50 protein-coding genes and 1 pseudogene (2 of these 51 cut by a window edge) are annotated in these 57,362 nt (G+C 64.0%); 18 read left to right on the top strand and 33 right to left on the bottom strand.

Annotated features, from left to right (window positions below):
• A protein-coding gene (pdxR, locus tag AC0L3K_RS15115; RefSeq protein WP_473366285.1) for a MocR-like pyridoxine biosynthesis transcription factor PdxR crosses the window boundary here: on the bottom strand, window positions 1-319 show its 5' portion. Its footprint begins 1,112 nt before the window's first position; only the first 319 of its 1,431 coding nucleotides appear in the window; the start codon lies at window positions 317-319; the stop codon falls past the left edge of the window.
• A 101-nt stretch (window positions 320-420) separates the two neighbouring features.
• Between pdxR and AC0L3K_RS15110 the strand changes: the two genes are divergently transcribed.
• Window positions 421-1,335: a DMT family transporter gene (locus AC0L3K_RS15110; protein ID WP_007593794.1), complete on the top strand. Its 915-nt coding sequence runs from the start codon at window positions 421-423 to the stop codon at window positions 1,333-1,335.
• Here AC0L3K_RS15110 and AC0L3K_RS15105 read toward each other — a convergent pair.
• From AC0L3K_RS15105 to AC0L3K_RS15030, 16 genes are all read right to left on the bottom strand, one after another.
• Window positions 1,314-2,372 (bottom strand): YeeE/YedE family protein, encoded by a 1,059-nt coding sequence (locus tag AC0L3K_RS15105; protein ID WP_473366295.1) that lies wholly within the window; start codon window positions 2,370-2,372, stop codon window positions 1,314-1,316. The genes AC0L3K_RS15110 and AC0L3K_RS15105 overlap by 22 nt on opposite strands.
• Window positions 2,373-2,374: 2 nt before the next feature.
• Window positions 2,375-3,379, bottom strand: a complete 1,005-nt coding sequence (locus AC0L3K_RS15100; RefSeq protein ID WP_473366284.1) for a quinone oxidoreductase family protein — start codon at window positions 3,377-3,379, stop codon at window positions 2,375-2,377.
• A 181-nt stretch (window positions 3,380-3,560) separates the two neighbouring features.
• The gene (gene paaK, locus AC0L3K_RS15095; protein WP_007593800.1) at window positions 3,561-4,892 is read right to left on the bottom strand and encodes a phenylacetate--CoA ligase PaaK; all 1,332 of its coding nucleotides are present in this window, start codon (window positions 4,890-4,892) and stop codon (window positions 3,561-3,563) included.
• Between the two features lie 28 nt (window positions 4,893-4,920).
• Complete coding sequence (gene paaI / locus AC0L3K_RS15090) at window positions 4,921-5,370, bottom strand: hydroxyphenylacetyl-CoA thioesterase PaaI (RefSeq protein WP_007593801.1); 450 nt, start codon at window positions 5,368-5,370, stop codon at window positions 4,921-4,923.
• A 55-nt stretch (window positions 5,371-5,425) separates the two neighbouring features.
• Window positions 5,426-6,508 (bottom strand): 1,2-phenylacetyl-CoA epoxidase subunit PaaE, encoded by a 1,083-nt coding sequence (paaE, locus tag AC0L3K_RS15085; RefSeq protein WP_219682679.1) that lies wholly within the window; start codon window positions 6,506-6,508, stop codon window positions 5,426-5,428.
• A gap of 2 nt (window positions 6,509-6,510) precedes the next feature.
• Window positions 6,511-7,014, bottom strand: a complete 504-nt coding sequence (gene paaD / locus AC0L3K_RS15080) for a 1,2-phenylacetyl-CoA epoxidase subunit PaaD (RefSeq protein WP_473366283.1) — start codon at window positions 7,012-7,014, stop codon at window positions 6,511-6,513.
• Window positions 7,008-7,784: a 1,2-phenylacetyl-CoA epoxidase subunit PaaC gene (gene paaC, locus AC0L3K_RS15075; protein WP_473366282.1), complete on the bottom strand. Its 777-nt coding sequence runs from the start codon at window positions 7,782-7,784 to the stop codon at window positions 7,008-7,010. Before paaC ends, paaD begins: the two co-directional genes overlap by 7 nt.
• 131 nt (window positions 7,785-7,915) lie before the next feature.
• Window positions 7,916-8,203 carry a 1,2-phenylacetyl-CoA epoxidase subunit PaaB gene (gene paaB / locus AC0L3K_RS15070; protein WP_007593808.1) on the bottom strand — a complete coding sequence of 96 codons (288 nt, stop codon included), beginning with the start codon at window positions 8,201-8,203 and terminating at the stop codon, window positions 7,916-7,918.
• Between the two features lie 10 nt (window positions 8,204-8,213).
• The gene (gene paaA, locus AC0L3K_RS15065; RefSeq protein WP_007593811.1) at window positions 8,214-9,206 is read right to left on the bottom strand and encodes a 1,2-phenylacetyl-CoA epoxidase subunit PaaA; all 993 of its coding nucleotides are present in this window, start codon (window positions 9,204-9,206) and stop codon (window positions 8,214-8,216) included.
• A gap of 76 nt (window positions 9,207-9,282) precedes the next feature.
• Window positions 9,283-10,149 carry a phenylacetic acid degradation operon negative regulatory protein PaaX gene (paaX, locus tag AC0L3K_RS15060; protein WP_354162988.1) on the bottom strand — a complete coding sequence of 289 codons (867 nt, stop codon included), beginning with the start codon at window positions 10,147-10,149 and terminating at the stop codon, window positions 9,283-9,285.
• Between the two features lie 92 nt (window positions 10,150-10,241).
• Window positions 10,242-11,012 carry an esterase/lipase family protein gene (locus tag AC0L3K_RS15055; RefSeq protein WP_007593815.1) on the bottom strand — a complete coding sequence of 257 codons (771 nt, stop codon included), beginning with the start codon at window positions 11,010-11,012 and terminating at the stop codon, window positions 10,242-10,244.
• Window positions 11,013-11,212: 200 nt separating this feature from the next.
• Window positions 11,213-12,499, bottom strand: a complete 1,287-nt coding sequence (locus tag AC0L3K_RS15050) for a DUF445 domain-containing protein (protein ID WP_473366281.1) — start codon at window positions 12,497-12,499, stop codon at window positions 11,213-11,215.
• A 170-nt stretch (window positions 12,500-12,669) separates the two neighbouring features.
• Window positions 12,670-13,125, bottom strand: a complete 456-nt coding sequence (locus tag AC0L3K_RS15045; RefSeq protein WP_007593819.1) for a phasin — start codon at window positions 13,123-13,125, stop codon at window positions 12,670-12,672.
• 203 nt (window positions 13,126-13,328) lie between these two features.
• Entirely contained in the window at window positions 13,329-13,922 is a 594-nt protein-coding gene (locus AC0L3K_RS15040; protein ID WP_354163000.1) for a GNAT family N-acetyltransferase, read from the bottom strand.
• Window positions 13,919-15,001 (bottom strand): PHA/PHB synthase family protein, encoded by a 1,083-nt coding sequence (locus tag AC0L3K_RS15035; RefSeq protein ID WP_473366280.1) that lies wholly within the window; start codon window positions 14,999-15,001, stop codon window positions 13,919-13,921. The genes AC0L3K_RS15040 and AC0L3K_RS15035 overlap by 4 nt, the downstream gene beginning before the upstream one ends.
• Window positions 14,998-15,381, bottom strand: coding sequence for a hypothetical protein (locus tag AC0L3K_RS15030; protein WP_354163004.1), 384 nt, complete (start codon window positions 15,379-15,381; stop codon window positions 14,998-15,000). The genes AC0L3K_RS15035 and AC0L3K_RS15030 overlap by 4 nt, the downstream gene beginning before the upstream one ends.
• Before the next feature lie 170 nt (window positions 15,382-15,551).
• Here AC0L3K_RS15030 and AC0L3K_RS15025 point away from each other — a divergent pair, with 170 nt between their 5' ends.
• A complete protein-coding gene (locus AC0L3K_RS15025) occupies window positions 15,552-16,466 on the top strand; it encodes an alpha/beta fold hydrolase (RefSeq protein ID WP_007593824.1) in 915 nt (304 codons plus the stop codon).
• Window positions 16,467-16,615: 149 nt separating this feature from the next.
• Window positions 16,616-17,080 (top strand): nuclear transport factor 2 family protein, encoded by a 465-nt coding sequence (locus tag AC0L3K_RS15020; protein WP_473366279.1) that lies wholly within the window; start codon window positions 16,616-16,618, stop codon window positions 17,078-17,080.
• Between the two features lie 100 nt (window positions 17,081-17,180).
• Here AC0L3K_RS15020 and AC0L3K_RS15015 read toward each other — a convergent pair whose 3' ends face one another.
• The 6 genes from AC0L3K_RS15015 to AC0L3K_RS14990 all read right to left on the bottom strand — a co-directional run bounded on the left by AC0L3K_RS15015 (window position 17,181) and on the right by AC0L3K_RS14990 (window position 24,911).
• A complete protein-coding gene (locus tag AC0L3K_RS15015) occupies window positions 17,181-17,855 on the bottom strand; it encodes a spermine/spermidine synthase domain-containing protein (protein WP_473366278.1) in 675 nt (224 codons plus the stop codon).
• Window positions 17,856-17,886: 31 nt separating this feature from the next.
• Entirely contained in the window at window positions 17,887-21,120 is a 3,234-nt protein-coding gene (locus AC0L3K_RS15010; RefSeq protein ID WP_473366277.1) for a bifunctional cytochrome P450/NADPH--P450 reductase, read from the bottom strand.
• A gap of 129 nt (window positions 21,121-21,249) precedes the next feature.
• Entirely contained in the window at window positions 21,250-22,245 is a 996-nt protein-coding gene (locus AC0L3K_RS15005; protein ID WP_473366276.1) for an alpha/beta fold hydrolase, read from the bottom strand.
• 11 nt (window positions 22,246-22,256) lie between these two features.
• On the bottom strand, window positions 22,257-23,807 hold the full coding sequence (locus AC0L3K_RS15000; protein ID WP_473366275.1) for a WS/DGAT/MGAT family O-acyltransferase: 1,551 nt from the start codon (window positions 23,805-23,807) through the stop codon (window positions 22,257-22,259).
• Between the two features lie 46 nt (window positions 23,808-23,853).
• Window positions 23,854-24,654 (bottom strand): esterase/lipase family protein, encoded by an 801-nt coding sequence (locus AC0L3K_RS14995; protein WP_219682694.1) that lies wholly within the window; start codon window positions 24,652-24,654, stop codon window positions 23,854-23,856.
• A complete protein-coding gene (locus tag AC0L3K_RS14990) occupies window positions 24,654-24,911 on the bottom strand; it encodes a DUF6489 family protein (RefSeq protein WP_007593837.1) in 258 nt (85 codons plus the stop codon). Before AC0L3K_RS14990 ends, AC0L3K_RS14995 begins: the two co-directional genes overlap by 1 nt.
• Window positions 24,912-25,215: 304 nt before the next feature.
• Between AC0L3K_RS14990 and AC0L3K_RS14985 the strand changes: the two genes are divergently transcribed.
• From AC0L3K_RS14985 to AC0L3K_RS14930, 12 genes are all read left to right on the top strand, one after another.
• Window positions 25,216-26,817, top strand: a complete 1,602-nt coding sequence (locus AC0L3K_RS14985) for an ABC transporter substrate-binding protein (RefSeq protein WP_219682695.1) — start codon at window positions 25,216-25,218, stop codon at window positions 26,815-26,817.
• A gap of 115 nt (window positions 26,818-26,932) precedes the next feature.
• Window positions 26,933-27,913 carry an ABC transporter permease gene (locus AC0L3K_RS14980; protein WP_007593842.1) on the top strand — a complete coding sequence of 327 codons (981 nt, stop codon included), beginning with the start codon at window positions 26,933-26,935 and terminating at the stop codon, window positions 27,911-27,913.
• A complete protein-coding gene (locus AC0L3K_RS14975) occupies window positions 27,914-28,882 on the top strand; it encodes an ABC transporter permease (RefSeq protein ID WP_007593845.1) in 969 nt (322 codons plus the stop codon).
• A 13-nt stretch (window positions 28,883-28,895) separates the two neighbouring features.
• On the top strand, window positions 28,896-29,882 hold the full coding sequence (locus AC0L3K_RS14970) for an ABC transporter ATP-binding protein (protein ID WP_219682697.1): 987 nt from the start codon (window positions 28,896-28,898) through the stop codon (window positions 29,880-29,882).
• On the top strand, window positions 29,879-30,868 hold the full coding sequence (locus tag AC0L3K_RS14965; protein ID WP_473366274.1) for an ABC transporter ATP-binding protein: 990 nt from the start codon (window positions 29,879-29,881) through the stop codon (window positions 30,866-30,868). The genes AC0L3K_RS14970 and AC0L3K_RS14965 overlap by 4 nt, the downstream gene beginning before the upstream one ends.
• Before the next feature lie 81 nt (window positions 30,869-30,949).
• Window positions 30,950-32,755: a gamma-glutamyltransferase family protein gene (locus tag AC0L3K_RS14960; RefSeq protein WP_473366273.1), complete on the top strand. Its 1,806-nt coding sequence runs from the start codon at window positions 30,950-30,952 to the stop codon at window positions 32,753-32,755.
• Between the two features lie 9 nt (window positions 32,756-32,764).
• A complete protein-coding gene (locus tag AC0L3K_RS14955) occupies window positions 32,765-33,475 on the top strand; it encodes a DUF1028 domain-containing protein (RefSeq protein WP_007593858.1) in 711 nt (236 codons plus the stop codon).
• Window positions 33,472-34,461: an ABC transporter ATP-binding protein gene (locus AC0L3K_RS14950; protein ID WP_473366272.1), complete on the top strand. Its 990-nt coding sequence runs from the start codon at window positions 33,472-33,474 to the stop codon at window positions 34,459-34,461. Before AC0L3K_RS14955 ends, AC0L3K_RS14950 begins: the two co-directional genes overlap by 4 nt.
• Window positions 34,461-35,561, top strand: coding sequence for an ABC transporter ATP-binding protein (locus AC0L3K_RS14945; protein ID WP_473366271.1), 1,101 nt, complete (start codon window positions 34,461-34,463; stop codon window positions 35,559-35,561). Before AC0L3K_RS14950 ends, AC0L3K_RS14945 begins: the two co-directional genes overlap by 1 nt.
• 23 nt (window positions 35,562-35,584) lie before the next feature.
• The gene (locus AC0L3K_RS14940) at window positions 35,585-37,108 is read left to right on the top strand and encodes an ABC transporter substrate-binding protein (RefSeq protein WP_007593861.1); all 1,524 of its coding nucleotides are present in this window, start codon (window positions 35,585-35,587) and stop codon (window positions 37,106-37,108) included.
• A gap of 31 nt (window positions 37,109-37,139) precedes the next feature.
• A complete protein-coding gene (locus AC0L3K_RS14935; RefSeq protein WP_007593862.1) occupies window positions 37,140-38,081 on the top strand; it encodes an ABC transporter permease in 942 nt (313 codons plus the stop codon).
• A 4-nt stretch (window positions 38,082-38,085) separates the two neighbouring features.
• Window positions 38,086-38,976, top strand: coding sequence for an ABC transporter permease (locus AC0L3K_RS14930; RefSeq protein ID WP_007593864.1), 891 nt, complete (start codon window positions 38,086-38,088; stop codon window positions 38,974-38,976).
• A gap of 219 nt (window positions 38,977-39,195) precedes the next feature.
• Here the strand turns inward: AC0L3K_RS14930 and cnbZ are convergent, their stop codons facing one another.
• The 9 genes and pseudogenes from cnbZ to AC0L3K_RS14885 all read right to left on the bottom strand — a co-directional run bounded on the left by cnbZ (window position 39,196) and on the right by AC0L3K_RS14885 (window position 50,650).
• Window positions 39,196-39,942 (bottom strand): 2-amino-5-chloromuconate deaminase CnbZ, encoded by a 747-nt coding sequence (gene cnbZ, locus AC0L3K_RS14925; RefSeq protein WP_219682703.1) that lies wholly within the window; start codon window positions 39,940-39,942, stop codon window positions 39,196-39,198.
• Window positions 39,943-39,951: 9 nt separating this feature from the next.
• Entirely contained in the window at window positions 39,952-41,202 is a 1,251-nt protein-coding gene (locus tag AC0L3K_RS14920; protein ID WP_007593875.1) for an adenylate/guanylate cyclase domain-containing protein, read from the bottom strand.
• Window positions 41,199-41,588 carry a response regulator gene (locus tag AC0L3K_RS14915; protein ID WP_007593876.1) on the bottom strand — a complete coding sequence of 130 codons (390 nt, stop codon included), beginning with the start codon at window positions 41,586-41,588 and terminating at the stop codon, window positions 41,199-41,201. Before AC0L3K_RS14915 ends, AC0L3K_RS14920 begins: the two co-directional genes overlap by 4 nt.
• Window positions 41,585-44,182, bottom strand: a complete 2,598-nt coding sequence (locus AC0L3K_RS14910) for an ATP-binding protein (protein ID WP_473366270.1) — start codon at window positions 44,180-44,182, stop codon at window positions 41,585-41,587. Before AC0L3K_RS14910 ends, AC0L3K_RS14915 begins: the two co-directional genes overlap by 4 nt.
• A gap of 134 nt (window positions 44,183-44,316) precedes the next feature.
• Window positions 44,317-47,412 carry a MexW/MexI family multidrug efflux RND transporter permease subunit gene (locus AC0L3K_RS14905; protein WP_007593878.1) on the bottom strand — a complete coding sequence of 1,032 codons (3,096 nt, stop codon included), beginning with the start codon at window positions 47,410-47,412 and terminating at the stop codon, window positions 44,317-44,319.
• A 76-nt stretch (window positions 47,413-47,488) separates the two neighbouring features.
• Window positions 47,489-48,682 carry an efflux RND transporter periplasmic adaptor subunit gene (locus AC0L3K_RS14900; RefSeq protein WP_007593881.1) on the bottom strand — a complete coding sequence of 398 codons (1,194 nt, stop codon included), beginning with the start codon at window positions 48,680-48,682 and terminating at the stop codon, window positions 47,489-47,491.
• Window position 48,683: 1 nt separating this feature from the next.
• Window positions 48,684-49,385: a TetR/AcrR family transcriptional regulator gene (locus AC0L3K_RS14895; protein WP_007593882.1), complete on the bottom strand. Its 702-nt coding sequence runs from the start codon at window positions 49,383-49,385 to the stop codon at window positions 48,684-48,686.
• Between the two features lie 122 nt (window positions 49,386-49,507).
• Entirely contained in the window at window positions 49,508-50,098 is a 591-nt protein-coding gene (locus AC0L3K_RS14890; protein WP_473366269.1) for a thiamine pyrophosphate-dependent enzyme, read from the bottom strand.
• Window positions 50,095-50,650: pseudogene (locus AC0L3K_RS14885) on the bottom strand (phosphonopyruvate decarboxylase). The gene AC0L3K_RS14890 and the pseudogene AC0L3K_RS14885 overlap by 4 nt, the downstream one beginning before the upstream one ends.
• A gap of 107 nt (window positions 50,651-50,757) precedes the next feature.
• Between AC0L3K_RS14885 and AC0L3K_RS14880 the strand changes: the two are divergent.
• From AC0L3K_RS14880 to AC0L3K_RS14870, 3 genes are all read left to right on the top strand, one after another.
• Window positions 50,758-51,978, top strand: a complete 1,221-nt coding sequence (locus AC0L3K_RS14880; protein WP_473366268.1) for a cytochrome P450 — start codon at window positions 50,758-50,760, stop codon at window positions 51,976-51,978.
• A 163-nt stretch (window positions 51,979-52,141) separates the two neighbouring features.
• On the top strand, window positions 52,142-53,356 hold the full coding sequence (gene rocD, locus AC0L3K_RS14875) for an ornithine--oxo-acid transaminase (protein ID WP_473366267.1): 1,215 nt from the start codon (window positions 52,142-52,144) through the stop codon (window positions 53,354-53,356).
• Between the two features lie 486 nt (window positions 53,357-53,842).
• The gene (locus AC0L3K_RS14870) at window positions 53,843-55,309 is read left to right on the top strand and encodes a Spy/CpxP family protein refolding chaperone (RefSeq protein WP_473366266.1); all 1,467 of its coding nucleotides are present in this window, start codon (window positions 53,843-53,845) and stop codon (window positions 55,307-55,309) included.
• A 1,197-nt stretch (window positions 55,310-56,506) separates the two neighbouring features.
• On the opposite strand, the gene AC0L3K_RS14865 is transcribed toward AC0L3K_RS14870, so the two are convergent.
• On the bottom strand, window positions 56,507-57,362 hold the 3' portion of the coding sequence (locus tag AC0L3K_RS14865; protein WP_007593895.1) for a sugar phosphate isomerase/epimerase family protein. 8 nt of this gene lie beyond the right edge of the window; the window shows 856 of its 864 coding nt (coding positions 9-864); the start codon falls outside the window, past its right edge; it ends in the stop codon at window positions 56,507-56,509.

Genomic DNA, 57,362 nt, shown 5'->3' with positions numbered 1-57,362 from the left:
AGGGCGAAAGCCGCGGCTTGCCAGGGCGCATGCGAGATGCGACGGCGCCCGCCTCTGCGACGCGCTCGCCCCCGTCGACCGTGACCATCGGACGGCGGCCGCGCGAGGCTTCGAGATATCCCTCGGCGGCGAGCTGCTCGAACGCATAGCTGACGGTGTTGCGCGAGACGCCGAGATCGCTCGCAAGCCGGCGGCTCGACGGCAGCGTGCGGCCTTTGCCGAGACGGCCCGTCGCGATCAAGCTTCGGAGCTGGCTCGTCAGTTGAGCCACCAGCCCCTCGTCGTCGGACCGGTTCAGGTCGATCAGAGCGGAGATCATGCTTTCCGGAACTGGCACCTTAATCCTTTCCGATCTGGCACTTTTTCAGGTGCCAAGCGGGATGCTATTCGCTGGACTGGACTGCTTCAAGGACCTCCGAGATGAACTCCCTTTCCCCCCGCGCGGCCGTCGGCCTGTTCCTCATCGTCGTGCTGGCCTGGGGCGTGAACTGGTCGGTGACGAAGCAGCTCGTCCAGTTCCTCCCGCCCCTGTGGACGTCGGCAATCCGGAGCTGGATCGCGCTGGCCGGATTGTTCGCGATCCTCGGATTGAGCAACAATCTGGTGATCCCGGAGCGGCGCGACATTCCGGTAATCCTCAGCGTCGCACTGCTGCACATGACGGTGTTCTCGGTGCTGGTTGCGACTGGTGTGCGCTTCCTGCCGGCGAGCAAGGCCATCGTGCTGGGCTACACCACGCCGCTCTGGGTCGCGATCGCCGCGCCGCTGCTCGGGAAGGACACGCTGACCGCGCCAAAGCTGGCCGGCGCCTTGCTTGGGCTGATCGGCCTTGCCGTGATCCTGAATCCGGCATCGATCGACTGGACCAACACCAACGTCGTACTCGGCGCCGGCATGATCATCCTGGCCGCGATTTCATGGGCCGCGAACATCATCTACATCCGCGCGCATCGCTGGATCGCGTCCCCGCTCCAGCTTTTGATCTGGCAGGTGCTCGTGGCGACGATCGTGCTGACGGGATCGGCGGCCGTCACGCACGGCCTGCCGCACGCGGAATGGTCGTGGAGGCTCGTGCTGCTGTTCCTGTATTCCGGCTTGATCGGGACGGCGCTGGCCTATTGGGCGATGTCGATGGTCAACAAGAGCATCTCGGCGCTGACGACGTCACTCGGCACCACCGGGACGCCACTCGTCGGCATCGCCAGCGCTGCAATCCTGCTGGGTGAGCCGATCGACATGAGTCTTGTGATTGCGGCCGCGCTGATCGTTACCGGCATCGGTCTCGCAACGCTCGGCGATCGTCTGCTGCGCGGTCAGGCCACCGCGAGAGGCTGAACGCGCAGCATCCCGCGCAGGCCAGCCGTCGTGCCGAGCAGGACGCCGGCGACGGCGACGAACGACCCCAGCGCGAGCGTCGACACGCCGGTGAGCCCTTGTCCGATCGAACAACCGAACGCCATCACGCCGCCGATGCCCATCAGCGCGGCGCCACCCGCCGATCGCAGCATGTGGCGTGGCGAGGAATAGCCTTCGAGATGGAAACGGCCCGTCGCAAGCGCGGTGACCAGACTGCCGGCGAAGACGCCGGCAACTGTCGCGATGCCGAAGTTCAGCGTCAGGCCGGTCGAGAGCATGGCATATTGCAGGCTGTCCGCGATCGGCGCGACGAAGGTGAGCGATGTTACCGGCACGGGGTTGAAATCATCCGCGCCGAGATAGCCGGTGACGAACCAGCCTCCGGCGACGAGGAGACCGACGATGACGCCGGCCGCAATCTGGCCGGGCGAACGCCGGAACGCTGGGTGCGCGAAAGCAAACAGGATCAGCACAACGACGACGACAGCAGCAGCCATCGCGCGCGAAACCGCTTCAGCCGGACCGAACACGGCCAACAGTGACGGCAGCGAATTCACGTTGACCGTGGTTTGCGAGGCCTGGACCAGCGCGATGCGCGCCGGCGCGATCAGGCCCTTGAGCGTCATCTGCGCGGCCATGGCGAGCACGACCACCACGACGAAGGAGCGGAGATTGCCGCGACCGAGCAGCACCAGCGCGCGCGAACCGCAGCCGTTCGACAGCACCATGCCGTAGCCAAACAGAAGTCCGCCGAGAAACAGCACCGGCACCGAAAAGGACTGTTGCAGGTAGATCGATTTGCCGAGATCTACCATGCCGTTGCCGGCGAGGAATTGGCTCGCTGCGGTCGCGACCGCGATCGCCAGCGCATAGGTTCGTACCAACCGCCCATCCCCGTCCGATAGCCAGCCGCGCATGCTGCTCATCAGGCAGAAGCCGCTGAGCAGGCCGACGGCGCCGTAAACCAGGCCAATGACGAGGCCGGCGAGGATGACGAGCTGGGTGGACGATTCCATCATCAAGGCTTCAGGATCACGCGATCCCGCGACGAGCCGGCAACGGCGACATAGGCCTCCTTCGCGCGTTCGAGCGGATAGACGGCGTTCGCCTTGATGGGGAACGGTTTCAGGTGCCCGCTCGCGAAGCCCTGGCCGAGGTCACGCAGCACAGCGCCCGTCGCGATCGACGACAGGCCGAGCGTGTCGATGCCGACATAGGTGTGTTGCCCGCGGTAGAATTCGAGGATGTTGAACTGCACGATGCGGTCGATCGCGGCGATCAGGATCTGGCGGCCGCGAAGCGCGAGCGATTTGTGCGCCGCCTGGAAATAGGGATCGCCGACCGTGTTGAAGACGATGTCGGCGCCTCTACCGTCGGTCAACTCGCGCACGCGTGGCGCGACGTCGGTCGCGGAAGCGTCGATCACCTCGATGGACGCATTGGTATGGCCCTCATAAGGTTCCGCCTTGCGCACCACGCCGATGACACGCGCGCCCTGCCAGGTCGCGATCTGCACCGCAGCTTGCCCGACCTTGCCGTTGACGCCGAACACCAGCACCGTTTCGCCGGGCTTTGGAATGCCGACGCGGCGAAAACCCTCCATCGCGGTGACAAAGGGCACGCCGATGCCGGCGGCCTCCTCCCAGGACACGGTCTTCGGCTTCTCCACCACCGCGTCGGATTCAACGACGAGATGGCTGGCGTGGGTGCCGTCGCGACGAATGCCGAGATCACCGGAGGAGCCGAACACCTCGCGGCCGATCGTACCGGGCGGCCCGTCCATCACTACCCCGGCGTAATCGCGACCCGGCGTGCGCGGAAACACGGCATAGGGCATCAGCCCGGTTGCGGCCTTGACGTCGGAGGGATTGACGGCAGCGGCCTTGATCTCGATCAGCAGATCATTCGGACCGCGAGCAAGCGTCTGACGCTCGACCGCCGGCGCGATCATAGCCGCGCTTTCGGCCTTGGCATTGAGGCGCACGCAGCGCGCGTCGACGGCTTTGGGAACGGCTGTTGACATGGAAAGACCCGCGATTTCTCGCGGGCCTTGTCGCCCTTGAAGAGACCCAAGTCAACCTGCCTCCCCTCATCCTGAGGAGCCGCGCCAGCGGCGTCTCGAAGGATGAAGGCCCGCATTGCAGCATCCTGGCCTGCATGGTTCGCGACGGCGCTAGGCGCCTCCTCACCATGAGGGGTAAGACCTAATCCTTCGGCCGCTTGTCGTAGAGGCGCTTGGCCTTGCCGAGCGAGCGCTCCAGCGTGGCCGGCGCAACCACGCTCACCCTGGAGCTGATGCCGATGGTGTTCTTGATGTGCGTCGAGATCCGACTCGCATGGTCGAGGAGACCCCGGCCGTCCCAACTCTCCGGCCGCGCCTCGGCAATGATGGTCAGCTCGTCCATGCGGCCTTCCCGGGTCAGCTCCAGAATGAAATGTCCGCCGCACCAGTCGGTGGCGAGGAGAACCTCCTCGATCTGGGTCGGGAACAGATTGACCCCGCGCAGGATGATCATGTCGTCGGAACGTCCCGTGACCTTCTCCATCCGCCGCATGCCCGGTCGCGCCGTGCCCGGCAACAGCCGCGTCAGGTCGCGGGTGCGATAACGGATCACTGGAAAAGCTTCCTTGGTGAGCGAAGTAAAGACCAGTTCGCCCTTCTCCCCGTCGGGCAGCACCGCACCGGTGTCGGGGTCGATCACTTCGGGATAGAAATGATCCTCCCAGATGTGCAGTCCGTCCTTGGTCTCGATACATTCCTGCGCAACGCCGGGCCCGATCACCTCGGAAAGACCGTAGATGTCGGTCGCATCCATGTCGAAGGCGTCTTCGATCTCGCCGCGCATGGCATTGGTCCAGGGCTCCGCGCCGAAGATGCCGACCTTGAGCGAGCACTGGCGCGGATCGAGCTTTTGGCGCTTGAACTCGTCGAGGATCGCAAGCATGTAGCTCGGCGTCACCGTGATGATGTCGGGCCGGAAGTCGTTGATGAGCTGCACCTGTCGTTCTGTCATCCCGCCGGAGATCGGCACCACGGTGCAGCCGAGCTTTTCGGCGCCATAGTGCACCCCTAACCCGCCGGTGAAGAGGCCGTAGCCATAGGCATTGTGGATGATCATGCCGGTGCGGCCACCGGCGGCGCGGATCGAGCGCGCCATCACGTCCGACCATGTGTCGATATCGCGTTGCGTGTAACCCACCACGATCGGTTTGCCCGTCGTGCCGGAGGACGCATGCACGCGCACCAGCTTCTCACGGGGCACGGCAAACATGTTGAAGGGATAATTGTCGCGCAGATCCGTCTTCACCGTGAACGGAAATTTCGCAAGGTCCGAGAGCTCTCGAAAGTCCGACGGATGCACGCCGGCCGCGTCGAAGGCCTTGCGATAATGCGCGACGTTGTCGTAGGCGTGCTTCAGCGACCAGGCCAGCCGCTCCGTCTGCAGCGCCATGATCTCGTCGCGCGATGCGCGCTCTTGCGCATCCAGCTCGGCCTTATAGGTGTTGCCACCTTCCTTGAGCCTCGTCAGAGCCATCCTCGTTTCCCCGTATCATTGCTTTTCGTTATTGATCCTGCGCCGGCAGCCAATTTCCGGGAATGGCCCGCGAATGCCCGCGGAATTCGGCGATGACTGTATCGCCGGCGGTGACGCGCACGTCATAGATGCCGGAGCGGCCGCCGCGCGTAACCTCGCGGGCCTTTGCGATGAGGCGATCGCCGAGCTTGCCCGGCTTGATGAAGGTGATCTGGCCCTGCGCCGCCACGACGCGGTCGTTGTGCGAGTTGCACGCGAAAGCGAAGGCGGAATCGGCCAGCGTGAAGATGAAGCCACCGTGGGCGATGCGCTGGCCGTTGACCATGTCCGGCCGTACAGTCATGGCGAGCGTCGCATAACCTGGTCCGATCTCGACGATCTCCATGCCGAGTCCTTTGGAGGCATCGTCCTCCGCCCACATCGCATTGGCGCAGGCGCGGGCAACATCCTCGGGCGACAAGGCGGCTTTGACGTTCACGCGCTTCTCCCGTCCGATTGTTTGGACACGATGTTCTGCTGCCTGGCTAAAACTGTCAAACGTGGTCGTAATCGACCACGACCCGCTCCGACGATGGCTTGGCCTGACAGGTCAGGACAAAGCCAGCCTTCAGCTCCCAGGGTTCCAGCGAGTAGTTGATGTCCATCGGCGCCTCGCCCTCCACCAGTTTGGCACGGCAGGTCGAGCACATGCCGCCCTTGCAGGCGAAGGGCAGATCGATTCCGGCGCGCAGTGCGGCATCGAGGATCGCCTCGTCCTCGGCAACCGGCACGTCGCGGCGCTTGCCGTCGATGATCAGCGACGCGATCGCTTTCGGCGGCGCGTCCGGCGCAACGATCTTCTTCGGCCGCGGCTTGCCGCCGAACTCCGATACGAAGCGCTCGACGTGGATGCGCTCGTCCGCGATGCCGAGCCCTCGGCAGGTCGCCTCGATGTCCTCGCTCATGCCGGACGGACCGCAGATGAAGACGTGGTCGACGCTTTCCGCTGGTACCAGCGAGCGCAGCAGCACCCTCACCTTGTCGCCGTCGAGCCGGCCGTGCAGGATCGGAATGTCCTGTTCCTCGCCGGAGATGACGTGGAAGATCGAGAGCCGGTCGATGAAGCGATCCTTGAGCTCTTCGAGCGCTTCGAGGAACATGATGTTGTCCGTCGTGCGATTGCCGTAGAACAGGAAGAATTGGCTGCCCGGCTCGCGCGCAAGCGTGCCCTTGACGATCGAAAGGATCGGCGTGATGCCGGAGCCTGCGGCAAAGCCGACATGGATGCGGCTAGCGCCCGTCGGCGGGATCACGCCGAAACGTCCCGTGGGCGTCATCACGTCCAGCGCGTCGCCGCACTTCAAATCGTCCGCTGCCCAGCTCGAAAACGCGCCACCATCAACCTTCTTGACCGCGATGCGTATCTCGCCGTCGTCGGGCCCGGAGCAGATCGAATAGGAGCGGCGCACTTCCTCGCCATCCAGCATGGTGCGGAGTGTGAGGTATTGGCCGGGTGTGAAGGCGTAGTCGGTCGCAAGCTCCGCCGGGATGGCGAATGTCAGCGATATGGCGTCCGACGCCTCGCGGCGGAGGTCGTTGACGGCCAGGCGATGGAAGCGTGGTGCGGCTGCTGACATGATCAATGACACTTGAAATAATCGAAGGGTTCGCGGCAGGCTCTGCAGCGCCAGAGCGCCTTGCAGGAGGTGGAGCCGAATTCGGACAGCAGCTCGGTATCCGCCGAGCTGCATTGCGGGCACACAACGGCTTGCTCGCCGAACAGCGCGCGGCGTGAATTCGAGGCCTGCGGCGGCGCGATGCCGTAGGCGTGAAGCTTCCGGCGGCCCTCTTCACTCATCCAGTCCGTGGTCCAGGCCGGCGACAGCACAGTGCGTATTTTTGGACTGCAGAAACCGGCGCGCTCCAACGCGACCTCGATTTCCAGCGCGATCATGTTCATGGCGGGACAGCCCGAATAGGTCGGGGTGATCGCGACCTCGACGTGATCGCCGTCGACAACGACATCGCGGAGCACGCCGAGATCGGCGATGGTCAAAACCGGAATTTCGGGATCGACCACGCTCGCCGCGGCGTCCCAGGCCCGTTGGCGCAGTTCGTTATGGGGCTCCAGCACCGTCACCATGTCTGCCCCGGGAAAGTGCGCTGTATCGATTGCAGCTCGGAGAGAAGATGGCCGAGATGCTCGCTGTGCCGGCCCACGCGGCCGCCCTGCTGCATCCAGTCGTTCTGCGGCAGCTTGAGCATTGCTTCGCCGATCACATCCGAGAGTGTCGTCAGCCAGCGACCCCGCAAGGTCCCTGGGTCTACGGCGATACCGGCATGGATCAAGGCGCGCTCGCCGTCGTCCACGGCAAACATCTCGCCGGTGAACGCCCAGAGATGATCGATCGCAGCCTGCGCGCGGGCATGGCTCTCGTCGGTGCCGTCGCCGAGCCGGATGATCCACTCCGAGGAATGCCGCAAATGATAGGCGCTCTCCTTCTCCGACTTGGCGGCAATGGCCGCGAGTGTCGTATCGCGCGAGGTCATCATAGCGCGCCAGTAGAGATCGGCGAAGGCGGAATAGAAGAACTGCCGCACCAGCGTCTGGGCAAAGTCGCCGTTCGGCTGCTCGAGGAGCAGCAGATTGCGATACTGCCTGACATCGCGAAGGTAGGCGAACTTGTCTTCGTCGTTGTCCTTGCCTTCGGCTTTGGCTGCGTAGGTGTAGAGCTCGCGGGCCTGACCGATCAGGTCGAGCGCGATGTTGGAGAGCGCCATGTCCTCTTCCAGCATCGGCGCGTGCCCGCACCATTCCGACAGCCGGTGGCCGAGGATCAGCGCATCGTCGGCGCGGCGCAGCGCGTAGAGCACCAGCGGCGTTTCAGAGATCTGGATGTTCGCGACGGGCATCTGTCCTATCCACTTGTTCCAACCTCATCCTGAGGAGGCGCGAAGCGCCGTCTCGAAGGATGGGCCGCGGGTCACGGGCCTTCATGGTTCGAGACGCCGCTTCGCGGCTCCTCACCATGGAGGAGAAAGAGCTACATGTGTCCTACTTCCTCAGGCACTTCATAGAACGTCGGATGACGGTAGATCTTCGATTCCGCCGGCTCGAACATCATGCCCTTCTCGGCGGGATCGCTCGCAGTGATCTCGGTGGATGGCACGACCCATATCGACAGGCCCTCGCCGCGGCGGGTGTAGATGTCGCGGGCGGCCTGCAGGGCCATGGTGGCGTCGCTCGCATGCAGCGATCCGACATGCTTGTGCGCGAGCCCGTTGCGGCTGCGAATGAAGACTTCCCACAGCGGCGTGTTCGGCGTGGCCATCGTGATCTCCCTACTCTGCCGCTTGTGCAGTTCGACGCTGCGCGCGCTTTGCGGCGTAGCTAGCTGCCGCCTCGCGGACCCAGGCGCCCTCGTCGTGCGCCTTGCGGCGCGCAGCCATCCGGTCACGGTTGCAGGGGCCGTTGCCGGCGAGCACCTGCTTGAATTCGGTCCAGTCGATCTCGCTGTAGCGCCAGCGCCCGTCGGCATCCTGAATCATGCCGGGATCGGGAATGGCGAGGCCGAGATATTGCGCCTGCGGCACGGTGGCATCGACGAATTTCTGGCGCAGCTCGTCATTGGAGAAGCGCTTGATCTTCCATTTCGTCGAGGTGTCACTGTGCTGGCTGGTGGCATCGGGCGGGCCGAACATCATCAGCACCGGCCACCACCACCTGTTCAAGGCATCCTGCGCCATCGCCTTCTGCTCGTCCGAGCCGCGGCACAGCGTCAGCATGATCTCGTAGCCCTGGCGCTGATGGAACGATTCCTCCTTGCAGACGCGGATCATCGCGCGGGCATAGGGACCGTAGGAGCAGCGGCACAGCGGGATCTGGTTCATGATCGCGGCGCCGTCGACCAACCACCCGATGGTGCCGATGTCGGCCCAGGTCAGCGTCGGATAGTTGAAGATCGAGGAATATTTGGCTTTGCCCGCGAGCATGGCGTCGACCAGCTCTTCGCGCGACGTGCCAAGGGTCTCGGCCGCGGCATAGAGGTAAAGCCCATGGCCGCACTCGTCCTGCACCTTGGCGAGCAGCGCAGCCTTGCGGCGCAAGCTTGGCGCGCGCGTGATCCAGTTGCCTTCGGGCAGCATGCCGACGATTTCGGAATGAGCGTGCTGGGAGATCTGGCGCGTCAGCGTCTTGCGATAGGCCGCCGGCATCCAGTCGTTCGGCTCGATGCGCTCCTCGGCATCGATGCGCGTCTGGAACTGCGCAGCCTTGGCCGCATCCTCGAGGCCGCGATCATCGGTCTCGGCCGTGTTCAGCGCCTGGGTATACATGCGCATCCTCCCCTTTTATTGAGAGGCAATATATAACAAGAATTATCTCATGCAAGATATTTCTGTAACATAACGATCAAGCCTCAAATCTTCGTTCCAGCAGTTTTCGCGCCGGCGGCAATGGCCCCTTCTCATTGGTTCCGTGGCCATCAAGCCATTGTTCCGATGGGGCAAGCAGCGCGCGATAGATCTCGCCGCACAGCGCGCGGGCGGCCCTGCCCGGCCAGTTCGCCGGAAGCAGGCTTTCGGGCAGCAGCGGATCGCGCAGCACGACGCGGCGGTAATGGTGGATCAGGAGGACGCGCGCCGTGAAGGCGTCGGCCTCGGACAAGTCGCTGCCGCGCGCGATTGCGGCGCGCAGCGGCTCGAACGTCTTCATGAACTTGAGATAGGCGTCCGCAGTGCGATCCAGCGGCCAGCTCGCACTAAGTAGCCGGCGACCACTGTCATCCTCGGCCGAGACTTCAAGGCGGATCGCGCCGGCGGCCTCGTCCGGCACTGCCACGCCTGACGGGGCGACCCACACACCCGGCAGCGGGCTGCCGAAGCCGGCATTGCGGAGCGCCTCGCGCGAAGCGTCGCGATCCTCGCCATTGCCGATCAGAAGCAGCTCGAAGCGCCCGGTCCAGTCGGATGGCGGCGGATCGTAGATATGGCGTGTCGCAGCCCCGAAGATCTGGCGGCCCTTGTCAGCCAAGCGGTAGAAGCTATTGCGGCCGACCTTTTCGCGCGTCAGCCAGCCATCGGCGGCAAGCCGCGACATCGCGGTACGCACCACGCCGCTGTCGATGTCCAAGCTCTCGAAGAATTCCAGCAGCGTGCCGAGCCATACCGAGCCGCCACGCGGCACGATGGCATCGCCGAACACGGTGATGACGATAGAGCCGGTGCGCGACGGCTCGCGCTTGAGCTGCTCGATGATGCGGGACAACGGATGCGCCATGCGCGAGGCATAGCGCGTTTGGTGCGGGCGCGACAATGGACCGGTGCGACGGCCTTCTCCCTCGCCCCGTTCTTACGGGGAGAGGCAAAGAACTACCGATGCGGATCGGGATAGACCACGCTGCGCCAGCCGCTGCGGTCGAAGGGACGCCAGCTGCCCTCCCTCTGCGCAAGGCGATCAGCCACCGCGAAGACAGCGGCGGGATGATGGCCCATGCCGCAATGGCTGCTCTCGATCTCGATGCTCTCGGTCTGCGCGCCCGTCTTCTCCATGCAGCCCTGCCAGGCGCAGACGCCGTCGGTGCGGCTGAAGATCGCCGTGGTCGGCACCGGCGGCGGAACGGCGAGATCGCCGCCGAACTGGGGATCGACCTCGTCGGACTTCCGCCCGCTCGCCCATTCATAGACGCGCCAGGCATTGGTCGAATGCGGATCGCCGGCAAAGGGGCTGCCGAGCGTGATCACCTGGCGTACGCGGTCGGGCATCATCTTGGCGAGCTGGCGCGCATAGAGACCGCCGAGGCTCCAGCCGACCAGGCTGATCTTGCGGCCATGCCTGTCGCTCAGCTCCTGAACCAGATCCACCATCGCGTGCTGCACGCCCTCGCGCAGGCCGTAATTGCGGCCCTGGCGCCAGCCGCTCACCGCATAGCCTTTGCCCGACAGAAACGTGCGCAACGCGCGCGTGGACCCGTCGGAGGCCACGAGGCCCGGTAGCACCAGCACCGGATGGCCATCGCCGCGCGGCGCAAGGCTCAGCAGCGGCAGCGCGCCGAGGAATGCGCCGAACTCGTGGATCGCTCGCCCTTCCAGGAACATCAGGGTACGAGACGGCGGGCTCAGCGTCTGGGCGGTAGCGGTCATCAATGGTCCCTCGGAAGAAATGCTGAAAAGATCACCGGCTGCGAGGCCGGCAAATGGGTATGAATTCCAACACGCCAGCTTTTCGAACGTTCCGCAGCGCACCATGAATCAGCTAGGCAGCGGGTTCCCGACATTCAAGCGGGTGAAACCCGGGGCCACAATAGGCCTGCGCGTTAATGCTGGCGTCCGTGACGCAAAAGTCACAACAATCGAAGCAGGAATTCTACGGAGTAAAGCCCAAGGCCCGCGAGCCCGCCGATCAGCGAGCCGTTGAAGCGGATGTATTGCAGGTCGCGGCCAATGTTGATTTCGATCAGCGAAATCAGCTGCGCCATGTCCCACGATTTCACCTGGTCGGAGATGAAGGTCGAAACGCCGCTCTTCTGGTCCGCGACGAAACTGCGCAGCACCGCGACCAGACCCTTGTTGATCTCGCCGCGAAGCTCGGCATCGCCGGCGAGCGCTTCGCCCGCCGCGACACACATGCCGGCGAGATGATGCTGCAGCACCTGCGTCTCGCCGCTTGCACTACGCTCGATGAAGGACCGCGTGTTGGCCCAGATGGTGCGGGCGAGATCGGCGAGCTCGGGACGCGCGAGCAGATCGCGCTTCAAACCGTCGATGCGGTCGATATAGGCCTGGTCGGTGCCAAGCCGATCGACGAAGCTCAGCACCATGCGATCGAACTCGCCGCGGAACGGATGTTTGGGATCGCTGCGCACTTCATTGAAGAACGCGGTGGCGGAGGCCACGATCTTGTTCACCAGAAATTTGTCGGCCCGGTAGAGCCTGAGCAGGGTCGGCAATTCCGCGCGCACCTTCTCGCGGATCATCGCCATCGTCTCGGTCTGGTTCAGCGTCTCGTGCATCACGCGCAGGAGATCGTCGAACAGGATTTGGTGGCGTCCCTCGGCAACGAAGCCGCGCAACGTGCCGGCCGCGAGCGGCGCGAGGTCGATCGCCTGGAGCTGCGATGACATGCGGCGAAGGATGAAGGTCATCAGGCCCGAGCTTTCCGTCGCAGAAACCGCCTCCGGCAGCAGGCGCAGCGCAAAGCGCGCGAGGTCATCGCTACGCTTGCGATCGCGCAGCCAGTCGGCGACGAAGGAGCCGAAATCGATCTCGTTCAGCTTGGCCTCAACGGGAGCAGCCTCGAGGAAATGCAGCTGGATGAATTCGCCGAGCTTGTCGGCGATGCGGGCCTGATTGCTCTGGATGATCGCGGTGTGCGGGATCGGCAGGCCCAGCGGCCGCTTGAACAGCGCGACGACGGCATACCAATCGGCGAGCCCGCCGATGGTCGCGGCTTCGGCGAAGGCTGCGATGAATCCGAACACGGGATGCACGGGCAGCAGCCATTTCGCGACGACGAACAGGACAAGCGTCGAGCCCAGCACCAGCGTCGCCAGCGCTTTCACGCGGCGCAATTCGGCCGCGCGTTCTGCGTCGCCGGGGGAATCGAAGGAGAAGGTGGCGGGTGGAGTCATGATTCACCAAGGTTACGTCATTCCGGGACGGTCCGCAGGACCGGACCCGGAATCTCGAGATTCCGGGTTCGCCCTTTGGGCGCCCCCGGAATGACGACCGATGATGACGCGGCGCAAAAAACAAGGCCCGCCGAAGCGGGCCTCAAATTCAGTTTTTCGTCTCAGGCAGATCAGGCGGTCTTGTTGTAGACCTTGGCGAAATTGTCCTGAGCGGACTTCGCACCGTTGGCGGCGAGCTTGCCGAAATAGTCGGTGGTCGCCTTGGCGCGCGAGACGAACGCTTCGCCGCGGGCGCGGAGCAGGCCGGACTGGATCTCGATAGCTTCGCTGAACGACTTGGCGGACGCGAGCTTGTCGATGCCCGCGAAGAACGCGTCGGCGTCCTCGTAGATCGCCTGCTGGATGTTGCGGCTGATCTTGCCGGCTTCGGTGACGGACTCGGTCACCGCGTTTTCGACGGCGGCAGTCACGCGCTCGGAGCCCGCGAACACCTCGGCAGCACGGTCCTTGGCGGTATTGGCGGACTTCTTGACGAACTCGCGGGCGGCCTCGGGAACTTCCAGGTTCTGGATGTTCTTGAACGCGTCCTTGAAGCCTTCGAAAGCGGTGTTGGTTTCGGTGGTCATTGGGGTCTCTCCATCCTCATTGGTTGAGCTATGGGCTCACCCCGTCCGGTTGTGGCCCGGGGCACGGCTTATATGGCATAGTTAATTGTGCGATGCAATATCTATATTGCACTGCGATATCACGAAACTGTGAACGGCCTTAATGAGAGGCAATCTGGCGCCTCCCTGACCATCCGGGTTCCCGGGGACCCGCTCAGAGGTTCTCAGTGCTGGACGGCGCCAGGCAGCCCATAGGCCTCCATCTGGGCCTGGACCTGCGCGATGTTGTGCCCGAGCACGACGATATCGTGGGTCTTGCCGTCGACGTCGCGGACATGATCGCGCAACAGTGCCTCGGCCTTGAAGCCGAGGCTCTCAAACAGCGTGATCGCCGCCTGCTGATCGACCGTCATCTGGACCGAGAGCTTTTCGAGGCCGGCGCCGAGCGCGAGTGCGAAGGTCTCCTGCGACAGCGTTCGGCCCACCCCCTTTCCGCGCACGTCGAGCGAAACCACCATCCGGATCTCGCCGACATGGGGCGACCAGGAGTGCGGGTCGCGCACCAGCGTGCCGCAACCGACGACCGCGCCGCCCCTGACCGCGAGCAGGCTCGTGATCGCGCCCCGCTCAATCTCCTTGACCCAGGCGGAGAGCACCTTCGGCTCACTGATGTTGCGCGGCAGGAACAACAGGTCGTGGGTCGGCAGGCCCTTGCCGAAGGCGAGCACCGCGGCTTCGTCCGCCGGCGACATCAGGCGGATCTCGATATCGCCGGCGTCCGTCTTCACGTGACGCGGATAGGAACGCTGCTCACTCATGTCGATCTCTTCCCCAGCCAGGAATCCAGTTTCGGCCATAGCCGCTTCACCGCATTGGCGCCGGCGACGAGCGAGACGTGACCGCCCTTCAGCATCACCTCCTCCTTGTCCTCGGACCCGATCTTGGCGATCAGGTGCTTTGCTGCCTCATACGGCACGATGTGGTCATGCTCGGCGACCGCATGCAGGAACGGCACCTTGATGTCCTCGAGCTTCGCCGCACGGCCGCCGACCGACATGGTGTCGTTGAACAGCTTGTTGTCCCACATCAGGTCCTTGGTGATGGTGCGGAAATACTCGCCGGCCAGCGGCAGCGTGTCGGTCGCCCAGCGGTCGAACATCCGGTAGGATTTGACGAACTCGTCGTTCCAGATGTTTTCCCAGAGCTGGATCTGGCTGACGGTACGCGAGGCTGGGCGCAGCATCTCGAACGACGACAGGATCATCTCGGGCGGCACGTTGCCGACGCTGTCGACGAGGCGATCGACATCGAAATAGCGACGGTCGGAGAAGTTCGAGAACAGCTTCATCTCGCGAAAGTCGATCGGCGTGGTGAAGCAGATCAAATTCTTCATCGGCCCGTCTCTGTGGATCGAGCCGTAGAGCAGCGACAGCACGCCGCCGAAGCAATAGCCGATGACGGAGACGTCCTGTTCGCCGGAATCCTGTTGCACGCGGCGGATGCAGTCCGGGATGAAGTCGAGGACATAGTCCTCCATGCGGAGGCTCTTCTCCTCCGGCCGTGGCGCGCTCCAGTCGAGCATGTAAACGTCGTAGCCGCGCTTCAACAGGAACTCGATGAAACTCTGGCCGGGCACGAGGTCGAGAATGTAACCGCGATTGGTGGTCGCCATCACGATCAAGATCGGAATTCGATAGATCTCGTCGGACATCGGCCGATAATGGTAGAGGCTCATCGTCCCGCGCGAATGCAGCACGTCCTTCGGCGTCGAGCCGAGCGTGGGACCGGACGTCGAGAAATATTCGACGCCCTTGATGCTGCGCTGGATGGCGCGTTGCACCTCGGACTGGATGCGCTCCGGGATCCCTGCGAAGTCTAATCCGGCGGGTACATTCATGTCTGCTCTCCGCCTTCTGATGGCGGCCGCTTGGTGCGCGGCGGGCGCAATGCAGTATCGGAGCCCTGAGAAATGCCGGAACTTGCCGCCATCTGGCTCAGCATCGACTTGATCTCACCGATCTGTCCTTCGATGGACTGCAGCCGTTCCGCAAGGCCGGTGACCTGGTCCCGGCTCGGCAGATTCATGGAGACCAGATATTTCTCCATGAGATCGCCGAGCTGCTTCTGAGCACCTGCAGCAACGCCGCCGGCTCGGTTCACGGCTTGCGAAAACTCGGGCGACGACATGGCCTGATTGGCGAAGGAGTTGAACCCCTTCTCCATCTCGCCAATCATCTTCTGCCACATGGCAACGGGGTCATTGCTCTTGTCGGTCATCGGCGTCCTCCTGAGATCGAGAGCTTCGATGCCCTTCCTTTTTCGCCATACCACACCGTTGCGCGGTGCCGGTCAACCGGCAAGCAGCGGGTCCGGTGTCGCGGACGCGGCTTCATCGCGAGGAGAAACCGTGCGATACAGCACTGATCAAAAGCCGAGGGAACGCACCCGTGAACGCCTATCAGCCGCCGCAAACCGTCCACGCCAACGGCATCGACATCTGTTACGAGACTTTCGGCAACGACAGTGCCGAGCCGCTGCTGCTGATCATGGGGTTAGGCGCCCAGATGATCCACTGGGACGATGCGTTCTGCGAGCAGCTCGCCGCGCGCGGCTTTCGCGTCATCCGGTTCGATAATCGCGACATCGGCAAGTCGAGCCATCTCGCAGGCGGCAAGCGTCTGACGCCGCTCGAGCTGTTGAAGCTCCGCTTCCTCAGGATTCCCGTTGCGGCCACCTACAAGCTGATCGACATGGCGAAAGACACGGTCGGGCTGATGGACGCACTCGGCATCAAGTCGGCGCATCTGGTCGGGGCGTCCATGGGCGGCATGATTGCGCAAGAAGTGACGTTGTCGTTTCCCGAGCGCGTGCGCTCACTGACATCGATCATGTCGACGACCGGCAATCCGCGCGTGCCGCCCCCGACACGTGAGGCCGCCGCGATGCTGATGGCGCCGCCGCCGCGCAGCAAGGAGGAGTTTATCGCCCGTTACGGCCAAACCTGGAACGTGTTGCGGGCCGGGTCCTTTCCGGAGGAAGAGGCGCTCGATCCCGGTCGTGCCGAGCGCGTGTTCGCGCGGGGGCTCAATCCGGCCGGCGTCGGCCGGCAGCTCCGCGCGGTGCTCGCCTCCGGCAGCCGCAAGGAGCGGCTGCACGGCGTCAAGACGCCGACGCTCGTGATCCACGGCACCGTCGATCCGCTGGTCCGCCCCGAGGGCGGCAGGGACACGGCAGAGTCAATTCCTGGCGCCAAGCTGCTGATGATCGACGGCATGGGCCACGCGCTGCCGATGCGGTTCTGGCCGGAGATCATCGGCGCCATCGCCAAGCACGCACATGGCGCAGCGGCGCAGGCGGCGTAGATTGACCGGCGCCGCGGGTCTCCTCACGGTGACCATGTGAGCTGCCGGTTACTCTCTTAACGCGAGCCGGCACGAAAGCTATACAGGCCTCCTTCAATCGCCGAGAACCTCACTCGCCAACAAAGAGGCTGCGGCCTCTCGGAGTTTACATGCATCTCGTCGTCCGGTCAGCCGCAATCGTCGCCGCTTCAGTCCTCACGCTGTCCCTCGCCGGTGGCGTCGCGATGGCGGGTAGCGCGCAAGAAGAAGCCAATCGCAAAACTGTCCTTGCGTTCTACGAGAAGGGGCTCAACCAAAAGGACGCCGATGCAGCCCTCGCCCATGTCGGCGACCGCTACGTCCAGCACAATCCAAACGCGGCCGATGGCCCGGACGGCTTCCGAAAGTTCATCGGCTTCCTGCGCGAAAAATTCCCGAACTCGCACAGCGAGATCAAGCGCAGCTTCGTGGATGGCGACTATGTCATCCTGCACGTTCACGCGGTTCGCGAGCCCGGCAGCAGGGGCAACGCGATCGTCGACATCTTCAAGCTGGAGAACGGCAAGGTCGTCGAACACTGGGACGTCGTGCAACCGATCCCGGAAAATCCGGCGAACAACAACACGATGTTTTAGCTCGGAGCCGTAGCCCGGATGGAGCGCTGCGCAATCCGGGTTCTTGCGCGGATCGACCGTCCCGGATTTCGCTGCGCTCATCCGGGCTACAAATAGCCGCCTAGCTCTTCTTCGCCATCCAGATCACGTGACGAGCGCCACCGCCTCTTCCGGTGGCGCGGATATTGACTTCGTTGACGTCGAAGCCGGCGCTGCCGAGCCGCTTGGTGAAGGCCGGGTTGGGCCCCGAGGACCAGACCGCGAGCACGCCTCCCGGCCGCAGCGCCGTCTTCGCTGCCTTCAATCCGCTCGCATTGTAGAGCGCATCATTGCCCTTCCGGGTCAGCCCTTCTGGCCCGTTGTCGACGTCGAGGAGGATGGCATCGAATGCCGACCGCTGCGCCCGGATGATTTCGCCAACGTCGGTTTCCCGTATGCTCACCCTGACATCATCGAGACTGTCGCCGAACACCTGCGCCATCGGGCCCCGCGCCCAGGCGACCACCGCCGGCACGAGCTCGGAGACCACAATCTTCGCCTTGCTTCCGAGCACGGTCAGCGCCGCACGCAACGTAAAGCCCATGCCCAGGCCGCCGATGAGGACGACGGGTTTTGCGACCGTCTCGATCTGCTTCGCCGCGAGTGTGGCGAGCGCGGCCTCCGAGCCTGACAGGCGGTTGTTCATCAGCTCGTTGGTGCCGAGCTTGATGGAAAACTCCTTGCCTCGCCGCATCAGGCGAAGCTCTTCATCGGAGCCGGGGATCTTGGCGGTGTCGATCTTTTCCCAGGGAATCATGCGAGAGCTTTAGCACGTCTCGGCCGCCGGCCTATCCACCTGCCCACACGTCCAGCACATACCTGTTCTTGGCGCCCATCTCCTCGATCCAGCGGGCAGCCGTGGCGGCATCGCTGCCGCTCTTCTCGCGATGGATCGCGACCAACGCCGCCTTCACGTCGGGCTCCATCTTGCTGCCGTCGCCACAGACATAGACGATCGCGCCCCGCCCGATCAGCGGCCAGACCTTGTCTTTCTGCGCGGCGAGGACGTGCTGCACATAGGTCTTCGGTCCTTCCGCACGCGAGAACGCGGTGAACAGCTCGGTGATGCCGCTTGCCGCCAGCGCCTTAAGCTCGTCCGCGTAGAGAAAATCCTGCTCGGGATGACGGCAGCCGAAAAACAGCATAGCCGGGCCGAGGGCGGCGCCCTTGGCCTTGCGGGCGGCGCGCTCCTGGAGGAAGCCGCGGAACGGTGCCAATCCCGTGCCCGGGCCGATCATGACAATCGGCACGGACGGATCGTCCGGGAGCCGGAAGCCGGCCTTGGTCTCACGCACGGTTGCATGGATCACGTCGCCCGCGCGTCGATTGGCGAGGTAGTTCGAGCAGATACCCTTGTAGGTGCCGCGGCCGGAGGCGGCCGGTCCTTCAACCACGCCGACCGTGACGCTGCAACGAACTGGATCGACCGACGGCGAGGACGAGATCGAATAATAACGCGGCGCCAGCAGCGAGAGCATTTCCAGATAGACGTGGAACGGCAATTCGCAGGCCGGATATTCGAGCAGCAGATCGAACACCGATTTCCGCCTGGCCAGAATCTCGCCGCGATAGTGCTCGAGTGGCTCAGCCTCATCGCCGACAAAGCCCAGCAGCTTCGGCCTGGTCACCGGGCAGCGGGTGTGTTCGGCCATGATCTTGATCTGGTTCCGCGTCGCCACTTGCTGGAGCTCGACGAACTCGCTGAGCAGACGGCCGACCGACACGGCATCGCCGACCGGCAATTGCGCGCGGCGGCCTTCGGCGACCTGAAGCCTGATCTGGTCGGCCGGCTGGAAGCCGAAGCGACGGGCAACCGAATCCACCAGCGTCGGATCGTTGCGCGGAACCACACTCAGATGATCACCGACGCGGTAATTGATGTTGGAAGGCAGCTGCACCTCGATGTGACGCGTCGAACGCTCCGACGGATTAGAACCGGCCTTGTTCTGAAGCTCGTCATTGACCAGCACCTTCATGGCCACCGCGCCGCCCTGGGCGACGATGGTGTTGACGGCGGTCACCGCGACCGGCTCGATCGCGTAGAGCGGATCGTCCTCCGCGGTACGGGTGAAATTCCAGTCGATGCCGAATTCCTTGGTCGCGACCTGGGCGGCCGCCGGGAACCATTTCTGGAACTGGCCGTCGAGATCGCTGCGCGCATCGCCCTCGCCGCGCGGATAGACCGCGCGCGCACCATGCGCCGACAATTGCTCGTCGATGAAGCGCGGCACCGACTGATAGGTCGCGGCCCAGTCGCTGTTGCCGCAGCCGAACACGGCGTATCGCACATTGGCAAACGCATCCTTCGGCAGCTCGTCGCCGAGCCATTTGACGAATTGCGTCGCATTGTCTGGCGGCGCGCCGTTATAGGAGGCGCAGATGATCAGCACGCCACCTTCCCGCGGCAGCTTGCCCACGTAATCGTCGAGCGGCCCCAGATGCACGGCAAAGCCGTTGATCTCGGCCAGGTCGGCCATCCGCGTCGCCAGCTCCTCGGCGGTCCCAAGATTGGAGCCGTAGAGTACCAGCATCGGCGTGTTGTGGCCGGGCCGCGCGGTGGGCTGGCGCGGTGCCTTCGGTGCCGACGACACCGCCACAGGTCCGCCATAGGCACCGCGCTCGCGATCGGCGCGCGGACGGACCTTGATCTTGAAGCCTTCCGGCTTCATCGTCAGCGTTTCCTTCAGATGCATCTGGTAGCGCTGGTGGTCGATCAGCTTGAAACGCTGGAGGATCATGCCGAGCGCGAGCGCGGCCTCGTGCATGGCGAAGCCGCGGCCGATGCAGGCGCGCTGGCCATTGCCGAACGGCTTCCAGGCATTGATCGGCCGCTTGGCTTCCGCCTCCCGGCTGAAATTCTCCGGATCGAACGCGTCGGGGTTCGGACCCCAGACCGAGGGATCGCGATGCAGAGCGGTCACCAGGATGGTGGTGAACGTGCCTTTCCGGAGCTTGTACTTCCCGCCGCCGATGGTCTCGTCGTTCAGCGGCGAGATGCCATAGGCCGGCGCCGGCGGCCACAGCCGCAGCGCCTCCTTCAATATCTGGGTGATGTAGGTCAGCTGCGTCACCTGCTGATAAGTCGGCTTCGCGTTGGCGTCGGGACCGAAGACGCGATCGACCTCGTCATAGGCTTTCTTGAGAATGTCGGGGTGCTTGAGCAGCGCATACAGCGTGCAGGACAACAGGCCGCTGGTGGTCTCGTGGCCCGCGATCAGGAACGTGTTGATCTGATAGCGGATGTTGACGTCGTCGAGCTGCTCGCCGGTCGAGCGATCGACCCCGGTCATCATCGCCGCAAGCATATCCTTCTTATCGTCGGTCGCCTCGCCTCCCTTGCGGCGCTCCGCAATGATCTCGTCGACCATCTTGTTCATGAAGTCGACGTCTTCGGCCATGGTCTTGCGCCGCTTCTGCATCCAGAGCTGCTCGAACGGCAGGCCGCGCGTCATCATGATGGTTTCGAGCGAGCGCACCAGCGACTCGACGAAGGGATGGTAGTCACGCCGGTAGAATGAATTGAAGCGGTAGTCGAAGCCGCACAGGCCGATCGTATCCAGCGTCAGCGCCGTCATGTCGTGGACGACGTCGATCTCGTCGTCGGCATTGAGCCGTTCCCATTTGCCGACGAGCTGCTCGGCAATGTCGACCATGCTGGGGTGATAGGATTGCATGGCGCGGTTGCCGAAGGGCTGGAGCAGGATGTTGTGCGCCTTGCTCCAGTTCGGCTCCCGGGTGTCAGCCGTGAACAGGCCGTCGCCGCCGACCGCGCGCACGCGGCGCAGCGCACCGCGCACCGTCTTGTCGAAACGCTTCTCGTCGGAGAGCTCGTCGACGAGATCGTGGCCGGAGACGACCACGATCGGCGAGCCCATCATGTCGAGCCAGAAGATCGGACCCAGCTCCTTGGCAAGTCGGGTCAGATGCTGCACCGGCGCGGACGAATCCAGCGACAGCATGTTGCCGACCACCGGCTTGGTCGGCGGCTGCGGGATCGGGTCCAGACGGTTCTTGGATGACATCGAAATGTAGTCCCCCTGCTTCAATGTCGTCATTGCGAGCGAAGCGAAGCAATCCAGAAATATTCCGCGGAGGCAGCCTGGATTGCTTCGTCGCTTCGCCTCTCGCAATGACGCGTTCGCGATGACCAGCTAGCCGAACCGCCTTCTACGCCACTCGATCAGCTTGGCGCTGACTTCCTCCGGCTTCTCCTGCTGCGTCCAATGGCCGCTGTCGCGGACCAGATATTTTTCCAGATCGGGGATCAGCTTGTCCATGCCATCGGCAGAAGACGGCGGCAACACCGCATCATTCTCGGCCATGATCATCAGCGACGGCACGCGCACCGTATGATCGAGCCCTTCGGCGCGCGTCCAGTTGCGGGACATATTGCGGTACCAGTTGATGCCGCCGGTGAAGCCTGTCCTGGTGAAATTGTCGACGAACACCTTTTTCTCTTCCGGCGACAGGATCAGCGTGCGCGGATCGTGCTTCGCATCGTAGCCTGCGATCATCTGCGGGAATGCCAGGTTCAGTCGCGGCGAAGCACCGACACCCGCGACGACTTCCTCCGCCGGAGCATCTGCCGGGCGCGGTACGGGCTTGCGCATGAAGGCATCGAAGGTCTGCTCGACGCGGCTGCCAAAGATCCTGTCAGGCTCACGCGCCGGGTCCTGGAACTGCACGATATACATCTTGTCGCCGAAGCGCGCGCGCAGGAGCTCGATCGGGTCGGCCCAGGCGCGGTTGGTATGAGGCGTATTGATGCCGACCACGCCGGCGACCCGGTCAATGTGCCGGAGCGGCATCTGCCAGACGATGAAGCCGCCCCAGTCATGGCCGACGAAGATCGCCTTGTCGATCTCCAGATGATCGAGCAGTCCGACCAGATCGCCGGTCAGATGCTCGATGTCGTAGTCCTCCACCGGCTCTGGGCGGTCGGTCGCGCCGTAGCCGCGCTGGTCCGGCGCGATCACGCGGATACCGGCCTCGCTCAGCGCCTTGATCTGGTGGCGCCAGGAAAATGCGAGTTCGGGCCAGCCATGGCACAGCACCATCGGCGGTTTGTCTGTGACCGGGCCCGCCTCGTAGTAGCCCATGCGGATTCCGTTCGTCTGCACGAACTTGAGCGGTGGCATTTCAATCATCGGAACATTTCCTATTCAGCGGCGCCCTTGATGTCCGCAGCGGGCAAAGCATAGGCCGCCTCCAGCGCGGCGAATTCTTCCGGCAGCATGTCGCACATCACCTGCACGTGCGGAATGATGTTGGCGCCGACGATGAAGCCGAAATCGAGCTGGTCGCGATAGCTCTGCACGGTGATGTTGAGCGCCTGTCCATGCGTCGAGATCGACACCGGAAAGATGTGCAACAGCTCCGCGCCCGCGGCGTAGAGCGTCTGCCGCGGCCCCGGCACGTTGGACACCGTGATGTTCGCAGCCGGCGGCAGCACATTCGACAAATCGGAGCGGCTGTAGAGCAGCGCCATGATCTGAACGATGATCGGCGCACCCAGCATCGAGATGTTGGAGACCTGCGGCATCAGTGCCCGCAGCGGATGCGACATCTCCTTGGACTTGGTCGATTGCGCGATGATAGCTTCCAGGCGTGCCTTGGGATCGTCGATGTTGGTCGCGATCGAGCAGATCATGCCGAACACCTGGTTGTTGGCCTCGGTGTTGCCCTCCTCGCGCAGCGAGATCGGCACGGCAGCGGTCAAGGACTTCGCCGGCAGCGTTCCGTGTTGCTGCAGGTAGCGCCGGACCACGCCGGAGGCGAGGGCCAGCACGACATCGTTGAGCTTGCCGCCGGCCTGCTTGGCCAGCGCCTTGGATCGCGACAGCGAGATCGAGACGCCGGCGAAGCTGCGCTCGGACGAGATCGATTTGTTGAGCATGGTCGGTGGCGACACCATGCTGGCGAGGCTCTCGCGCGATTTTGGATCGGATATCTTGCTGAGCACGTCCGAGACGCTCTTGACCATGGTCGGGATGTTGCCGGCGAAGCGTACCGCACTCTCGATCTGGTACATCGCATTGTCGAACAGGATCGAACCGATGTCACTCTTGCCGGTGCGCGGCAGTTGCAGGTTCTTCGCGGCCGCAGATGCATCGAGCGGCTGGGTGAAGAGCTGCTGGTAGGAATCGACCAGGTTCGCCGCGATGTCGCGCGGCTCTTGCCCGGGCTTCGCTCCCGCGGTCGGCGGATCGACCTTCCGCGGGATCGGCGAGATATCGTAGATCATGTTGGTCAGCGCCGCACCGGCGCCGCCGTCGATGGCAGCATGATGCATCTTCGAATAAAGTCCGACCTCGTTGTCCTTCATGCCCTCGAACACGTAGAACTCCCAGAGCGGGCGGGCGCGGTTCAAGAGCTTGGCGTGCATCCAGCCCACGATGCGCTCAAGCGTGGCGCGGTCGCGCGGCTGCGGCAGGCTGGCGCGAAAGATGTGACGATCGATGTCGAACTGTTCGTCCTCGACCCAGGAGGGATGATCGATGTCGAGCGGCGCCTTCTCCAGGCGCGCCTTGAGGATCGGCGCGACGTGCAGGCGCGAGACGATCATCGCCTTGAAATCTTCGAAGAAGTCGCCCTTGTAGTCGTCCGGCAGGCGAAAGATCGCCATGCTCCCGACATGCATCGGCATTTCCGGCGTTTCCAGATAGAGAAACGACGCGTCCAGCGACGACAGTTTCTTACCGTCAGCCATGGTTCCCTCCCGAGTATTTGACGGGCGCCTTAGGCGGCGCTTCTCGTCAGGCCGATACTGCCTGTTCCGGCGGGGCATATGCAATGGCAAACGGCCCTGCCCTGTCAAATGGCCAGAACTCTCCCTCCGGTTGCGCAAGGCGGTCTGCCACGGCCCACAGCGCCGCGGGGTTCACCCCAAGCCCGATATGGCTCGCCAGATGCACCTCGATGTTCTCGGCGCGGTCGGAGGGACGCAGCAGGCAGGTCCGCCAGTTCACGATGCCGTCGGCGCGCGAATAGATCGACGTCGCCGGCACCGGAAGATCGCCCGCGATCGCCTCCCGCAGCTCGGCGAAATCCTCGACACGCTCGCCGGACATCATCTCGTAGAGCCGCGTCGCATTGGTCGCTCGTATGTCATTGGCAAAAGGGCTGCCGAGCGTGATGACATTGCGGACCATGTCGGGCGCCTGCAGCGCGAGATCGCGCGCATGGACGCCGCCCAGACTCCATCCGACCAGGCTGACCTTGCGTCCGCTCGCAGCATGGATTTCGGCGAGACGGGCGCGCAACGAATCCCGCATCCGTCCGAACCCGCCGAAATTACGGCCCATCTGCCAGGCACGTGCCTCATAGCCGAGTTCGCTGAGATAGCGCCGCATCGGCGCCATCGAGAGGTCGCTGGCGAGGAAGCCCGGCAGCGCCAGCACCGGATGGCCATCGCCTTTGGGCGCCCGCATCAGGACCGGCGACAGCAGCAGGCTGGCGTTGAGTTCGAGCAACCCACGGGCTTCGGCGAGCAGCAAAGCAAGGCTGGGCGGACGAAGCCGGCCCGGGGTCTGCGGCCCGTCTGGACCGGGCGGCATTATTTCTTCTTGTCGCCGCTGCGCGTGCCGCCGAGGCCGGCCATGGTGACGAACATGTCCTGAAACCGCTCGGCGAGCTTTGGATCGAAGGTGAACCAGCTCTGGATCAGCGACTCCGGCGAGACCTTGTCGATGTTGCTCAGAACCTGCTGCTGCAGCTTGTCCATCACCGCCGTCTGCATCGGTGCCAGATCCGGCAATCCGATGAACTGTCGGGCCTCGAGGGGGGTGCAGTCGATTTCGATGTTAACTTTCATGTCCCCTCCAGATGAGATTCGAGCGGCCGTCCGTAGTATCGCCGCGAGAAGGTGTGCAACGCAAGCGACCTGAGGGCGGTGGCAGCCACCGGCTTCCCCGATCGGCGGATATGGTCAATCAAAATCAGCCGCGTCCGCGCCCATCCACCCGTCAATGCCGGTCAGCATTGCTGCACAGCGGTGCAACTTGGCGCGTTCCTTGCTGGAATGGCGCTTGCACGGGTCGAGAACTCTGGGCAACATGGTTCGATCAGCCCCGCCGAACAATCAAAAATGACGGTGCGGGCGAGTGGAGAGGTCAAGAATGTCAGTCGGACGAAGTCTGTTTGCGGCGACGCTCGCCAGTATGCTTGCGTGGGCGGTCTCGCCGGCGTCGAGCCAGACGCTGCGCTACGCCAACCAGGGTGAGCTCAAGTCGCTCGACCCGTACACGCTGAACGAGTCCACCACCAGTGCGCATCTCGGTCATGTCTATGAGGGCCTGGTTGCCCGCGGCAAGGACCTGAAGATCGTCCCGGCACTCGCCGAAAGCTGGGAGACGCCGGAGCCGACACGCTGGCGCTTTCACCTCCGCAAGGACGTCAAATTCCACAACGGCGACCCGTTCACCGCGGACGACGTGGTGTTCTCGGCCGAGCGCGTGCGGGCGAAAGGTTCGAATTTCCAGAGCCGCGTTCCCGCCGATGCCAAGGTGGTCAAGATCGACGATTACACCGTCGATTTCGTCCTGACCTCGCCCAATCCCATCCTGACGGCGCTGTGGGCGACCTGGTACATCATGGACAAGAAATGGGCAGAGGCGAACGATGCGACGGCACCGACGCCTGCCGCCGCGACGACCCCGAGCTACGCCTCGCTCCATGAGAACGGCACCGGCGCCTTCACGATCGAAAGCCATCAGCCGGGCGTGAAGACCGTCTTCAAGGCCAATCCGAACTGGTGGCGCAAGCCGGAACATAATCTGAAGGAGATCGTCTTCACGCCGATCGCCAACCCGGCCACGCGTGTCGCAGCGCTGTTGTCCGGTGAGGTCGACGTGATCGAGCCGGTTCCGGTCCAGGATATCGAGCGCGTGAAAGCGAGTCCGAACGCCACCGTGCTGACGGGGCCCGAGCTCCGCACCATCTTCGTTGGCATGGATCAGGCGCGCGACGAGCTGTTGTACTCCAACGTCAAGGGCAAGAACCCGTTCAAGGACGTTCGCGTCCGCGAAGCTGTCTACCGGGCAATCGATATCGATTTGATCAAGAATCGCGTCATGCGCGGGCTCTCCACACCGTCCGCGCTGATGGTTGCTCCGGAGATCTTTTCGCTGTCGAAGGACTTCACCCGGCCGAAGCTCGATCCTGACGCCGCCAAGAAGCTCCTGGCGGATGCCGGCTATCCTGATGGTTTCGAGGTGACAATGGACTGCCCGAACGATCGCTACGTCAATGACGCCGCGATATGTCAGGCGGTCGTCGGCATGCTCGCCCGCATCAACATCAAGGTAGACCTGCTGGCGCAGCCGAAGGCCCAGTATTTCGCCAAGGTGCTGAAGCCCGGCGGCTACAAGACTTCGCTGTTCATGCTGGGCTGGACCCCGGATACGCTCGACTCCCATAACGTACTGCACGACATCATGGGCTGCCGGGACGATCCCAAGGATCCGAACCGCGGCGAAGCCAATCTCGCCGGCTATTGCAACAAGCAGTTCGACGAGCTCGCCGACAAGGTTCTCGTGGAACCCGATACGGGCAAGCGCGATCTCCTGATCAAGCAGGCCTTCGAGGTCTCGATGAAGGACTGGGCCTACGTCCCGCTGCACCAGCAGGCGCTCGCCTGGGGCGTCTCGAAGAAGGTGAAGTTGACCCAGCGTGCGGACAACATGGTCATGCTCTACTGGGCGACCAAGCAGGACGAGTAGGCGTCGACAAGTTGTGAAGTCCCGGAAGCCAATACTACCAAGACCTGGCTTCCGGGACTTGCTATTTCGGGCTAACGCAATGATGCGTGCCACTGAAGAAATGTGAAAGGAACAGATGCTCGCTTTCACACTGCGCCGGGCCATTCAGGCCATTGGTGTCATGATCGCCGTCGGGATCATCTCCTTCTCGATGTTTCGTTTCGCCGGCGATCCCGTGAACCAGATGGTCGGGATGGACACGTCGGGCGCCGAACGTGCCGCGATCCGCAAATCGCTCGGCCTCGACGATCCCGTGATCGTGCAGTTCGGCCGCTATATCGGCAACGCTGCGCAGTTCAAGTTCGGCGTCTCCTACCAATTCCGCCTGCCTGTCAGCAATCTTCTGATGGAGCGGATGCCCGCGACCCTGGAGCTCGCGATCTGCGCCACCATCTTCGCGATGCTCTGTGGCATCCTGATGGGCGTCTATTCGGCGCTTCGCCGCGACAGCTGGCTCACACACGCGTTCCAGGCGATCTCGCTGATCGGCATCTCGCTGCCGACCTTCCTGATCGGCATTCTCATGATCTACCTGTTCTCGGTGACGCTCGGCTGGCTGCCCTCGTTCGGGCGCGGCGACGTCGTGCATATCGGCTGGTGGACGACGGGTCTGCTGACGCTGTCCGGACTGAAGGCGCTGATCATGCCCTCGATCACGCTGGGCTTGTTCCAGATGACGCTGATCATGCGCCTGGTCCGCACCGAGATGCTCGAAGTCATGCGCACCGACTACATCCGCTTCGCCCGTGCCCGCGGCCTCACCACCCGCGCCATCCATTACGGACATGCGCTGCGCAACACGCTGATCCCCGTCATCACGGTGGCCGGCCTGCAATTTGGCTCGGTAATTGCATTTGCGATCATCACCGAGACCGTGTTCCAGTGGCCCGGCATGGGGTTGCTGTTCGTGCAGGCCGTGCAGAATGTCGATATCCCGATCATGGCCGCCTATCTGATGATGGTGTCCCTGATCTTCGTCACCATCAATCTCGTGGTTGATATCCTCTACACCATCGTCGATCCGCGGCTGCGCTCGACGATCAGCCGGGCACATTGAATGAGCGAAGCCGTCGTCCCGCACAAGGTCGAAGAACGCGGCCCGCGCGCCGACGCGCCGGGTTGGTTCAAACGCGCGCTCGACAGCGACCTGTTCTATTCATTTCGCCGCTCCAAGATCACCATGGTCGCAGCGGCGGTGACGCTGCTGTTCTTCCTGGTCGCGATCCTCGCCTCGGTGCTGTCGGTCCAGAATCCCTTCGACCCGGCGCAGCTCCAGCTGATGAACTCGCGCATTTCGCCATTATGGACCTCCGACGGCCAGAGCCCGTTCCTGCTCGGCACCGACGAACAAGGCCGGGACGTATTGTCCGCGATCCTTTACGGCATGCGCATCTCGCTTCTCGTCGGCGTGCTCGGCGTCGTCTTCTCCGGCGCGATCGGCATCCTGCTCGGGCTGACGGCCGGCTATTTCGGCGGTGCCGTCGACGGGCTGATCATGCGCATCGCCGACGTGCAGCTTTCATTTCCGGCGATCCTGATCGCGCTGCTGATCAACGGCATCGCCAAATCGGTCTTCGGCAACAAGCTCGACGAGATGAGCATGCTGGCTGTCCTGGTCTTCGCGATCGGGTTGAGCTTTTGGGTGCAATATGCCCGCACCGTGCGCGGCTCCGTCATGGTCGAGAAGAACAAGGACTATGTCGCCGCCGCCCAGCTCATTGGCCTGCCCGCCCCGGTGATCATGTTGCGCCACGTGCTGCCGAACACGATGGGGCCGATTCTCGTCATCGCCACCATCAATCTCGCGCTCGCTATCATCACCGAGGCGACGCTGTCGTTCCTCGGCTCGGGGATGCCCGAGACCATGCCATCGCTGGGCACGCTGATCCGCATCGGCAACAACTATCTGTTCGCGGGCGAATGGTGGATCGTCGCCTTCCCTGGAATCGCACTCGCGGCGCTGATCCTGTCGATCAATCTGCTCGGCGACTGGCTGCGTGACGCGCTTAACCCGAAACTCCGATGAGTATGCAGCGTTCATGACCGAGCCCGTTCTCTCCGTTCGTAATCTTCAGGTCGAGTTCGCCTCCCGCCGGGGCACGCTGCGCGCGATCGATAGTGTCTCCTTCGACATCGCCAAAGGCGAGGTGCTCGGTGTTGTCGGCGAGTCCGGCGCCGGCAAATCGGTCACCGGACTCGCGGTCATTGGCCTGATCGATTCCCCTGGCCGCATCTCGGGCGGCGAGATCCGCCTCTCCGGCCTGCGCATCGACAATCTGCCGCCGGAAGAGATGCGCCGCGTGCGCGGAAAACGTATCGGCATGATCTTCCAGGACCCCCTCACCTCGCTCAATCCGCTGTACAAGATCGGCGACCAGCTCATCGAGACGATCAGAACCCATCTGAACCTGTCCGAGACCGCCGCCCGCCGGCGAGCCATCGACCTGCTCGCCGAAGTCGGTATTCCGGCTCCGGAAAAGCGCATCGACGGCTATCCGCACGAATTCTCCGGCGGCATGCGCCAGCGCGTTGTGATTGCGCTCGCGATCTGCGCCGAACCGGAGCTGATCATCGCCGACGAGCCGACCACCGCGCTCGACGTCTCCGTACAGGCGCAGATCATCTCGCTGATCAAGCGTCTCGGCCGCGACCACGGCACCGCGGTGATGCTGGTGACCCACGACATGGGCGTGATCGCCGAGACCTCCGACCGGGTCGCGGTGATGTATGCCGGCCGAGTCGCCGAGATCGGTCCGGTGCAGGACGTGGTCAGGAACCCGCTGCACCCCTACGCCAAGGGCCTGATGGGCGCGATCCCGACCCTTGCCGGCGACGACAAGCGTCTGGTGCAGATCCCCGGCTCCATGCCGCGCCTGTCGGCAATCCCGCGCGGCTGTTCGTTCAATCCGCGCTGCGCATTCGCATTCGACCGATGTCGCGTGGAGAGGCCGGAGCCGCTGCCGCGCGGCGCGCAATCGGTCGCCTGCCACCTCTATGACAGCGTGCCGGCGGAGAGCGCGGCATGAGCACTCCCTTCGTCCAGGCCACGAATCTGCGCCGCGTCTTCGACGTCTCGAAGCCCTGGCTCAACCGCATGCTCGAAGGCGGGCAGCTCGAATATCTCAAGGCCGTCGACGGCGTCACCTTCGACATCAGGAAGGGCGAGACCTTTGCACTGGTCGGCGAATCCGGCTCGGGCAAGACTACGGTAGCGCGGATGGTCGTCGGCTTGCTGCCGCCAAGCTCCGGCAACGTCTTGATCGACGGCATCTCGATGACCGATCCGCGGCAGGCCCAGGCGCGGCGGAAACTGCGCCGCCGCATCCAAATGATCTTCCAGGATCCTTATGCGAGCCTGAACCCGCGCTTCCGGGTCGACGCCATCATCTCCGAGCCGATCCGCGCTTTCGACCTGATCGAGGGCGAGCGCGACATCCAGGCGCGCGTCGGAGAGCTTCTCACCCTCGTCGGCCTGCATCCCGACGACAGGTTGAAATTTCCGCACGAATTCTCAGGCGGCCAGCGTCAGCGCATCGCGATCGCTCGCGCGCTCGCCTCCGACGCCGAGTTCATTGTCTGCGACGAGCCGACCTCCGCGCTCGACGTCTCCGTGCAGGCGCAGATCCTGAACCTGATGCGCGACCTCCAGGACAAGTTCGGCCTGACCTACATGTTCATCAGCCACAACCTCGCCGTGGTCCGCCACATGGCGAGCCGCGTCGGCGTGATGTATCTCGGCCGCATCGTCGAGATCGCGGAAGGGCGCGAGCTGTTCGCCCGTCCGCGCATGCCCTACACCAAGATGCTGCTCGGCGCCGTGCCCGATCTTGCCATGAGCGGCCGCCAGCGCATTCCCGTGAAGGGCGAGATCCCGAACCCGATCAATCCGCCGCCCGGGTGCGCCTTCAATCCGCGCTGCCCGCTGGCGTTCGATCTCTGCCGCAAGGAAGCACCTGAATTGAGCAACGGCGTCGCCTGCCACGCGGTCAACACCGCGCCGGTACCGGCGTGACGCGCGCGTGCCATGCAGCCTGCGCATTTGGCGGCGGCCCGGCCCTGTGATCAATTGCGCGCGCCGCAAATGAGGTAGTCCATGGCCAGCATCGTCAATCCCGATCCCTTCACGACGCGCCCCGAGATCGAAGGCACCTTCGGAGTCGTCGCGACCACGCACTGGATCGCGACTGCTATCGGCATGGCCATCCTGGAAAAGGGCGGCAATGCCTTTGACGCCGGCGTCGCCACCGCTTTCACGCTCCAGGTGGTCGAGCCGCATCTGAACGGCCCCGGCGGCGACGTTCCGATCATCGTGCACGACGTGAAGCGCGGCCGCACCGAGGTGATCTGCGGCCAGGGTCCGGCACCGGCCCGCGCCACCATCGCGCATTACAAGAGCGAAGGCCTCGACATGGTGCCTGGCACCGGCCTGCTCGCGGCCTGCGTCCCCGGCACCTTCGAATCCTGGATGATGCTGCTGCGTGACTACGGCACGATGCGCGTGCGCGACGTGCTGGAGCCCGCGATCTCCTATGCGCGCGACGGCTATCCACTGGTCGAGCGCGCCTGCGCCACGATCCAGACCGTCGAGCAATTATTCCGCAAGCACTGGCCGACATCGGCCGCCGTCTATCTCCCGAACGGCGAAGTGCCAAAGCCCGGCACGCTCTTTACCAACAAGACGCTTGCGACGACCTACGCACGAATCCTGAGCGAAGCCGAAAGTGGCGGCGGCGGCCGCGACGCGGAGATCGAGCGCGCACGCAAGGCGTGGTCGCAGGGTTTCGTCGCGGAAGCCATCGACAAATTCTGCCGGACGCAGGAGGTGATGGACGTCAGCGGCTCGCCGCACCGCGGCGTGCTGTCGGCCGATGACATGGCGCGCTGGCAACCGACGGTCGAGGCCCCGCTCACCTATGATTATGGCCGCTACACCGTCTGCAAGGCCGGGGTCTGGAGCCAGGGTCCGGTAACGCTGCAGCAGCTCGCGCTGCTGAAGGGCTTTGCGCTCGATGGGCTCGACCCGACCGGGCCGGAATTCATCCATCTCCAGATCGAATGCGCCAAGCTCGCCTTCGCCGACCGCGAAAAATTCTACGGCGATCCCAAGTTCAGCGAGATCCCGATCGGAACGCTGCTGTCGGATGCCTACAACAACGAGCGCCGCAAGCTCGTCACCGACGAGGCCTCGCTCGATCTCCGGCCCGGTGCGATCGAGGGCTTTGGCGGCGTGGTCAAGCTGCGCCGCGCCGAGGGCCAGCGCGAGGCTGTCGGCGCGCTCGGCGCCGGCGAGCCGACGGTGGGCCGCTTCGGCGAGGTGCGCGGCGACACCGTGCATTTCGACATCATCGACAAGGCCGGCAACATGGTGTCCTCGACGCCATCAGGCGGCTGGCTGCAATCCTCTCCGATCATTCCCGAGCTCGGCTTCTGCCTCGGCAGCCGCGCGCAGATGTTCGATCTGGAGGAGAACCAACCGAGTTCGCTCGCGCCCGGCAAGCGGCCGCGCACCACGCTGTCCCCCACCATGGCATTGCGCGACAGCGAGCCTTATCTCGCCTGGGGCTCGCCCGGAGGCGACCAGCAGGATCAGTGGATCACGCAGTTCTTCCTGCGGCACGTCCATTGCAATCTCAATCTCCAGGAGGCGATCGACGCCCCGGCCTGGCACTCCGAGCATTTCCCGATCTCGTTCTGGCCCCGCACCGCGCGCCCCGGCGTGCTCGTGGTCGAGAACCGCGTGCCGAAGGCGACGATCGCGAATCTTCGCGAACGCGGACATATCGTCGAGGTCGGACCGGACTGGTCGGAAGGCCGCCTCACCGCGGCCTCGCGCGTCGGTCCGCGTCGCCGCGCCGCCGCCAATCCACGCGGCATGCAGGGCTACGCCGCAGGGCGCTAAAGGCAGCACATGACCTGGTCGATCATCGCGCGCGATTCTGCTACCGGCCAGTTCGGCATCGCCGTTGCCACGCGCTTCTTCGCCGTCGGCGCGCGCGTGCCTTATATCGCCGCCGGCCTCGGCGCCATCGCGACGCAGGCCTTCGTCAATCCCTATTACGGCATCGACGGCGTCAAGCTTTTGCGCGAAGGCCTCAACGCACATGATGTTCTCGCCAGCCTGCTCGCAACCGATGACGGCCGCGAGAGCCGCCAGATCCACATCATGGACGCCAGCGGCGCGATCGCCGCGCATACCGGGCGCGATTGCGTCGACTGGTGCGGCCACATAGCCGGCAGCGGCTTCTCCATCGCCGGCAACATGCTTGCCGGCGCCGACGTGCTCGACGAGACCGCAAAAACCTATATCGCCAATGACAGCCTGCCCTTCCCGCGCCGCCTGCTCGCCGCGATGCGCGCGGGCGAGGCCGCCGGCGGCGACAAGCGCGGCAAGCAATCCGCTGCGCTCCTGATCCACGGCGAGGAGGAATGGCCGGCATTGGACCTGCGCGCCGACGATCATCCCGATCCGCTCGGTGAGCTCGAGCGGCTCGAACGGGTCAGCCACGAGCTCTGGGTACACTTCCGCGCCTCCATGCCGACGCGGCAGAACCCGGCCGGCAACACCGATCGCAGCGTCATCGACGCGAGCATCGCCGCAGCGCGCGCAAAACGATCATGAACTCGAGCCCCCTCATTGAGATCAAGGATCTGCGCATTCGTTTTCACGGCGACGACGGCCGCCTCACCTACGCGGTCGACGGTGTCGATCTCAGCGTCGCCAATGGCGCGACGCTCGGCCTCGTCGGCGAATCCGGTTGCGGCAAGAGCGTGACGTCGCTGGCGATCATGGGCCTGCTGCCGAAACAGAGCGCAGAGATCTCGGGCGCGATCCGCTTCGACGGTTTCGACCTGCTTAGGACGTCGGACCAGACGCTGCGCGACCTCCGCGGCAACCGGCTCGCGATGATCTTTCAGGAGCCGATGACTTCGCTCAATCCGAGCTTCACCATCGGCGACCAGATCGTCGAGACGATTCTGCGCCACCGCGGCGGTTCGCGCAGGAGTGCGCGCGAGCGGGCGATCGATCTGTTGCGTCGCGTCCACATCCCCTCGCCCGAGCGGCGGATCGACGAATATCCGCACAAGCTCTCCGGCGGCATGCGCCAGCGCGTCATGATCGCGATGGCGCTGGCCTGCGACCCGCGGCTGCTGATCGCGGACGAGCCGACTACCGCGCTCGATGTCACCCTGCAGGCGCAGATCCTGGAGCTGATGCGCGAGTTGAAGGCGGCGAGCGGCGCCGCCATCATCCTGATCACCCACGATCTGGGCGTCGTCGCCGAAGTCTGCGACGAGGTCGCGGTGATGTATGCCGGCGAGATCGTCGAGCGCGCGCCGGTGGACGAGCTGTTCTCAGCGCCGCAGCATCCCTACACCGTCGGCCTGCTCGGCTCGATCCCGCGGCTCGACCATCGCGCCGAACAGCTCGCCACGATCGAGGGCATGGTTCCGAACATGGCGCAGCCGCCCGCCGGCTGCCGTTTCGCCGCGCGCTGCCCCTTCGTGCTGGACGCCTGCACCAAGGCGCCGCCGCGGCTGGTCGAAATCAGTCCCGGCCACCTCTCGCGCTGCATCCGCGCGCCGCTCGAACGTCTGGTGTCGTGATGGCGCTGCTCAAGGTCGATGGCCTGGTCAAGCATTTCGTCGCCGAGCGTTCGCTGTTTGGAAGGGCGCTGGCGCATGTCAAAGCCGTTGATGGCGTTTCCTTCTCGCTCGATGCCGGCAAGACGCTGGCGCTGGTGGGTGAGTCCGGCTGCGGCAAATCCACCGTCAGCCGCCTGGTGCTGCGGCTGATCGAGCCGGATGCAGGCACGATCCATTTCGAAGGCCGCGATCTGCTCTCGCTCGACGCCGGCGCGCTGCGCGCCTTTCGCCGCGAGGCGCAGATCATCTTCCAGGATCCCTACGCCTCGCTCAATCCGCGCATGACCGTCGGCCAGATCCTGACCGAGCCGCTGGCGCTGCACAACCTGGTGCCGCCCGCCCGGCGCCGCGAACGCGTCGAGGAGATCCTGCGGCTGGTCGGGCTGGAGCCGCGGCTGGCGCGGCGTTACCCGCACGAATTCTCCGGCGGCCAGCGCCAGCGCATCGCCATCGCCCGCGCGCTCGCGGTCGAGCCGAAACTGATCATCTGCGATGAGCCGGTTTCGGCGCTCGACGTCTCGATCCGCTCGCAGATTCTCAATCTGCTGCGCGAGCTCCAGGACCGGCTTGGGCTGGCCTACATTTTCGTCTCGCATGACCTCGCCGTGGTCAAGCACATCGCCGACCACGTGGCGGTGATGAATCTCGGCCAGATCGTCGAGACGGCGGCGGCGGACGCACTGTTTGCCGCGCCCCGCCATCCCTATAGCCGGGCCCTAATGTCCGCGATTCCCGTGCCTAAACCGCGGGCAAAGCGCAGCCGGATTGTGCTGCAGGGAGAGATCCCCAGCGCGCTCAATCCGCCGCCGGGATGCCGCTTCCACACCCGCTGCCCCTACGTGGTCGACCGTTGCCGCAGCGAAATGCCTCAGCTCGTGCAGGATGGCATCGGACATGCAACGGCATGCCACCGAACGTCGGAACTGCCGTCGTCCGAAGCAATCGTCCCAACGGACGGCGGCTTCTCCCCGGTTCTCGAAAAATTGGTCGCCGCCTTTAGCGGCGGCCCGGAAGCAGTCCGCGGCAGCGGGGTTAGTTCATCGGGGACGAACCCGGCATAGCCGTAAAACAGAGGTTGAGAGCGATGAGTCCTATGCGTTTGGCACTCCTGGCGTCGGCATTGCTGACGTCGCTCGTAGGCGCGGCCCAACTCCAGGCCCAGGCCCAGACCACGCTTCGCATCGGCATCGGCGAAGACCCTGATATCCTCGACCCCAGCATCGGCCGTACCTATGTCGGGCGCATCGTATTCTCCGCCTTCTGCGACAAGCTGTTCGACATCGACGAGAAGCTCAACATCGTGCCGCAGCTCGCGTTGTCCCATGAGACCTCGGCCGACGGCAAGGAGATGACGATCAAGCTCCGGCCGAACGTGAAATTCCACGACGGCGAACCGCTCGACGCGGAAGCGGCAAAATTCTCGATCGAGCGTCACATGACGCTGCCGGGTTCGTTCCGCAAGTCCGAGCTCGCCAGCGTCGACCATGTCGAGGTGGTCGATCCCCTGACTATCAAGCTGGTGCTCAAGACGCCTTACTCCCCGTTGATCGCCCAGCTGACCGACCGCTCCGGCATGATGGTGTCGCCGAAGGCCGCCAAGGAGGCCGGCGACAAGTTCGGCCTGCATCCGGTCTGCGCCGGTCCCTACAAATTCGTCGAGCGCGTGCAGCAGGACCGCATGGTGTTCGAGAGATTCGCCGATTACTGGAACAAGGACAACATCCATATCGACCGCGTGGTGTTCCTGCCGATCGTGGATGCCACGGTGCGCCTTGCCAACCTGAAGTCCGGCGGGCTCGATCTGATCGAGCGCGTGCTCGCCACCGACATCAAGGACGTCCGCGCCGACCCCAAGCTCGTGCTGTCAACGGCGCCTGAGCTGGGCTATCTCGGCCTGACCATCAATATTGGCAATGACAAGGCCAAGGGGCCGCTGAGCCAATCGGCGAAAGTCCGTCAGGCGCTCGATCTGTCGATCGATCGCGAGGCGATCAACCAGGTCGTGTTCAACGGCGAGTTCACCCCCGGCAATCAATGGGTCAGCCCGACGCATCCCTATTACCAGAAGGCATTCCCCCTTCATGGTCGCGACATCGCTAAAGCGAAGGCGCTGTTGAAGGAGGCTGGCGTCAGCCTGCCCGTCACGGTCGACTACATGGTGCCGAAGGGGACCGAGTACGAGGCCGTCGCTCAGGTCGTGCAGTCCATGGCGGCCGAAGCAGGTTTCGACATCAAGGTCCGCGTCGTCGAATTCGCGACCACCTTCAAGCAGGCCCAGGCCGGCGAGTTCCAGATCTTCCAGATCAACTGGAGCGGTCGCATCGATCCCGACGGCAACTCCTATATCTTCATGCGCAGCAAGGCACCGCAGAACGATGGCGTCTATTCGAATCCGGAGGCCGACAAGCTGATGGAAGAAGGAAGGCTGACCGCCAATGTCGCGGAGCGCAAAGCGATCTACGAGAAGATGACCAAGATCCTGCTCGACGATTTGCCGATCATCTACATCTACCACCGCACGCTTCTGATTGCGCACACGACCAAGCTCCAGGGATACAGGCAGATGCCCGACGGGCTGGTGCGCGTGGTCGGGCTGAAGTTCAAGTGAGCGTGGCTTCGCCCGACAACCGGCCGGCGCCATGCTGAACTTCCTCGCCCGCCGCATTGTGCAGATCGTGCCGACACTGTTCTTCGTGTCGCTGCTGATCTTCTCGCTCCAGCAATTGCTGCCGGGGGATCCCGCGCTGGTGATGGCCGGCGAGGAGCGCGATCCCGCGGCAATCGAACAGATCCGCCATCAATACCGGCTCGATCAGCCGATCCCCGTACAGTACGTCTATTGGCTTAAGGGCGTTCTATCAGGCAATTTCGGTGAATCGCTGCGCAACAAGATGCCGGTACGCGAGCTGATCGCGCAGAAGCTGCCGGTGACGCTCCAGCTCGGCTCGATGGCAATGTTGATCGCGCTCCTGATCGGCATTCCCGCCGGCATCGTCTCCGCCGTGAAAAGGGGCACCGTCTGGGACTATGGCGCCAATTTGTTCGCGCTGTGGGGCATCTCGACGCCGAATTTCTGGCTCGGCATCATGCTGATCTTCCTGTTCTCGATCGAGCTCGGCTGGCTGCCGGCGTCCGGCTACGTGCCGCTGACCGAGAACTGGCGCGCGAGCCTCGCCGCCACCATCATGCCGGCCTTCGTGCTCGGCAACGCGATTTCCGCGGTCCTGATGCGGCACACCCGGAGCGCCATGCTGCAGGTGCTGGAAAGCGACTATGTCCGCACCGCGCGCGCCAAGGGATTGTCCGAACGCTCGGTCATCCTCAAGCACGCCATGCGCAACGCACTCACGCCGATCATCACACTCGGCGCGCTCGAGCTCGGCACGCTGTTGTCGGGGGCGGTTCTGACCGAGCAGATCTTCTCCATTCCCGGCTTCGGCAAACTGATCGTGGACGCCGTATTCAACCGCGACTACGCGGTCGTACAGGGCGTCGTGCTGGTGACGGCGACGGTCTACATTACCCTCAATCTCGTTGCCGATGTCGCCTACATCCTCGTCAATCCGCGGCTGCGGGGCTAGACTCATGACCGATGCCGCCCTGCCCGCCGCCGCTCCTATCGCGCAAGCTGACGAGCTGGACAGCCCGGCGCGTCGCGCCCGGCGGCGCTTGTTCAAACGCAAGGCCGCAGTATTCGGACTTGTCATGATCACCTTGTTCGTCGGCTTCGCGCTGCTCGCGCCGTTCGTCGTGCCCTACGATCCGATCGCGACGAGCTGGGGCCTCGTCCGCAAGCCGCCCACCGCGGCACACTGGTTCGGCACCGACGAACTCGGTCGCGACATCCTGAGCCGCGTCGTCTACGGCGCGCGCGCGTCCCTGCTCGCGGGCCTCATCTCGGTCGCGATCGCGCTGGGCGTCGGCGTTCCGCTCGGCCTGCTCGCCGGCTATCGCGGCGGCTTCGTCGATGCGCTGATCAGCCGGATGACCGACGCGATGCTGGCCTGCCCATTCCTGATCCTGGCGATCGCGCTCGCCGCATTCCTCGGTCCGAGCCTCGGCAATGCCATGATCGCGATCGGCATCTCGGCAACCCCGATCTTCATCCGCCTGACCCGCGGCCAGGTGTTGAACGTCAAGGCCGAGGACTATGTCGAGGCGGCGCGCGCGCTCGGCAACCCGCCGTGGCGGATCGCGTTTTCGCACATCCTGCCGAACATCCTGCCGGCGCTGCTGGTGCAGGCGACGCTATCGATTGCCGCCGCCATCATCGCCGAAGCCGCGCTGTCCTTCCTTGGCCTTGGCCAGCAGCCGCCGGCGCCGTCCTGGGGCAGCATGCTCAACGCAGCGCAGCGTTTCCTGACCCAGGCGCCCTGGATGGCGATCTGGCCGGGGCTTGCGATCTTCCTCGTGGTGCTGTCGCTGAACCTGCTCGGCGACGGCCTACGTGACGCGCTCGATCCAAGGCAGCGTTAGAGCGGAATGAGAATAGGTTGAATTAAGCGGCCCCGGGCTTGGTGCACCTCTCCCGCTTGCGGGAGAGGCCGGCGCAATGCGCCGGGTGAGGGCTCTCTCCTCTTGGGGGTTCTCGATTGCGGAAATACCCTCTCCCCAACCCCTCCCCCGCAAGCGGGGGAGGGAGCACACCTCCCCCGTTGCAGCAAACGAGCCTGATCTCACCGGTCCTTAGTCTAGCTAGATCACGACCTCGCGCATCACACGGCGGCAATCCATCTCGTATTCGAGATCGACCACCGGCGGCCGGGCATAGTGCCAGGTCAGGCCGGACCGCAACGCCCCGCGGCGGACGAGCTCGTCGACCAGCGTGTGGTGGAAGTCGTGCACGGAATAGGCCTGCACGCCGGTCGTGTCCTTCCAACCGAAGCCGAAGGCCGTCATCCTGTTCTCCATCTGGGACGTCGTCGTGAAGCGCACCTTCTCGCGAAGGCCTTCCAAGCTGAGGTCGCGGTAGCGCACGGTGCGCTCGACATAGGTCCCACTGCCCTCGCGCGCCTCGGCGCCGCCGGAAATCACGAAGCTCGGCGTCTTCGAGCCTGTCGGCCGCGTGAAGGAGAACGCATAGAATGACGGCTTGGCCGGTGGATCGATCTCGGGACAGACATTGCTGCGCGCGACCGGATTGGTGGTGCCGTCGAAGATGCCCCATTCGGACAGCGTCTTCACATAGTGCAGGTTGAACGCGCGAAAGCCTTCCTCGCTGAAGGCCGCGGGCGAGCGCAGTTCGCAGGCGCAGAACGCCGTCAGCGGCCGCCCCGCCGCCTGAATATACTTCGCGGCAAGCGCAAACCCTTCCGCGAGCGGCACCAGCCGGTCGAAGCGGACGCGCTCGATCTCATAGCCATCGTCTGCGGCCGCACCGGCCGAGTACTGGAATACGGACGGAATGAAACGGTAGTTTCCGGCGCTAAATTCACCAACCATGTCGGACTCCTATTCCAGTTGCATGCGAATGCCCTTGTCGCCGTTAAGCAGGCGCTTCAGGTGAAAGCCGGCCAGGGAATCGTCGGCATGCATGCCGACGAGTGCGGCGAAGGCCGGCATGGCGGCGGCATCACCGGCCTCCATCTTGGCAAAAGCCTTGGAATACAGCGCCGTTTCCGGCGCAGCGAATTGGGCCGGAGCCAGCGGCTCGAACGCGCGCAACGGTTCGCTGCGTCCACGCAGCATCAGCTCGCCGACGGGACGACCTCGAAAATTCTCAGCCGTCTCGGCGATGCCGTCACTGACGCAAATCCGCGTGCCCAGATGCTTGTTCGCGGCTTCCAGCCGTGCCGCGATGTTGATGGAATCTCCATACGCGGTGTAGTCGAAAAACCGGTTGCCGCCAAAATTTCCGACCAGTGCCGGCCCGGCGTGGATGCCGATACGGGTGGTGCCGAAATTCACGCCTCTCACCTTCCAGCGCGCGGAAAAATCCTCGGCCCAGGCGTCGAGATCATGTGCGCAGGCGACCGCGCGGGTCGCATAATCGGGCTGATCGCCGGGTGCGTTGAAGAGCACCTGGATCGCATCGCCGATGATCTTGGCGACAGTCCCCTCGTGCGCGAAGACGACCTCGGTCATGCCGCCGACATACTCGTTGAGAAGCGCGCCCAGCGTCTCCGGAGGCGCACTCTCGACCAGCGAGGTGAAGCCGGTAATGTCCGTGAAGATGGTCGCGACATCGCGCCACTGCACTTCGATTCCCTCGCTCTCACCGCTGGCCGCCAGACGCTTGGCGAGCTCGGGCGAGAAATGACGCGAGAGCGCGGCATGGGCGCGCTCCGCCTCCGCCTGGCGGCCTCGCACCTCACGCAGCATTTCGATGTGGCGGATGGTCTTCTGGATCGTCATCTCGAGGTCGGCGAAGTCGATCGGTTTGGTCAGGAAGTCGAACGCACCGCGGTTCATCGCAGTGCGGATATTGCTCATGTCGCCATAGGCAGACACGATGATGGTGGACTTCTTGTCTTCGGCTTCCTGGAGTTTCGCCAGCAGAGACAGCCCGTCCATCCTGGGCATGTTGATGTCGGAGACCACCATGTCGACATGGGGGTTCTGCTCGAGCGACTGCAGCGCTTCGAGGCCGTCGCGCGCGAACATGATGGTCACCGACCCATCGCGAATCTGCCTGCGGAATTTTTGCAGGACCAACGCCTCGAGATCCGGCTCGTCGTCGACGAAGAGGATGGTCGCGGTCATGCGGCTTGCCCGAGCCTCGTGTCGATTTCCTGCCGCAGCAGCGCGAAATCGATCGGCTTGGTGAGAAGTCCGACTGCGCCGCGCTCGATAGCCTTCCGGCGCGTCTCGGCGTCGCCATAGGCGGTGATCATGATGACGGGAACGTCCGGATGCGCAAGACGCACCTTCGGCAGCATGTCGAGTCCGCTCATGCCGGGCATGTTGATGTCGGACAGGATCAGGATCAACGACGGATCGCGAACCTCGGCAGCGAGCTTCAGCGCATCGGGCGCGGACGGCGCGAATTCCATCTGGAAGCGGCCGGCGCGCAAATCGCGCCGGAACTGCTGCCGGAACAGCGCCTCGACGTCGGGCTCGTCATCGACGACCAGGATGTAAACGTTCAAGTCTTGCCTCCGGAAGTGTCGCCCGCCGCCATCATGCGCGGCAGGGCGATGATGAACTCGGTGAATACGCCGGGCTCGGTGTTCACGTCGATCGTGCCGCCGTGCTGATTCACGACGATGTCATGGCTCATGGAAAGGCCAAGGCCGGTGCCCTCGCCGGCCGGCTTGGTGGTGAAGAAGGGATTGAACATCTTCTCCTTCACATCGGAAGGGATCCCGGTGCCGTTGTCGCGAATGCGGATCTCGACCCTCTCGCCGAGAGTTTTGGTAGCCGCGCGTAGCGTGGGCTCGAAGGCGCCTGCGTCGCTCTCCTTGCGCTTGGCGGTGGCGTAGAAGCCGTTCGAGATCAGATTGAGGAAGACGCGCGTGATTTCCTGCGGATAGATATCGACCATGCCTGCGGCGGGGTCGAAGCCGCGCTCGATCGTGACATTGAAGCCGGGCCGTTCGGCACGTGCGCCGTGATAGGCGAGATTAAGGCTCTCCTCCAGGATCGCATTGATATCGCTGGGGCGATGCTCGCCGGAGCCCTCGCGCGAATGCAGCAGCATGTTCCTGACGATGGAATCGGCGCGCTTGCCATGCTGCACCACTTTTTCGAGGTTGCTCTTGAGCATGCCGGTCAGCTCCTCGACCTCCTCCTTCGTCTTGCCGTCGAGCGAGGCCGCTTGCAAGGCCTCGTTGAGCTCGTCGATCAGCTCGGTCGACACCGCCGAGAAATTGTTGACGAAATTGAGCGGATTCTTGATCTCGTGCGCGATCCCCGCCGTGAGCTGGCCGAGGGACGCGAGCTTCTCGGTCTGGATCAGGCGGTCCTGCGCGGTACGAAGATCGTCGAGGGATTGCGACAGCTCCGTCGTACGCTTGCGCAACTCGTTCAGAAGCCGCGTATTCTCGATTGCGATGACGGCTTGCTTCGTGAAGTTCTCAACCAACGCGATTTGCTTGTCGGTGAACGGCCGGACCTCTTTGCGATAGACCGCGACGGTTCCGATCAGCTCGCTGTCCCTCATCATGGGCACGATGACGATCGTGCGGGCGCCGGCGACGTCGGAGATTCCACGAATGGTCGGCCCCCCGGCAAGATACGCCGGAGTTTGTTGCACATCGTGCACGTGAACAACCTGACGTGTCCTGACGACCTCAGCAAGCGCGCTCTCCGGATGCGGACGGATTGCCATATCTTTCCGCGAAGCCGCGAACGCGGGCGGCACATTGTAATCCGCAGCAATCGTGAAACTCTCGCCGTCCCACAAATTCATCACGCCGAAACTCGCGCCACAGACGCGTGTGGCATTCTCGAGCATCTTGTGGAACACCGGCGCGAGTTCGCCCGGAGACGAGCTGATGACCTGCAACACTTCCGACGTAGCCGTTTGTTGCTCGAGCGACTCGGTCAACTCGGCCGTTCTCACCTCGACCTTCTTCTCCAGGTCCGCATAGGATTCCTGCAGACGCTCGCCCATGTCGTTGAACTGGTCCGCGAGCCCCTCCAGCTCGTCTCCGGTTCGGATCGAGATGCGCTGGGAGAAATCGCCGCTGCCGATGCGCTCGGCGCCGCGCCGCAGCGCCTGGATCGGCCCGACCATGCGGCGCGCCAGGAATATCCCGGCAAGCACCGCGAAGATCGACGCCGCGAGCAGCACGAATGCAAGCCGTTCCAACGCGGCATAGAGCGCCGCATAGGCTTCCTCGACCGGGAGCTCGACGAACATGGTCCAGTGCAGCGGCGCAATCGGCGCCGACGCGGTCAGCACCTTCTGTCCTTGGAGATTGCGCGCTTCGGAAAGCGCGTCGAATGCGGCGCTGCCTCCGAGAAGCGCGGCACGCACCTGGGTGAGACCTGACATGTCGGTGTTGCGCAGGACCAGGCTGATATCGGGGTGCGCGATCAGGCGTCCCTCCGGACCGACCACGTAGGCGTGTCCGTGCTCGCCGACCTTGATCTGGGATACCACGTCCCAGATCAGCTTGAGATTGACCTCCGCGATACTGACGCCGGCATCCTTGCGCGACCCGGCCTGCGCCAGGGTCATGTACGGCTCGGATTCCCTGCGGAAATAGACCGGACCGTAAAAAACCTTGTGCGCGACCGCCTCGGTGAACTTCGGATCGTCCGACAGGTCGATGCCGCTGTCGATCGCGTCCATGGCGAGCCGCGAGACCCGCAGCCGCTCCCTGCCGGTCGCATCGACCTGGGCGAGCTCGGTAACCGCGGGGACCTGGCGCAGCAGCCGCAGCGCATCGAAGCGGCGCTGCTCGATCGAACCCGCCGACCAGGGCAGCTGCGTGGTCCAGCCGAGCTGGCTCTCGATCTCCTTGACGAACTGACCAATCTTGGCCGCGGCTGCCTCGGCCTGTTCATGCTGGACCCGGATCAGCGCGGCCTTGTGCTCGCGATAATAGAAGAGGACCTCGAACAGCCCGTTGGCCAGCAGCGCGATCGCGACGACAGCCACGAACAGCGCCACATATTTCGTGAAGAGCCGGCTCCTGATCCCCTGCCCTGGCGTCGTGCCCGACGCGACGGCAACCGGCGCCGCGCTTGGCAGCGTCCTGGCTTGCGGGGTGTCAGGGTGGAGGGAAAGGCTCATCCCGCCGAACCTAGCAAGAAGACGGGACCTTGTCTCTCGCGAGGGGGGAAAAGCTAGCCGAAGCAACCGGGGCAATAGAAAAAGGGCGGCAACGGATTAGCCGCTGCCGCCCTCGGGTTGGCTTACCTGCGGCCTCAGGTCGGCCGTAGCGCCTTGGAGCCAAGGTCGAGATCGTTGACCTGTTTGTTCCGCTCGGAATCGGCCGCCGCGCGATGGTCGGTTGCCAGCACCACGTAGACCGCCGGCAGCACGAACAGCGTGAACAGCGTGCCGATCGACATTCCGGCGACGACCACCAGACCGATCGAGAAGCGGCTCGCCGCGCCTGCGCCGGTCGCGGTCAGGAGCGGGATAAGGCCCGTCACCATCGCGGCCGTGGTCATCAGGATCGGCCTCAGACGAATGCGGGCCGACATTTCGATGGCGGAGCGGCGATCGAGCCGTTCGTTGATCTGGAGCTCGTTGGCGAACTCCACCATCAGGATGCCGTGCTTGGTGATCAGGCCCACCAAGGTCAGCAGGCCGACCTGGGTGTAGATGTTCATGGTCGCCACGCCGAAGAACAGCGGGATCAGCGCGCCAACGATCGCCATTGGCACCGAAATCATGATGACCAGCGGATCGCGCAAGCTCTCGAACTGCGCCGCCAGCACCAGGAAGATGATGATCAGCGCGAAGCCGAAGGTGATCGCGAGCTGGTTGCCTTCCTGCACATATTGCCTGCTGTCCGCGAGATAATCATGGCTGAAACCTTGCGGCAGGTTTTTGGCCTCGCTCTCGAGGAAGTCCACCGCCGCACCGACGGTCACGCCGGGCATCGGTACCGCTGAGAAGGTCGCCGAATTGAGCTGATTGTAATGTGTCAGCGAATTCGGCTCGGTCTTGGTCTCGATCGACACCACCGTCGACAGCGGAAGCTGCTGGCCGGTGTTGGTCGTCACGTAGTAGCCGGCGAGCGATTCCGGCGAGAGCCGCTGACCGCGCGGCACCTGCGGGATGACTTGATAGGAACGGCCCTCGAGGTTGAAGCGATTGATGTAGTTGCCGCCGAGCAGCACGGCGAGCGTGCTGCCGAGGTTCTGCATGTTGACGCCGAGATCCTGCGCCTTGGTGCGGTTGATCGTCACCTTCACGTTCGGCTGGTTGTAGGCAAGATCGCTGTCGGAAACGATGAACATTCCGCTCTTGCGGGCGGCAGCCTTCAGCTTCTCCATCTGTTCGTAGACAGTCTGGAAGCTGGCGGTGGAGTTGATCACCATCTGCACCGGCAGGCCGCCGGGGCCGCCCGGCAGCGGCGGCAGGTTGAACGCGAACGCCTGCACGCCCTCAATCTTGGAAAGCTCGGCCTGCACCAGCGACTTCAGCTGGATCGACGAACGCTTGCGGTCCTCCCACGGCTTCAGCAGCATGCCGGCGATACCGCCCTGCGGGCCGTTGATGCCGTTCAGCACGAAGCGCAGATCGGTCTCTGGGAATTTCTGGAATTCCTTGTCGAGCTTCTCGCCGTAAAAGTCGACGTAGTCGATGTTGGCGTATTTCGGCGCCTTGGTCACCGCGAACACGATGCCCTGGTCTTCTTCGGGCGCCAGCTCCTTCGACGTGTGCATGTAGAGGAAGCCGACGAGCCCGAGGATGGTCACCGCAAACAGGCCGGTGATGGCCTTGTAGTCGAGCGAGCGGTCGAGCCTGCGCCCATACCACCGCGTCAGCGCGCCAAACACCTTGTTAACCGCCTTGGCGAAGCGACCCTCTTCGGTGTTCTTCAGCAGCACCGAGCACATCATCGGCGACAGCGTCAGCGCGATCACGCCGGATACGATCACCGAGCCCGCAAGCGTGAAGGCGAATTCGCGGAATAGCGAGCCGGTCAGGCCGCCGAGGAAACCGATCGGCGCGTACACGGCGGCGAGCGTGATGGTCATCGAGACGACGGGACCCACGATTTCGCGCGCGCCTTCCAGCGATGCCTGGACTGGCGTTTTCCCTTCCTCCAGATGGCGATGGATGTTTTCGACCACGACGATGGCGTCGTCGACCACGAGTCCGATCGCGAGCACCATCGCAAGCAGGGTCAACAGGTTGAAGCTGAAGCCCAGCGCCAGCATCAGCGTGCAGACGCCGATCATCGACAGCGGGATGGTGACGACTGGAATGATCACCGAACGGAACGACGCCAGGAACAGGAAGATCACCACGATCACGATGATCACGGCTTCACCCAGCGTCTTCTCGACCTCGTCAATCGAGGATTGGATGAACTTGGTCGAATCGTAGGCGACCTTCATCTTCATCGAGGGCGGCAGATTGCGCTCCAGCTCGGGGAACAGCGCCCGCACGCCTTTGACCAGCGTCAACGGGTTGCCCTGCGGCGTTGCCTGCACACCGATGAAGATGGCGTGCTCGCCGTTGAAGGCGACGCTCGCGTCCGTGCTCTGGGCCGCAAGTTCGACGGTGGCGATGTCCTCCATCCGCACGAAGCCGCCGTCCTTGGCCTTGACGATCATCTTCTTGAACTGGTTGACGTCGGTCAGGCCCGTATTCGTCGATACGTTCGAGACGATGAGATAGCCCTTGGTTTGCCCCGCCGCTGACTGGAAGTTGTTGGCGGTGATCGCGGTCGCGACATCTGCGGGCGACACGTTGCGGCCCGCCATCTTCAGGGGATCAAGCCACAGCCGCATCGCAAAGGTCTGGCCGCCGAGAATGTCGGCGGAGGCCACGCCATCGACGGTCGACAGCACCGGTTGCACAACGCGCGTCAGATAGTCCGAGATCGCCGAGCCCGACAGCTCTTCGGAGGAGAACCCGAGATACATCACGGCCGTGGTCTGGCCCGTGGTCTTGGTGACGATCGGGTCGTTGGATTCCTTCGGGATCAAATATTTGACCGAGTTCGTCTTGGCCAGAACCTCGGTCAGCGCCTGGTTCGGATCGAAGTTCAGCTTGATGTAGACTTGGATCGTCGAGGTGCCGAGCACCGAGGACGAGGTGATGTAGTCGACACCTTCGGCGGAAGCGACCGCCTGCTCGATCGGCGTGGTGATGAAGCCCTGGATCAGGTCCGCGGACGCTCCCGGATAGACGGTCGTGATGTTGATGACCGTGTTCGACAGCTTCGGATATTGCCGGATCGGCAGGGTCGTCGCCGCGCGCAGGCCGATCAGCAAGATCAGCAGGCTGACGACGACCGACAGGACCGGGCGTTTGATGAAAATATCAGTAAAGCGCATCGCGGCGATCTCGATTTCTTTGACTTGCAAAACGCATGACCCGGCCGTGCCGGATCATGCTGCAACGTGTACGATGTCAGTAGCGCGGTGGCTGCGCCGGGATCTGCGGAGCCGGGTCGGTCGAAATCGACACCGCCGCGCCCGATTGCAGCTTGAGTTGGCCGACGGCGACGACCTTGTCGCCCGGCTTCACGCCCTTGACGATTTCGACGCGGCCTTCGACCCGGCTGCCGGTCTGCACGAAAGTGCGCACCGCGCTCAGGCTGGTCTTGCCGTCGGCTTCCTTCTTCTCGGTGATCACGAACACCGAGTCACCGTACAGCGTGTAGTCGACCGCCGTCTCCGGCACGGTGACCACGGCCGGCTTGTCCGGCAGCACCACGGTGGTGGTCACGAACATGCCGGGCTTCAGGATCTTCTCCGGATTGGAGATGGTCGCCTGCACGCGGATGTTGCGGGTGTCACTCGATATCTGCGGTTCGATCGTCGTGATCTTGGCGTCGAAGGTGCGGCCCGGATAGGCGTCGACCTTCAGCCGAACCGGCTGACCGACCTTGAGATTGCCCGAGTCCTTTTCCGTCACCGTGAAGTTGGCCCACAGCTCCGACAGATCCGTCAGCGAAACGATGGCCGTGCCGGCGGTCAGATACTGGCCGACCTCGACCTTGCGAACGCCGAGATCGCCGGCGAACGGCGCGCGGACCAGCTTCTGCGAGATCAACGCTTCGGTCTTGGCAATACCCGCCAGCGCCTGATCGTACGCGGCCTGCGCGGTGTCGACGGTTGCCTGCGGGCCGAACTGGCGCGACGCCAGTTGCTTGGCGCGGTCGAGCGACAGCTGCGCGACGGTGGACTGCGCCTTGTAGTTGGCGAGGTCGCCCTGCTCCGGCGCGTCGAACATCTGCACCAGCGGCGTGCCGGCCTCGACATGCGTGCCTGGCTCGAACTTGATCTCGGTGACGCGGCCGTTGACGTCGGCGCTGACGTCGACCTGGTGCACGGCGGACAACCCACCGACCGCGGTCAGCAGGTTCGGCACCACCTCGGACTTCGCCTCGGCGGCGCTGACCGCGACCGGCGGCGGCTTGTTGTTGGCGAAGAACTGCTTGATCATCTGGCCGCGGAAATAATTGAACCAGACGAGGCCACCGACGAGCACCGCCAGAAGCGCGCCGACGATGATGAACCAGAGCACCGGCCGGACCGGACGCTTGGGAGCCTTGTTGTCGATCGGTTCGCCCGAAATCTTGTGTTCGGTGACGATGTTCATGTCATGCACTCTCTGCAATCGCCGTCTTGCCCACACAACCGGCCTGATCGCGGCCCAAATGCGAAACAATTGCGGCGTCGTTAAGTCCGATACCCCTCAGGAGAAACTCACACAGCTGCCGCTCGAGGTCGTTCGCCTTGCCGTAAGCGAGACACGGCGTGGCCGGCAGCCTGGTCAGCGCAGCCGTCATCACGGTGTGATGCGCAAACCAGAACAGGTTGAGCGGTTCGCCGTTGTATGGCCGCGCGTCCCTCGCGGCAACCGCACGCTTGAGCGAGGCGACGAAGGCCGCCCCGATCAGCGTCTCGATCTTGGCATATAGCAAACGAGCGAATTCGCCATCATCCAAATGACTCGTGGCCATCAATCGCAGGCGCTGGGCCTCTTCCTGGTCGGGCCCATCGGCGATGTGCATGAAATGCCCGACCATGCCGCGGATCACTTCGACCAACGTGGCCGTCGACGGCTCACGTTCGAGCAGCTCCATGAGCGCCGGGTCCGCCTCGCATTCGTCGCTGAGGATTTCGGCGTAAAGCGCGGCCTTGGACGGGAAATGCTTGAACAGCAGCGCCTCGGAAATGGCAGCGGCGGCCGCCACGCTCTTGGTCGTGGTGCCGGTATAGCCGTGTCGGGCAAAGCAACGCTTTGCGGCGCCGAGGATCAATTGACGCCTCAGGTCGCTCGTCATACGCAATGAGCTCATGCTAGTGAGTAAGCACTCACCCACGCAAAAGTCAAGCACTATGCTGCATCGCAACCTGAGTGCGTTGTAATTCCAGTGGAAATTGACCTCGCCCACACGGCCTCCGTGCAGGACGGGAGCGCCTAGATTGGCTGGAAGCCGGGGTCGCCGCGAATCCGGTTGAGAATGTAAGTCCCATCCCGGCTCGGCAAAATCCGCTCCAGATTGGCGCTGTCGATCTTCACGCTGGCAAAGCGCGGCCCGGCGGAGACGTCGTGGACGGCTTTGGCGAAGGCCTCGACCCCGACCATGGTCGTCACGGACCGGCTATCCCCGATGCCGCAGGCCTTGGCGACGCCGACGAGGTCGGCGGCCGCGGCGGTGTGGCTGGTCTGACCGCCGGTCTCGCCATAGGCTTCATTGTCGAGCACCGCGATCGAGAGGTTGGACGGCTTCTGGAGGCCGATGGTGGCAAGGCTGCCCATGCCCATCAGCATCTCGCCGTCGCCCGTGATGACCAGCACCGGCAACTTTGGCTGCGCCAGAGCGAGGCCCAACCCGATCATCGCCGCCCCGCCCATGCCGCCCCAGAGGTAGAAATTCCGGGCATGGTCGCCGGCCGCGAACATGTCGTTGGTGGAGGCGCCGAGGCCGCCGATCGCAACCACATCCTTGCGGTCCGCGAGAAGCGCGGACACCACTTGACGGCGGTCGAGGAGATTGGCCTTGCTCATTTGGTGAAAACCTTGGCGCCGATCAGGCGCTGCGACAGCAGGACGGCGGTGGGCGTGAGGGCGTTATAGGCCTGCGCGGCCGCCGCCTCGAGCACGGCCGGCACCTCAGCTGCGGTCGAAGCCCGCAGCACCTTGACACCCGAGAGCTCGAACACGCCCTGCGTGGTCGATCCCATCGGCACCTGCCACGGATTGAACTCGCCCCACTCGCCACGCATGGTCACCAGGGTGAGGAAGGGAAAGCGCAGGATCGGGATCAGCGACAGCATGTTGATGCAATTACCGACCCCGCTCGACTGCATCAGCAGCACGCCGCGCTGTCCGCCCGGTCCAGGCGCCGGCGAGAAGCGCCACGCCCTCCTCCTCCGTCGTCAGCGGAATGCCGCGCATCGTGGACGATGCCAGCACGCGCTGGATCAGCTTTGAATGGCCGGCGTCGGGCACGTAGGGCACCTGCCGGACGTCGAAGCGTTGCAAGGTCGTGAAAATATCGTCGGGCCAATGAGTGCCGGACTCGGCGGCGGTGTCGGCAGCGTCAGCGCGGGCGTGCATTTTCCTGTCCGGTCGGCTTGCAAATCACGGTTCGACTGTAGACGGTGAACCGAGCCGCTCAAAAGAGCGAATACAGCATATCGGATTCAACCGGCGAGTATGGCGGCATGAACGCAAGTGCGAATGAACTGGCGGCCAGTTTCGATCTGGAGAAGCTGACGGCGGAATTCTACGACGATCCCTACCCGACCTATCGTGCACTGCGGGAGAACGAGCCGGTCAAGCGCCTACGCAACGGCACCGTGTTCCTGACCCGCTATGACGATCTCGTCACGAGCTACAAGAACACAAAATCGTTCAGCTCGGACAAGAAGCGCGAGTTCGCACCGAAATACGGCGACACCCCGCTCTACGAACACCACACCACGAGCCTCGTCTTCAACGATCCGCCGGCGCATACCCGCGTGCGGCGCCTGATCATGGGCGCGCTGTCGCCGCGCGCAATCGCCGGGATGGAGCCTGATATCATCAAGCTGGTCGACGGCCTGCTCGATGCCATCGCCACCAAGGGCAGCTGCGAGCTGATCGAGGACTTCGCCGCCTCGATCCCCATCGAGGTGATCGGCAATCTGCTCGACGTGCCCCATGACGAGCGCGCGCCGCTGCGCGACTGGTCGCTGGCAATCCTCGGTGCCCTCGAACCAGTGGTGTCACCTAAAGTCGCTGCCCGCGGCAACAAGGCGGTGACGGATTTCCTCGGCTACCTCCGAACGCTGGTCGCACGCCGACGAGCGAAGCCTGGCAACCCCGAGCGCGACGTGCTGACGCGCCTGATACAGGGCGAGGAGAACGGCGAGCGGCTGACCGAGAAGGAGCTGCTGCACAACTGCATCTTCCTGCTCAATGCCGGCCACGAGACCACCACCAATTTGATCGGCAACGGCCTCGTGGCGCTCGACCGCAATCCGGATCAGAAGCGGCGGCTGATCGACCACCCCGACCTCATCAAGACTGCGGTCGAAGAGATGCTGCGCTACGAGAGCTCGAACCAGCTCGGCAATCGCATGACCACGGAGCGGGTCGAGCTCGGCGGCGTCATGCTCGATGCCGGCACGTCGATCACGCTGTGCATCGGCGCTGCCAATCGCGATCCGGCGCAGTTTCCGGCCCCCGAGAGATTCGACATCGCGCGCACGCCGAACCGGCATCTCGCCTTCGCCACCGGCGCGCATCAATGCGCCGGCATGGCGCTGGCGCGGCTGGAAGGCGCCATCGCGGTCTCACGCTTCTTGGCGCGCTTCCCGAACTATGCCGTGAGCGGACAGCCGGTCAGGGGTGGACGGGTGCGGTTCCGCGGGTTCTTGAGCGTGCCTTGCGCGATCGGCTGAGGCCTCAAAACAAAAAACGCGAAAACAACCCCATGCACAGTAGAGGGCCGTCGGCGGAAGATTGCCTTGTGGATCCGCATAACCATTTGACGAGGGGAGGCAAATCGACGGGATCGCGCGCCTCGCCAACGGCCAATGCCGAAGCAGCAATGGAGTGACGAAGATGAGCTCCTCGGTCATCGATTTCCTCGCAACCGAAGCACGCTTTGGCGCTCGCAACTACGAGCCGATCGGGGTCGTCCTGTCGCGCGGCGAAGGTGTCTGGGTGTGGGATACCGAGGGCAACCGTTATCTCGATTGCCTCTCGGCTTATTCGGCTCTCAACCAGGGCCACTGCCACCCGAAAATCCTGGCCGCGATGGTCGAACAGGCGAGCCGGCTTACATTGACCTCGCGCGCCTTTCACAACGACCAGCTCGCCCCGTTCTACGAAGAGATCGCGGCGTTGACCGGCTCGCACAAGGTGCTGCCGATGAACAGCGGCGCCGAGGCGGTCGAAAGCGCGATCAAGTCGGTGCGGAAATGGGGCTACGAGGTGAAAGGCGTGCCGGACGGCCAGGCCGAGATCATCGTGTGCACCAACAATTTCCACGGGCGCACGCTGGGCATCGTCGGTTTTTCAACCGAGCCCGAGACCCGCGCCCATTTTGGGCCGTTCGCGCCGGGCTTCAAGATTATCCCGTTCGGCGACGCCGCGGCGCTGGAAGAAGCGATCACGCAAAACACCGTCGCCTTTCTGGTCGAGCCGATCCAGGGCGAAGCCGGTGTCATCATTCCTCCACCCGGCTATTTCACGGGGGTGCGCAAGCTCTGCACGGCCAACAACGTCATGCTGGTGCTCGACGAGATCCAGACCGGGCTCGGCCGCACCGGCAAGCTGCTTGCCGAACAGCACGAAGGCATCGAGGCTGACGTGACGCTGCTCGGCAAGGCCTTGTCCGGCGGCTTCTATCCGGTGTCGGCTGTGCTCTCGAACAACGACGTGCTCGGGACTTTGCGACCCGGGCAACACGGCTCAACCTTCGGCGGCAACCCGCTCGCCTGCGCGGTCGCGCGCGCGGCACTGCGCGTGCTGCTGGAAGAAGGCATGATCGAGAACGCAGCCACGCAAGGCGCGCGCTTTCTCGAAGGCTTGAAAGCCATCCGCGCCAACACGATCCGCGACGTGCGCGGCCGCGGCCTGATGCTGGCGGTCGAGCTGCATCCCGAAGCCGGCCGCGCGCGCCGCTACTGCGAGGCGCTCCAGGGCAAGGGCATCCTCGCCAAGGACACCCATGAGCACACCATCCGCATCGCCCCGCCGCTGGTGATCACCAGCGCTCAGGTCGACTGGGCACTGGAGCAGTTCGCGACGGTCCTGACGCAGGATTTCTCCTAGAGCCTGCCTGCGTCGGAAGATCGCAATTGCCGGCTGCGACCAACGACGAACGATTCCGCCACCTGTGCGTTGAGAATGGTGGGCGATTTCGAGCTGGGAGCGACGAGCATGCTTCCGCGTGGCGTTTGCCTGACGGCCTTTTTGGTTGGTGCCTCGATGCTGGCGGCGAGCGTCAGCGCGTCCGCTCAGGGACACGGAAGGGGTGGACCACCCGGGCCGGCCGCAGCGCCGGCAGTTCGGCCAGCCGCACCGCCTGCCATGGCCCGTCCGGCGGCGCCGCCGGCCATGGCGCGACCCGCCGCCCCCGCATTCCATCCACCTTCCATGCCGCAGCGACCGGCCATGGCGCCGCATCCGGCGCCGCACTTCGCCTCACCGCCCCCGCGTCCGGCCCCCCACTTCGCTGCACCGCCGCGGGCTGCCCCGCACGTGGCGGCGCCGCGACCTGAATTCCATCGGGCGCCACCTGCACCGCAACGTCCGGCCATGGGGCCGCGGCCGACGCCGCACATCGCCGCCCCCTTGCGCCCCAGCGGACCGCCAGCCGCGCGCGAGCGGCTGTCGCGACGGGAGCAGATCGATCAACGCGCGCAACAGCATCACCTGCAGATCCAGCAGCGCCAGCAGGTGGTGCAGCAGCGGCAGCGCGAGGTGCTGTCGCGCCAGACCGCGGAGCGCCAGACCCGCATCGATCGGCTGCAGCAGCGCGTGCAGCAATTGCAGTCGCAAAAGCCTGAAGGTGCGCGGGCGCAACGCCAGCAACAACGAATGCTCCAGACGCAAAACCGCTTGCTCCAGCGTGAGCAGCGTGTGCAGCAAACCGATCTGGCGCGCCAGCAGCGGCTGGGACAGGCTCCCGCGGCAACTGCTGCAGCGGCTGCCGCGGGGCGAGCCGCCGGGCGCGGGCGATTTGCCGAGCGTTTCCGCGAGCAGGCCACTTCGCAAACCCAGGCGGCTCTCATCACCCGCCAGAGCGGCTGGGCGCCCCGGCAGGCCTGGCGCCACCGCCATCCCGCGGCCTTCGTGGCATGGCTTGGGCCGGTGTTCTGGCCCTACGCCTATTCCGACATTTTTGACTACACCTTCTGGTCCTATGCCTACGAGCCCGGCTATTGGGCGTACGCGTATGACGACTTCGTCGACACCGTGTTCTGGGGTGGTGACAGCCCCTATTCCGCCTATGCCAGCACCAACCCGTATGACTATCCGCAAGCCGGCGGAGGCTCCCGCGCTCCTCGAGGCGCCAGCGTGAGCCCCCAGACGCTGCGGCAATTGTGCGGCACACCGGACAAGGGCGTTACCGCCTGGCCGCTTGCCGATATCGCGCGGGCGGTACGGCCGACACCGGAGCAACGCACGCTGCTCGACGAGCTGAAGACCGCAGCGGCCAACGCTGCCGGTGTGTTCAAGGATTCCTGCGCAGAGACGTATGCACTGACTCCACCCGGCCGCCTGCGCGCAATGATGAACCGCATCAGCGCGACGCTGGAAGCCGTCAAGATCGTGCGGCCGGCACTGGAGAATTTTTACAACTCACTCAGTGACGAGCAGCAGGCGCGCTTCAACGCGCTCGGCCCCAATGTCGGCGAGCGCTCCCTGCCGCAGCAAGCCAGTGCCCAAACCACTGCCGAGGGCTGCGGCGATCCGAAGTCCGGCTTGACCCAGTTACCGATCCAAAGGATCGAGGCAGTGCTGCACCCCGCAGGCAAGCAGAAGGAAGCGCTCGACCGCCTCAGCGAAGCGACGGCCAAGGGCGTCGATCACCTGCAGGCGGCCTGCCCGAACGATGTACCGCTGACGCCGGTCGGACGGCTGGAAGCGATGCAGCACCGGCTCGAAGCCATGCTGACGGCCGCCAAGCTGGTCGAACCGACTCTTGACGAGTTCTATGCCACGCTGAGCAGCGAGCAGAAGGCACGCTTCAACGCGCTGGAACAGGTCGCAACCCCGTGAGGACGAGGTCGCGTTCTCTCGGCATTCTCTCGTGGCCATTTGCGCAGCAGCCGAACGACGTGGTGTGACCGCAATCGCCCTGCCCTGCTTCACAGCTCGACGAGAGCATGCGTGTCCAGGCCACTTCTCTCTGTGAGACGTGCGGTGGCGGAATGCAAACGACAGCCTTGCTCCGTCCTCACGTGGCCGAAATCGCCTTCGGTCCAGCGTCATTCGTGTTTGTGATTGATCGAGGCCGCTCTATCTCATTCGAGCTAATGGCGTTGCATTGTTGGAAGTAGGAAGACAGCTCAAGATGGGCCAGGTGATCCCAGTATTCTGCTTCTGCGAGCAGCTTCCATTTATGCTGTTGTACGCGGCCTGTTGCCGGCACAGCGAACTTATCGCACGCAAGCGTCGCACCTTCTCCATTGCGAACCCTCCCTTCACGCTTGTTTGCTTACAAGCGCATTTGGGTTGTCACAGCTTCGCAGATTGAATTGACGAGTGACATCCCGGTGTTTGACGGTCATCGATGATAGCGCAATCGTTTGACTTTTCACCGAATAGCAAGGCGAACGATGCGGGGCAGCAACAAGGGCTGCGAAGAATGACAGCCCTTCGGTCTGCGCTCTAGGCACACATCAGCAAAGCGCGCATCGGACGATAGGTCGCCGGCGCGTTCCATTTAGGACTGAAATTATTTAGGACTGAAATTTTAATAGTGAGCGGCCCTTCCTGGATGTGGTTAGCTCGTGACCAGACCGGACCGGACAAAAAATTTGATCCCAAAACTATTTGGTCCCGGCCCATTGGACTGCAAGACCGCGTTCGTGCGGTCTTTCCTTACAACCGCAATAAAATCAGCCGCGTCCGACCACGCCGAGGCCTTTGGCAAAAGTGGCCAGCCTTACCACGCACAATGGCCCCGACGATTGCACGTCGGGGCCATTCAAGATCGTCAGGCAGGGTACATCCGTCGTGCCTGCCGATCGTTGATGCCACCAATTACCTCATCCGATCTGGCGCAGACTGTGGCGCGGCTGCGGCATCGGGGTGGTGATATTCTGCCTGAAAGCTGAAGGCTGTCCACCTCTCGTTGGTACTACTCCCAACTAGTTCGCTGCTCTGCAGGAGTTTGTGCGGAGCACCGAGCAGAAGGCGCGCTTCAACAGGCTGCAGCAGGTAGCAAGCCCGTGAGACCAGCGTTCGTTAAAGCTACACCACCGTCTTGTGCCGCGCGATGCAGGTTTGCAGCACCTCATCCATCGGTTTCCTCCACCAGTCGTTGGAGAAGATTTCGATCTCCGAATAGCCGGCAAAGCCCTGCGCTTCGACCGCTTCGCGCACCGATTTGATGTCGATCACGCCGTCGCCCATCATGCCGCGGTCGTTGAGAATGTCCCTGGTCGGCACCAGCCAGTCGCAGACATGGAAGGCAAGCAGGCGATCTCGGCCGGCGCGCGCGATCTGCCCCATCAGCTCCGGATCCCACCAGATGTGATAGACGTCGAGCGCGACGCCGAGCATGCCGCTGCGATCAGGGTCGAGCCGGTCGCAGATGTCGAGCGCCTGCTTCGTGGTGTTGACGCAGGCGCGGTCCGCGGCATAGGCCGGATGCAGCGGCTCGATCGCCAGCGGCAGCTTGGCCTGTTTGGCGTAATCGAGCATTTCGGCGAGCGCTTCCTCGACCTGCGTCCGCGCGCCGGCGATGTCCTTCGACGCCTCGCTGCCCGGCCGCGAATATTGCGGCAGGCCGCCGACGACGAGAACGATGCAGGGGGCTCCCAGCGCCTTGGCTTCGTCGACGCAGCGCCGGTTGTCGTCGCGCACCTCGCTCCGGCGCGATGCGTCGGAGGTGAACATGCCGCCACGGCAATAGCCCGACAGGTCGAGACCGGCATCGCGCACCGCACGCGCGGCGCGATCGAGGCCGACGGAAGCGACCTGGTCGCGCCAGGGGTCGATGGCGCGGATGCCGTGCCTGGCACAGGCATCGATGATCTCGACGAGATCAGCCTGCTTGCGGATTGTCGCCGTGTTGAGCGACAGCCAGCGATGGTCGGGCGAAAAA

The organism is Bradyrhizobium sp. MI1.10, from assembly GCF_055811035.1.
This window is presented reverse-complemented; position numbering and strand designations above follow the sequence as displayed.

Excerpts from the sequence above, each read along its gene's own strand:
- paaK (WP_007593800.1), bottom strand. The coding sequence starts at position 4,892 with ATGGCTCTGACGAGGCTCAAGGAAGGTGGCAACACCTATAAGGCCGAG.
- AC0L3K_RS14990 (WP_007593837.1), bottom strand. The coding sequence starts at position 24,911 with ATGAAAGTTAACATCGAAATCGACTGCACCCCCCTCGAGGCCCGACAG.
- AC0L3K_RS15110 (WP_007593794.1), top strand. The coding sequence starts at position 421 with ATGAACTCCCTTTCCCCCCGCGCGGCCGTCGGCCTGTTCCTCATCGTC.
- AC0L3K_RS15105 (WP_473366295.1), bottom strand. The coding sequence starts at position 2,372 with ATGGAATCGTCCACCCAGCTCGTCATCCTCGCCGGCCTCGTCATTGGC.
- AC0L3K_RS14905 (WP_007593878.1), bottom strand. The coding sequence starts at position 47,412 with ATGCGCTTTACTGATATTTTCATCAAACGCCCGGTCCTGTCGGTCGTC.
- AC0L3K_RS15015 (WP_473366278.1), bottom strand. The coding sequence starts at position 17,855 with ATGATTCCCTGGGAAAAGATCGACACCGCCAAGATCCCCGGCTCCGAT.
- AC0L3K_RS14950 (WP_473366272.1), top strand. The coding sequence starts at position 33,472 with ATGAACTCGAGCCCCCTCATTGAGATCAAGGATCTGCGCATTCGTTTT.
- AC0L3K_RS14910 (WP_473366270.1), bottom strand. The coding sequence starts at position 44,182 with ATGAGCCTTTCCCTCCACCCTGACACCCCGCAAGCCAGGACGCTGCCA.
- paaX (WP_354162988.1), bottom strand. The coding sequence starts at position 10,149 with ATGGCGCATCCGTTGTCCCGCATCATCGAGCAGCTCAAGCGCGAGCCG.
- AC0L3K_RS15050 (WP_473366281.1), bottom strand. The coding sequence starts at position 12,499 with ATGACTCCACCCGCCACCTTCTCCTTCGATTCCCCCGGCGACGCAGAA.
- AC0L3K_RS14975 (WP_007593845.1), top strand. The coding sequence starts at position 27,914 with ATGAGCGAAGCCGTCGTCCCGCACAAGGTCGAAGAACGCGGCCCGCGC.
- AC0L3K_RS14955 (WP_007593858.1), top strand. The coding sequence starts at position 32,765 with ATGACCTGGTCGATCATCGCGCGCGATTCTGCTACCGGCCAGTTCGGC.
- cnbZ (WP_219682703.1), bottom strand. The coding sequence starts at position 39,942 with ATGGTTGGTGAATTTAGCGCCGGAAACTACCGTTTCATTCCGTCCGTA.
- AC0L3K_RS15035 (WP_473366280.1), bottom strand. The coding sequence starts at position 15,001 with ATGAATGTACCCGCCGGATTAGACTTCGCAGGGATCCCGGAGCGCATC.
- AC0L3K_RS15055 (WP_007593815.1), bottom strand. The coding sequence starts at position 11,012 with ATGACCGCTACCGCCCAGACGCTGAGCCCGCCGTCTCGTACCCTGATG.
- AC0L3K_RS15020 (WP_473366279.1), top strand. The coding sequence starts at position 16,616 with ATGCATCTCGTCGTCCGGTCAGCCGCAATCGTCGCCGCTTCAGTCCTC.
- AC0L3K_RS14920 (WP_007593875.1), bottom strand. The coding sequence starts at position 41,202 with ATGACCGCGACCATCCTCTTCGTCGACGACGAGCCGGATCTCGAGGCG.
- AC0L3K_RS14880 (WP_473366268.1), top strand. The coding sequence starts at position 50,758 with ATGAACGCAAGTGCGAATGAACTGGCGGCCAGTTTCGATCTGGAGAAG.
- paaC (WP_473366282.1), bottom strand. The coding sequence starts at position 7,784 with ATGCCCGTCGCGAACATCCAGATCTCTGAAACGCCGCTGGTGCTCTAC.
- AC0L3K_RS14900 (WP_007593881.1), bottom strand. The coding sequence starts at position 48,682 with ATGAACATCGTCACCGAACACAAGATTTCGGGCGAACCGATCGACAAC.
- AC0L3K_RS14945 (WP_473366271.1), top strand. The coding sequence starts at position 34,461 with ATGGCGCTGCTCAAGGTCGATGGCCTGGTCAAGCATTTCGTCGCCGAG.
- AC0L3K_RS15030 (WP_354163004.1), bottom strand. The coding sequence starts at position 15,381 with ATGACCGACAAGAGCAATGACCCCGTTGCCATGTGGCAGAAGATGATT.
- AC0L3K_RS14890 (WP_473366269.1), bottom strand. The coding sequence starts at position 50,098 with ATGAGCAAGGCCAATCTCCTCGACCGCCGTCAAGTGGTGTCCGCGCTT.
- AC0L3K_RS15045 (WP_007593819.1), bottom strand. The coding sequence starts at position 13,125 with ATGACCACCGAAACCAACACCGCTTTCGAAGGCTTCAAGGACGCGTTC.
- AC0L3K_RS14940 (WP_007593861.1), top strand. The coding sequence starts at position 35,585 with ATGAGTCCTATGCGTTTGGCACTCCTGGCGTCGGCATTGCTGACGTCG.
- AC0L3K_RS15000 (WP_473366275.1), bottom strand. The coding sequence starts at position 23,807 with ATGGCTGACGGTAAGAAACTGTCGTCGCTGGACGCGTCGTTTCTCTAT.
- AC0L3K_RS14960 (WP_473366273.1), top strand. The coding sequence starts at position 30,950 with ATGGCCAGCATCGTCAATCCCGATCCCTTCACGACGCGCCCCGAGATC.
- AC0L3K_RS15005 (WP_473366276.1), bottom strand. The coding sequence starts at position 22,245 with ATGATTGAAATGCCACCGCTCAAGTTCGTGCAGACGAACGGAATCCGC.
- AC0L3K_RS14935 (WP_007593862.1), top strand. The coding sequence starts at position 37,140 with ATGCTGAACTTCCTCGCCCGCCGCATTGTGCAGATCGTGCCGACACTG.
- paaD (WP_473366283.1), bottom strand. The coding sequence starts at position 7,014 with ATGGTGACGGTGCTGGAGCCCCATAACGAACTGCGCCAACGGGCCTGG.
- paaA (WP_007593811.1), bottom strand. The coding sequence starts at position 9,206 with ATGTATACCCAGGCGCTGAACACGGCCGAGACCGATGATCGCGGCCTC.
- paaE (WP_219682679.1), bottom strand. The coding sequence starts at position 6,508 with ATGTCAGCAGCCGCACCACGCTTCCATCGCCTGGCCGTCAACGACCTC.
- AC0L3K_RS14870 (WP_473366266.1), top strand. The coding sequence starts at position 53,843 with ATGGGGCCGCGGCCGACGCCGCACATCGCCGCCCCCTTGCGCCCCAGC.
- rocD (WP_473366267.1), top strand. The coding sequence starts at position 52,142 with ATGAGCTCCTCGGTCATCGATTTCCTCGCAACCGAAGCACGCTTTGGC.
- paaB (WP_007593808.1), bottom strand. The coding sequence starts at position 8,203 with ATGGCCACGCCGAACACGCCGCTGTGGGAAGTCTTCATTCGCAGCCGC.
- AC0L3K_RS14930 (WP_007593864.1), top strand. The coding sequence starts at position 38,086 with ATGACCGATGCCGCCCTGCCCGCCGCCGCTCCTATCGCGCAAGCTGAC.
- AC0L3K_RS15010 (WP_473366277.1), bottom strand. The coding sequence starts at position 21,120 with ATGTCATCCAAGAACCGTCTGGACCCGATCCCGCAGCCGCCGACCAAG.
- AC0L3K_RS14980 (WP_007593842.1), top strand. The coding sequence starts at position 26,933 with ATGCTCGCTTTCACACTGCGCCGGGCCATTCAGGCCATTGGTGTCATG.
- AC0L3K_RS14965 (WP_473366274.1), top strand. The coding sequence starts at position 29,879 with ATGAGCACTCCCTTCGTCCAGGCCACGAATCTGCGCCGCGTCTTCGAC.
- AC0L3K_RS14995 (WP_219682694.1), bottom strand. The coding sequence starts at position 24,654 with ATGCCGCCCGGTCCAGACGGGCCGCAGACCCCGGGCCGGCTTCGTCCG.
- AC0L3K_RS14970 (WP_219682697.1), top strand. The coding sequence starts at position 28,896 with ATGACCGAGCCCGTTCTCTCCGTTCGTAATCTTCAGGTCGAGTTCGCC.
- AC0L3K_RS14895 (WP_007593882.1), bottom strand. The coding sequence starts at position 49,385 with ATGAGCTCATTGCGTATGACGAGCGACCTGAGGCGTCAATTGATCCTC.
- AC0L3K_RS14985 (WP_219682695.1), top strand. The coding sequence starts at position 25,216 with ATGTCAGTCGGACGAAGTCTGTTTGCGGCGACGCTCGCCAGTATGCTT.
- AC0L3K_RS15100 (WP_473366284.1), bottom strand. The coding sequence starts at position 3,379 with ATGTCAACAGCCGTTCCCAAAGCCGTCGACGCGCGCTGCGTGCGCCTC.
- AC0L3K_RS15040 (WP_354163000.1), bottom strand. The coding sequence starts at position 13,922 with ATGAGTGAGCAGCGTTCCTATCCGCGTCACGTGAAGACGGACGCCGGC.